The organism is Ilyobacter polytropus DSM 2926 (assembly GCF_000165505.1).
In the GTDB taxonomy this organism is placed as follows: domain Bacteria; phylum Fusobacteriota; class Fusobacteriia; order Fusobacteriales; family Fusobacteriaceae; genus Ilyobacter; species Ilyobacter polytropus.
The window spans coordinates 115,344-173,014 of the sequence record NC_014632.1; the positions used below are offsets into that span (position 1 = coordinate 115,344).

Below are 57,671 nucleotides of genomic sequence, written 5' to 3' on the forward strand. Positions count from 1 at the left end.
ATAGGGATATATGTTTGATAGCAGGGGGGACAGATTTGATTATAAATATCAATAAAAAACATTTATCCCCAGATGCAATTGTTAATTTAAAGTCAATGGAAGAATTAAATTACATAGAAGAAGAAGACGGGATTATTAAAATCGGAGCAACGGCTACCCACAACCAGATTGCAAATTCGTTGTTAATTAAAGAAAAAGCCTTGGCTTTGGCGCAGGCTTGTAAAAGCGTGGGGTCAACCCAAATAAGAAATCTCGGTACAATAGGAGGAAATATTGTCAATGCTTCTCCAGCTGCTGACTCAGTTGCGGCATTGCTTGCTTTAGATGCAAGTGTTCTATTAGAAAGTTATGGAGACAAAAGAAAAGTTAAGATATCGGATTTGCATACACATACTGGCGGTATTGATCTTAATAAAGGTGAAGTCTTAACAGAAATTTCTTTTAAATCATACAGTAAAAATATTTTTTCGTACTTCGTAAAATTTGGTCTAAGGGAAGCTCTAGCCATAGTAGAACTTAGTGTAACTGCAGTAATGGAAATTGATGAAAATAATTTTTGTAAGGACGCAAAAATATCCATAGGTGCAATAGAGAGGCATCCTGTAAGTGCAAAATGTGTAGAAGAGGAATTTGTCGGAAAGGAATTAAACTTAGAAACCATCGAAGACTGTATAGAAAAAATGTCCGAGTTTACAGCAAAAACTCTTTTTAAGACACCATTTAAAGACTTAATACCATATAAGAAACAATGTATAAAAGGAGTTTCAAGAGAAGTGTTTGAGGCAATTTACTATAAAGCAGTTCGAAAATAATTCTTTTTAATAAGGAGACTGATATGAAAAAATTTAAGATGTCATTTAGTTTAAATCATAAAGATGTTTATGTAGAGGTTGACCCTAGCAAGAGACTTCTTGATATGTTGAGAGAAGATTTTGGACTAACCGGTGTAAAAGAAGGTTGCGGAGAAGGAGAGTGTGGGGCGTGTACCGTCATAATGAATGGTGATGCTATTACCTCTTGTACAGTTTTGGCACCACAAGTTGAAGACAGTAGGATCATTACAATTGAAGGAATATCTAAAGAGGGAGAATTGGATGAAATACAGGAAGCATTTATAAAATACGGAGCTGTACAGTGCGGATTTTGTACCCCGGGAATGGTTCTATCCATAAAAGCACTTTTAATGAAGAATTCAAATCCAAGTGATGATGACATTAAAGAGGCTATAGAAGGGAATCTATGCAGATGCACGGGTTATAAAAAAATTATAGATGCTACAAAAGAAGTCGTAGCAAATTCAAATAGATAAAGGGAGGTGAGGATGATGAGTGATTTTGACGTAATTGGAAAAAATGTGATTAAAAAGGATGCCATTTCAAAAGTAACTGGTAAAGCGCTTTTTTCTTCAGATTATGAATTTGAAAATATGTTATATGCAAAGGTTCTAAGAAGTGAAGTAGCTTCTGCAAAGATTATCAGTATAGACACATCTAAGGCAAAAGAACTTCAAGGAGTGGCTTGCGTACTCACTCACAAAGATATCCCTGGAGAAAACAGGGTCGGAATAATTATTAAAGATGAACCTGTTTTAGTTGAAGATAAAATAAGAAGAGTTGGGGATGCTCTTGCACTTGTAGCAGCTGAAACTATTGAAATAGCTGAAAAAGCTTTGGAGCTCATTAGTGTAGAATATGAAGAACTTCCAGTGGTGACGGATATATTTGAGGCGATGAAAGAGGACTCTCCAAAGGTTCACGGAGATACGAATATACTGATGGAAAAAAATCTTATTAAAGGTGATGTTAAAGAGGCTTTTAAAAAATGTGATGTTATCGTGGAAAACACATATAAAACGCCTGCAGTAGCCCATATGTTTATAGAACCAGAAGCAGGTGTTGCAAAATTTGAAAAAGGAAAGATTAGCTTCTGGTGTTCTACACAGAATCCACATTTTGACAGAGGAGAAGTTGCAAGAGTTCTAGCATTACCACAAAGTAAGGTCAGAGGTGTTCGTTCAGAAGTAGGAGGGGGATTTGGAGGGAAGCTTGATATATCGGTACAGTGTCATATTGGATTGCTGACTTATTATACAAAAAGACCTGTAAAACTAGTTTTTTCTAGAGAAGAGTCAATGCAAGTATCTTCAAAAAGACACCCTCATATTATGAAAGTCAAAACAGGTGCCACTGAGGATGGTAAGTTATTGGCCATGGAGGCTGTGTTTTATGCCGATACAGGTGCTTATTCTTCTTATGGGCCTGCAGTTGTTTCGAGAGCCATGGTTCATGCAACAGGTCCTTATGAAATACCTAATGTAAAAATAAAATCAACAATGATGTATACCAATAATCCAATGTGTGGAGCAATGAGGGGTTTTGGTGTACCACAAGTGGCAATAGCTCATGAATCACAAATTGATATGATTGCAGAAAAATTAAATATAAGTTCTTTTGAAATAAGGCTTATAAATGCATTTAAATATGGTTCTAAAAATGCAAATAACCAAATTATGAATAATAGTATTGGAATTATGGAGACCTTAGAAGCAGCTAAGAAAAAAGCAGATGAGATATTAAAATAAAAGGAGGGACCCCTATGAAAAAAATAGGTATAGGAATAGGGAGTATGTTTTATGGGATAGGTAATACAGGACTTCCAAATCCGGCAGCAGCCTTTGTGGAAGTACATTCAGATGGGTCAGCAACTGTTTTGGCTGGAGCTGCTGATATAGGACAAGGGTCAAATACTGTCATGTGCCAGATAGTTGCCGAAGTCTTAGGTATAGATTATGAATCAGTTAATATTACAGCTGCTGATACAGCAGTTACACCTGAGGCAGGCGCTACTTCTGCAAGTCGGCAAACTTATGTTTCAGGAAATGCCTGCAAAATAGCTGCTGAAATGGCCAAAGAAACTCTAGTAAGAGTAGCAGGAGAAATCTTGTGTGAAGAACCGGCAAAGATAATACTAAAAAATAAGAAGGCTTTTGTAAAAGGTTGTGAGGAAAATTATATTACACTTTCAGATGTCTTAAAAGGCTTGAAAGAAAGAGGATTAATTGCCGTTGGTTCTGGGACATTTAATCCAAATGCTTCATCCTTAGATCCAATAACAATGGAAGGAAACCCTTATGCAACCTATGCTTTTGCAACTCATATAGCTCAGGTGGAGGTTGAAACAGAAACAGGCAAAGTAAAAGTTTTAAAAATCATAGCTGCACATGATGTAGGAAAGGCAATCAACACAATAAATGTTGAGGGTCAGATAGAAGGTGGATGTCTTATGGGGACGGGTTTTGCACTTAGTGAAGAGGTAAAAATAGAAAATGCAAAAATGAAGAATCCAAATTTTTCAAAATATTTAATCCACACTTCTAAGGATATGCCTGAGATTTATCCTGTGATTGTAGAAGAAACTGATATAACCGGCCCTTTTGGTGCTAAAGGAGTAGGAGAACCAACTTTAATTCCTGTTGCACCAGCAATAATAAATGCTGTATATGATGCTATAGGAATTAGATTTACTGAATTACCTATTACACCCAAGAAAGTTTTGGAAGCTTTACATAAAATTTAATTTAAATAATCAGGAGGAATGTCATGGAGAAAACAGTTGAATTAAAAAAGGAAAGTTTTTTGAAGAGAAAAAATATTGAGTTTTCGGTAAAGCGTTATCTTATTGATGCTTTGAGTTTTATGGCGTTGGGCCTTTTTTCATCTCTCATAATAGGAAGTATACTAAATCAAATTGGAAGCAAATTTGGGATATTATTTTTAAGTGAGACTATATGGCCGATAGCCAGGCAGATGACGGGACCTGCAATTGGAGTAGCTGTTGCTTGTGGACTGCAGGCACCGCCATTAGTTATGTTTTCATCTGCTATTACTGGTGCCGCCGGTGCTGCTCTAGGAGGTCCTGTGGGTGCATTTGTTGCAGCTGTAGCCGGGGCAGAGTTTGGTAAAGCAGTTTCCAAAGAAACAAAGGTAGATATTTTGGTAACGCCAGCTACAACAATAATTGTGGGGTGTTTATTAGGATCGTTGGTTGGGCCAGGTGTGAGTGCATTTATGACTGGATTTGGTAACTTGATAATGTATGCAACTGAACTCAATCCTATTCCCATGGGAATATTGGTATCGACTTTAATGGGGATAGCATTAACTCTTCCGATAAGTAGCGCAGCAATAGGAATAATGCTTGGCCTTGGGGGAATTGCATCTGGGGCCGCAACTGTAGGATGTGCAGCTCAAATGGTTGGATTTGCTGTTATAAGTTTCAGAGAAAATGGGGTAGGTGGATTGCTTGCACAAGGATTAGGAACATCAATGCTTCAAGTTCCTAATATTGTAAAGAACTGGAAAATATGGATACCTTCTATTATGACTTCTGCGATTCTTGGTCCCATATCTACAACTGTTCTAAAATTAGAAAATACACCGATAGGCTCTGGAATGGGAACAAGCGGATTGGTTGGACAATTTGGAACTATCAGTGCAATGGAAGCTGCAGGTAGGGGTGGAGCCACTCTGTATATAACTATCTTATTATTTCACCTTGTTTTGCCAGCTATTATGACCCTAGCGATAGCAGAATATATGCGTAAAAAAGAATGGATTAAAGAAGGAGATTTGAAATTAGATTTATAAAAAAATACAAGCATTAGAACTGAGATATAAAAGTAAATTAAATAAAAACATTTTTTTGTGGCAGAAATAGTAAAATAGATCATTAAAACTTGCATTTTTAGAAGATGTAGACAGAGGGTTACTGGAAAATGTATACCATTAAGGAGATAAGACCTAAAATAAGAATTTAATAATAAATAGAAATTGGGGGATTGATGTGAAAGTTGCTTTTATTGGGTTAGGTGTCATGGGTAAAAACATGGCAATTAATATTTTGAATAATAATTATCAATTAAGAATTTATGATGTAATAAAAGAGAATATGATTGAACTAGAGGAAATGGGAGCTGGAGTAGGAAATTCACCGGCTGATGCCGCTAAAGGGTGTGACGTGATAATGACCTCATTACCTAACTCTAAAATAGTAGAAGATGTAATACTTGGAAAAAATGGAGTTTTAGAAGCTGCAAAGGAAGGAGCAGTAATAGTAGATCTAAGTAGCATCACCCCTAAAGTTATTCAGAATATTTATGAAAAATGTATTGAAAAATGTATAGAGGTAATTGATGCACCTGTCAGCGGAGGTGCTAAAGGTGCTAAAGAAGGTACGCTGACCATAATGGCTGGAGGCAAAATAGAAGTATTGGAAAAGGTTAGACCAATTTTAGATTGCATAGCTAAAAAAGTAAATTATGTAGGAGAAGTTGGAGCTGGTGATACTGTAAAACTTATAAATAACATGCTTTTAGGAATAAATATGGTAGCTTGCGCTGAAGCAATGGCCTTGGGAACAAAGGCAGGAATAAAGCCAGACCTCTTATATGAAATTATAAGTCAGAGTTCAGGTAGTTCTTATGCATTAAAAGCAAAGTATGAAAATTTCATATCCCAGGGTAATTTTGAGCCTGGATTTATGATAGACCTACAATATAAAGATTTACAACTAGCCATATCAACTGCCAAGGAACTAAATGCACCAATGTTTATGGGAAATATAGCGCAGCAAATGTTTGAGACAGCAAGGGCGGAAGGATTGGGTAAAAAAGACATATCAGCTGTCATAAATTTGTATGAGAAATGGCTGAATGTTTCAGTTAGAAAATAACTTTTCCAGTAAGGAGGCTACTAATGAAGATGCTAGGGATTAAAAATATAGGAGTTTTAATAACAGGGGATGTTGCTAATCCAATTAGAAAGGCAACAACAATTATTGTTGCAGACGGGATAATAAAAAAAATTGGTAATGAAGATTTATTAACAGAATATCCTTGTAATAAGATAATCGATGCCAATGGAATAACCGTTGCACCGGGATTATTGGATTCACATGTCCACCCTGTATTAGGAGATTTTACTCCAAGACAAAATACAGTAGGATTTATATCAAGCTCATTACATGGTGGAGTCACAACGATGATATCAGCAGGAGAACCACACACTCCAGGCAGGCCAAAAGATCCATCGGGAACAAAAGCTTTGGCAATATTAGGGAAAAAATCATCTCAAAATGTAAGACCTGGTGGAGTTAAACTTCACGGAGGGTCATTGATATTAGAAAAAGGGTTGGTGGAAAAAGATTTTGAAGAATTGGCAAAGGAAGGAGTTAATATAGTTGGAGAAATAGGACTAGGATCAGTGAAGGATCCTGAGGAAGCTTCGATAATGGTAAAATGGGCAAAAAAGAATGGATTTAAGGTTATGATGCATACAGGTGGAACGTCGATACCGGGAAGTAGCTCAATATCAGCAGATGATGTAATAAAAACAAATCCAGATGTTGTATCACATATAAATGGTGGACCGACAGCAATACCACTGAGTGAAGTTGATACACTTATTGATGAAACAAAATTGACTTTAGAAGTGGTCCAATGTGGAAATTTTAAAGTTATGAAGCATGTTGTAAATAAATTAGTAGAAAAACAAGACCTAGAAAGATTAATAATTGGAAATGATTCCCCTTCGGGCTCTGGAATAATCCCGCTGGGAGTGTTAAGAACCATTTCTTATATAGCGTCAGAAACTAAGGCTACTCCAGAACAAGCAATATGTTTTGCAACAGGAAATTCAGCAAAAGCCTTTGATTTAAACGTTGGTATAATTGAAGAAGGGAAAGCAGCGGATTTTGTTCTAATGGATGCTCCGATGGGTTCAGTGGGAACAGATAGCTTAAAAGCATTGGAAGCAGGTGACTTACCAGGGATCGCAAGCGTAATAATAGATGGAGAGATATTGGTTACAAAAAGCAGGAATACTCCACCTGCAACAAATATGCCAACTATTTCTTAATACTTTAATCTATAGAAACTTAGATTTAGATATAGTTACTTTCTATCTAAAATTTTGGATATCTTATCTAGGATATGCGAAAAGAAGTATAAAGGAGAAAATTAATGATTAAAATAGATTTAAAAAAATGTAAAGGGTGTAAAATTTGTGCTAACAACTGCCCTATATCGGCAATTGATATGCTAGATAAAAAAGCTCTAATCAAAGATAACTGTGTGAGTTGTGGCATATGTTTAAGAGTTTGTCCTTTCGCAGCTATAGAAAAAACGACAGAAGAAAATAATAATTCTATGAAATGTACTAATTGTCCCGTAAACTGTGCAATTCCCCTAGGTATGACTGGAGCCTGCAAAAGGTATACCAACATAGATGGGAATATTACGAGAAGTAGAAAACTTGTAGTCGACGCTATCACTACAATACCAGAAAAAAATAATCTTCCATATAAGCCTGTAATTACTGCGGTGGGCAGTGGAACTAATTACCCATGTTGTCGTCCAGCTCCTTTTATAATTCAAGAAAATCTAGAAGGTGTTGATGTTGTTACAGTTGTAACAGAAGCACCATTGAGCTATAGCGGCGTTAAGGTGAAGATTGATACAAATATGCATATAGGGGAAGAAGGTGCAAAAGTTAAAAGAGATGGTAAAGTAGTGGGTATGGTAACTACCGAAGAATATGGTTCAAAAATGCTTACTATAGGTGGAGCAAATCTATTGAGCAACGGCAATGATGGATTCATAGTTGCCAAAACAATTGTAGACCTTGCAAACGGCAGAGAAGTCCAACTGAAAATTGACCAAGGAAGTGTTATAAAAATTAAACAAGGGGAATCACCAATTATAGATGGGAAAAAAGAAAAACTGATGAGAGTTGGATGTGGAAGTGCCACAATTGGTATGTTTGCAAGAAACTTGTGTAAAGTAGTAGATGAGGCAATTATTCTTGATTATCATGTAATAGGATTGCTTTCTGAGCATTTTGCCGGCGTAGAAGTAGGTATGAAATATAGTGGTATTATTCCAACAGGGACAAAGAGTACTAGAGGAAGGTATTTTGGCGAGCATGGTCATGGATGGGGAGGAACAAAAATAGATAACCCATTGGATGCAGTAAAATCCATTGACATGAATACTGCAAAACCAGGATACAAAATATTGGTGACTGAAACCACGGGACAAAAGTCTGCATTGCTAGAAATAAAAGAAGATGGAGATGTGAAAGAGGTACCTTTGACTGAGGAAGTAGCCGATGTTGTGAGGCTTATTTCCAAAACTTGTGAAGAGGCAAAAGTTTCAGTGGTTTACACAGGAGGGACAGGTGGAAGCGCTAGAGCTGGTGTGACAAACTTTCCAAAGAAGCTTACAGATGCCATACACAGAGAGGAAGTACATATGACAGTAGCAGGTGCACCAACATTTATCTTACCTGGAGGCGGAATAAACTTTATGGTAGCAGTAGAAAAAATGGTACCTGAATCGACTACATGGGTTCCTACACCGGCAACTGTAGCACCTATTGAATATACTATGACACGAGAGAAATACCAACAGCTTGGTGGCCATGTTGAGGAAATTCTAACAAAAAAAGAATTACTAAAGAAATTGAATTTAGAGGGATAATTATGATTCAGGAATTAGATGATAAGAGAGTCTTTATTAATTACGGGCCAATTCAAATGACTTTGGATATAAAAGTTGGTTTTATGAGAAACACTGAAATAGCATTTAAAGTTGCAGATTATATCATCGGTGAATTGCAAAACTTATTAAAATATATGCCTCAATTAAAAGAGTTGAACTCTCTTCAGGATCTTAATGAGGATTATCCTAAAGTTTTGAATAAAATGATTACTGGTGTAAATAGATGTGGAGATAAAACTATAAATGTACTAGGGGCTGTAGCAGGTTCTTTTTCAGATATAGCTTTAGAGAAAGCCATAGAGTTGGGTGCAAGTAGAGTAATAATCAACAATGGTGGAGACATAGCTTTTAAAGATATGAGCGGTGATCCGGTAAAAATTGGAATTCCTTTAAATAGAGATTTGAGCAGAAATCAATTAGTAATGACAATCACCGACGATATGAATATCCGAGGAATCTGCACAAGTGGATTGGGAGGGAGAAGCTTCACAAAGGGTGTTGCAACTGCTTCGGTTGTATTGGCAGATAATGCAGCGGTGGCAGATGTCTGTGCAACATATTTAGGTAATATGACCAATGTTGAAGATGAAAGAATTACTCGTTGTTTTGCAGAAGATATTGATTCTGGTACCGATATCCCAGGACATATGGTTACCTTGAGTGTCGGTAATATTTCTAAAGAAAAAATCTATCAGGCACTATTGAACGGAGCAAACGCTGCGGAAAAATTATATGAAAAAGGAATAATAAAGGGAGCGTTATTATGTGTTAAAAATGAAATTGTAATGATCCCAGATAATATCAATTATATTGAAAATAGAAATTAGATATCAGGAGGAGTTTATGGATATTAAGATTAGAAAATTTTGTACTTTTGTAGAAGAGATCATGATAGACGGGGAAAAAACTATCCAAGGAAAAGTTAACAAAAGATCTTCAGCGGCAGTAATTATTAAAAATCCTTTTGCAGGAAAGTATGTTGAAGATTTATCTCAACTGACTGAATGGAGCGTTGAAATAGCCCCTATACTTACCAAAAAAGCTTTAGAAGCGGCTGGAATGGAAATGGGTGAAGTTGAAAGTTATGGGAAAGCCGCAATTGTAGGGGGAAATGGAGAGCTAGAGCATGCTGCTAGTATACTACATCCAAAATTAGGAAAACCGTTTCGTGATGAAGTTGGTGGAGGAAAAGCAATTATTCCTTCCTCCAAGAAAATGGGCTACCCAGGATGTACAATAGATGTCCCGCTACACTATAAAGATGCGGCGTTTGTAAGGTCTCATTTTGATGCTATGGAAGTAAGAATTCCAGACGCTCCAAGAGGTGACGAAATAGTTGTTATTTTATCCATTACAAATTGTGGCAGACCACATCCTAGAGTAGGTGGACTGAAAAAAGATGAGGCTAAATGTGAAGACGGATTGAGATAAATAATAGCATAGAATTGAAATATTTTAGGAGTGATACATTTGAGTAGAATAATCAGCAGTGTTATACTTGTAATGTTAATGGTAGGTACGGGGTGTTTTTTAACGAAAAAAGAGATATTGGGGGAGGAAAGTAACAAACTTTTTTCTCAGCTTGTATTAAAAATATGCCTCCCTGCACTTATAATCCAAGGTCTTACTGGACGTTTTACAAGGGAAGGACTTATAAAATCCGCCCAGTGGTTGGGTTTGTCTTTTATTATAATTATTGTTTTAATAATAGCTTCTAAGGTGATTATTCTAAGCAAGCATATAAAAAGAAAGGCACTTTTTCAAATTTCATTTATATTTGCAAATACTATATTTGTAGGCCTTCCTGTAAACATAGCTCTTTTTGGAGATGAAAGTATACCTTATATTTTTCTTTATTATTTTGCTAGCACCACTTTCTTCTGGACCTACGGTATATATTGTGTACAAGGAGAAGGAAATATAAGAGAGGGTTTAAAAAAACTTTTGACTCCTACCACTACGGCATTTTTTATAGGGGTGATTTTGCTGTTATTCAAAGTTCCTATACCAGGATTTATTGCAACTTATATGAAATATATTGGTGGAATGACTACTCCTCTTGCTATGCTTTATCTAGGAACATCTATGTATAGCCTGGGAATAAAATCCTTGAAACCTGACTTTGAATCTGTAATAGGATTAGTTTCAAAATTTATTATAGCTCCAGCTATTGTTTTTATTATCATAAAAATAGCCGATGGTTTTTTGATTCTTCCACTGCTTCTAAAAAAAGTTTATTTTATACAAACAACAATGCCACTAATGACCAATGTAGCAATAGTAAGTGGTTATTACAACAAAAGTCCAAAGGAAGCATCAAAACTTGTTGGCCTTTCTACAATTTTGGTAATTGTAACTATACCATTTTATGCAATTTTAACAGAGTTTATCTTTTAAAAAATTAAGATTGTATTTTTAGGTAGCTTAAATTTTTTTGTTTTTAAATCCTTCTTTTAATTACTGGACGATATTGTTGTATCTGTGAAATTAATGGGATGATTTTTTTATAGATGTTAGCATATAAGTCACTTTTCATTAAGTTTTCTAGAGTAAGAATTCTTAGAAAGTGGAATCAAATAATTACACATATGGCAATTAAACCTAAAAACAGGCTCCTAGAATATTTTATTCTAGAGAGCCTGTTAGTTTATTTAGTAATTAAACTTTGGATGATAAAAAAAGTTTTATATTGGCTTATTTACCAACATAGGCAATTACTTCGATTTCAACTCTTACATCTAGTGGCAATCTAGCTACCTCTACACACGCCCTAGCTGGCTTGTTGTCGGTAAAGTACTCAGAGTATACTTCATTTATAGCTCCAAATTCATTCATGTCTTTAATAAAAACTCCTGCTTTTACCACATTGTTTAAAGAGGCTCCAGCTTCTTCTAAGATAGCCTTTACATTTTCTAATGATTGTCTTGTCTGCTCACGAATATCTTCAGATACGAGAGTCATTGTCTCTGGTACAAATGGGATTTGTCCAGATACAAATATCATATCTCCTGCTCTCATGGCCTGTGAATATGGTCCTACTGCTGCTGGTGCATTCTTAGTAAATATTGCTTTGTTCATTATTTTTTCTCCTTTTGTATTTAAGATTTTTGTTATTTTTTATATGCTGTTTTTTTGAGAGGAAGTTCTGTTCTGAATTCACCGTCAAAGTTATAATAAGCTCCCTGTACTGCTGGCGCTGTTGGAATAACGGTTATTTCTCCCACACCCTTGGCACCGTAAGCTAATTCTTCTGTATTTTTTTCTATAATTATCGATTTAATTTCTGGAACCAGGGTTGACCTTAATAATCCTAGTGTTCCAAACTTTACTTGCGGCATCCCATTTTCAAACGGCATTATTTCAGTAAGAGCATAGCCAAGCCCCATTACAACTCCACCTTCAATCTGTCCTTCTACTGATTTAGGATTTATCGCCTTTCCTACATCGTGGGCTGCTACTACCTTTTCTATTTTTCCACTTTCATTTAATACAACAAGTTGAGTAGCATATCCATAAGCTATATGACTTTTTGGATTTTCTTTAAAGCTTCCTATTTTATCAGTAATTCCAGAGTATTCTTCAGTGTGATCATACCCCTCAATCTCTTTTAATGTTTTTCCTTTGAGAGTATTTTTTAGTTCCAATGCTGCTAGTCTTACTGCTTCACCTGTAAAAACAGTTTGTCTTGATGCTGTTGTTGTTCCAGAATCAGGAGTCACGTGAGTATCTGGAGTTTCGATGATTATATTCTTAGGATCAAGTCCTGTAGTTTGGCATAATATTTGTAAGTTAACTGTTCCTACTCCCTGACCGATACACGCTGCAGAAGTTCTTAGATGTACTTTACCGTCTATTACAGTTAGTCGGCATCTCCCGATATCTGGAAGACCTACTCCTATTCCGGAATTTTTAAAGGCACAGGCTAACCCTACATATTTATTTTTGTAGAATTCATCTTTTACAGCTTCTAGAGTTTCTACAAGTCCTGTTCCTGCATCTGCAATCTGTCCGTTAGGTAATATTTGTCCAGGCCTTATCGCATTTCTAGACCTGATTTCCCAAGCTGAAATTCCAGCTAATTTCGCCAACTTATTGATGTTTGATTCGCTGGCAAAAGTAGATTGAGTTACTCCGAATCCCCTAAAGGCTCCTCCAGGAGGGTTGTTTGTATAATAAGCTTTTCCGTCTATCTCGATGTTATGATAGTTATAGGGGCCCGATGCATGGGTACATGCTCTTTGAAGGACCGGCCCCCCTAAAGATGAATAGGCTCCTGTATCAGATAAAATAGTTGTTTTCATTGCTGTTAATATCCCATTTTCATCACAGGCAGTGGTCATTTCAATTTCCATAGAATGCCTTTTAGTACTCACATAAATACTCTCCTGTCTAGACAATGTTACCTGTACAGGAACTTGTAAAACATACGCCAGTAATCCAGCGTGATGCTGAACAGTCATATCTTCTTTTCCGCCAAAGCCTCCTCCTACTAAAGTAGAAGTTACCCTTACTTTAGACGGTTTCACTCCTAATAATCTGCTTACTTCTCTTTGCTCATCAAAGATGGATTGAGATGAAGTATATAATTGAATTCCGTCATTTGTTGGTAGTGCAGTTGCACTTTCAGGTTCTAAATAAGCATGTTCTGTTGCAGGAGTATTATAAATCTCAGTAACTACGTATTTTGAATCAGATATTGCTTTTTCTACATTTCCCTTGCTCAACTTTTGATGAAATAAAAGATTCCCATTTTCATGAATTTTTGGTGCATTTTCGTCTTTTGCTCCCTCTATACTCAAAACAGGAGTTAACTCCTCATACTCTATCTTCACGGCCTTTTTAGCTGCCTCTAGTGTTTCCTTATCTTTAGCTGCCACCAGTGCGATGGCGTCTCCTCTATACCTGGTTATTTTCCCAACTGGAATCAAGGCATCCCAGTCTGAGATAAAAGATAAGTGACCTATATTATTGATTCCCGGGACATCTTCTGCTGTCAATACTTTAAGTACCCCTTCCATCGCCTCAGCTTCACTTACATCTATGGATAATACCCTTGCCCTGGGATATAGAGATCTTACAGCGCCTCCATAATACATGCCCTCTATTCTTATATCTTCTGCATAAACTCCTTCACCTATTGCTTTAGCAGGTCCGTCGATCCTATGTACATGTTCTCCTACCATTCCCTTACAATCTCTTTTTGGTATCTCTCTTTCTGTTCTTAGTATTTCAGCAGCGAGTTCAATGGCCTCTTCTATTTTCACATAACCGGTGCATCTGCAAATATTCCCTGTTAAACTCTTTTTTATCTCATCTTTAGTTGGTTCCAAAGTTTTTAAAAATAGAGCCGTGGCACTCATAACCATGCCTGGAATACAGAAACCACACTGAACGGCTCCCACTTCTGTAAAAGCATATGCGAAGACGTCCCTTTTCCTTTGTGATAAACCCTCTAAAGTAGTTATTTTTTTCCCCTTTAATTTATCTGTCTTAAGAACGCATGCTTTTATAGCTTTTCCATCTACAAGAACTGTACATGTTCCGCATGCACCTTCTTCACATCCGTTTTTGGCAGCCTTCAAATCAAGATCGTCTCTTAAATATTTTAATAAATTTTTGACTTTATCTGTCTTAGTAAGTTTTCCATTTACAATAATTTCATACATATTCAGCCCCCGGCTTTCTTAAAATATAGTCTTTCTCTTTAAGTATCTCCCCCTACCCTTTTGTCCTATAAACTTATTATTTTTTACTATTATTTCTCCCCTTGAGATAGTCATAATAGGATATCCTTTTAGTTTCATGCCTTCATATAGTGTATAATCTACATTTTCGTGGAGGTTTTCATGTTGTATTGTCACTTGTTTATCAGGATCTATGACCATGAGGTCAGCATCTGCCCCTATAGAGATAGAACCCTTTTTCGGATACAGTCCAAATAATTTGGCTGGTGCCGTACTTACAACATCAACAAATTTATTTATGCTTATCCTATTTTTACCCACACCCTCAGAAAACATAAGAGCTATCCTGGTTTCTACACCTGGCCCTCCATTAGGGCACTTTGTAAAATCCTCGCTTCCAAGCTCTTTTTTTAATTTAAAATCAAAGGGACAATGATCTGTAGCGACAGTTTGGATATTCCCTTCGGCTATTCCACTCCAAAGTCTTTCGTTGTTACTTTTTTCCCTGATAGGTGGACTCATTACATACTTAAGCCCTCTGTCTTGATCCTCTAGATACCTCTCATCATCCAGAAATAAATATTGAGGACAGGTTTCGGCGTAAACGTTCCGTCCTTCAGCTTTTGCTTTTTTTATGACGTCTAAACCGTCACCAGAAGATAGGTGAACAATGTATAGAGGTGCATCATTAGCCTCTTTTGACATTTTTATCATTCTTTTTATAGCTTCTACCTCGGTTTTAACCGGTCTTGACTTGGCGTGGTATATGGCATCAGTTTTACCCTTAGATATATATTTTTCTCTTAGTTCTAGTATCTCTTCGTGGACTTCTGCATGAATTGTTGTCATTGCACCTAGGGATCTAAGTCTTTTCATAACAAGTTTGATTTCTTCATCTTGTAATTTATTATCATAGGTCATATAAGCCTTAAATGAAGTTACTCCGTCTTTCACCATAGATTCCATCTCTTCTAATATTTCTCTGTTTAAATGTTGAATTACCCCGTGAAATCCATAGTCAATTACTGCATCTTTTTCTGCATCTGACTTATATTTATTTAGTTGATGATGGAGTGTACAATTTTTAGGTCCAAACCCCATGTGATCTATTATTGTAGTTGTCCCTCCGCAAGCAGCTGCCAAAGTCCCTGTATAAAAATCATCCTTTGCGACAGCTATACCTACATCCAAATTAAAGTGTGTATGAACGTCTACTCCACCTGGCATAACATATTTTCCACCTAGATCTACAACTTCCCCTTTATCTATTTCCAAGTTTTTCCCGATCTTAGATATCAATCCATTTTCTATGAGAATGTCTTCCTTAAATACTTTATCACTTGTTACTATAGTTCCGTTTTTTAGAAGAAGTTTCATCATAAGCCTCCTATCTAGAGATTGTCATAGCATCTTTAGGGCACTTTGACACGCATACTCCACATCCAAAACATTTATCAGCATCAATTACAGCAAGTTTATTTTCATTTATATGAATTGCATGGTAAGGGCAAAGATCTGCACAAATACCACAGCCGATACATTTTTCCTTTGATACTGATGGTGGTGTAGTTACATAATTAGGAGCTGTTCTTTTGTTTAAATGTCTTCCTGCAATTCCTCTTATGTCATCAAGGCTGTCATAACCGTGATCATCTAACCATTTTTCAGTTTCTCTAACTATTCTTCCGAAGGCTTTTGGACCTTCGATAATTGCCTGGGTACATACCTGAACCGCTGTTGCACCGGCCATTATAAATTCAATTACATCTTCCCCTTTGCTTATACCGCCTACTGCAAAGACAGGAATCTCAACTGCAGAAGACAGTTCATATACCACCCTCATAGCAATAGGCTTGATGGCAGCTCCTGACATCCATCCATATCCGTTTTTAGACCCCATGTGAGGTTTTCCCGTCTCAATGTCGATAGAAAGACAAGGCCCAACTGAGTTTATAGCCACTAGACCATCTGCACCATTTGCTTCTAGTTCCCTAGCTACTTCACTTAAGTTTTCTATTCCAGGTGAAACCTTCATAAATACAGGCTTTTCAGAAAGTTCTTTCGCTGCTCTCAGAGTGCTGAGCATAGGTGTCAAGTCTCTTCCTACATAGTGGCTCGAGATTTCATAGGCATCTGCAAATTTATCAATCATTGGGATTAATTTTCTGATATCAGCCTCAACGTATCCAAGTCCAATGATTAAGGGTTCATTTGCCGCCTTACATCTGGCATACTCATTTTCGACCCAGTGCTCAGGTGATTCTTCAGACCATAACTCGGTGTTTAGAAAATGCTTTCCCTTAAAGTCATGCATGCAAGGTTTGGGAATCTCAGCAGCAACAGATGAGATAGTCTTTGTCACTACTCCTGCTGCTCCGTTTTCCACGGCTCTCACACAAGTCTCAGCATCTTTTGACGGTGGCCCTGCTGCAACAATTACAGGATTTTCATATTCTAATCCTGCAAAATTTACTTTTATATTTGCCATTAAAAATTCCCCCCTAATTCTAAGTTTAAATTTTATTTAAATCCGATTATATTTTCTTTACATTCTATCCCACATCTGTTTTGATGTTTCCCTAGACTTTTTTAAAATCATGTCCTCGTCTACTGACAGAATCTTCCTGTCTCTCATTATTATTTTTCCATCGATGATAGTTGTATTTACACTTCTGCCCATCAATCCAAATAATATATGACTGTTATAGTTTGTTTCATTCATAGGTGTCAAAGGGTTATAATCAGCAATAATAATATCTGCTGCTGAACCTTCTGTTAATACTCCTATATTTCCATCAAAATATTCAGCTACAATCTTTCTGTTGTTTTCAAATAACATTTGCGGAGTTTCCATCCATGCTACAGATGGATCTGCCTTTACGTGCTTATGAATAATATTGGCTACCTTCATAGACTCAAACATATCATTTGTATACCCGTCTGTTCCAAGCCCTACATTTATACCTTTTGCTAATAGGTCTAAAGCCGGAGAACATCCCACAGCATTTCCCATATTAGATTCTGGGTTGTGTACTACTTGGGTACCTGTCCTTTTGAGGATATCCATCTCTTTCTCATTGACGTGAATACAGTGAACTGCTATTGTTTTCTCTCCTAAAATCCCGTATTCATTAAGTCTTTCTACAACTCTTTTGTTATATTTTTTAATTGAATCTTCAAGGTCGTCTATAGCCTCAGCTGTGTGTATGTGGTATCCGACGTCTAGCCCTTTTATAGCTTTTACACATTTTTTCAATGATTCATCTGAGAGAGTAAAGGAAGCATGCATCCCAAACATTCCCTTTATCATATTTTGATCTTGCAGATTATAATGTCTTATAAAATCGGTGTTTTCCTTTATACCTTCTTCTAATATCTCTATTCCATCTCTGTCTGACACCTCATAACAAAGGCAAGTTCTTATTCCTATCTTTTTAGCTGCGTCAGCTATTGTAAATAAACTGTTTTTTACTGACATAGGGCTTGCATGGTGGTCAAACACTGTTGTTACCCCGTTTTTTATGCTTTCTATATACGTTGCAAATGCACTATATTTTATTTCTTCTAAATTTAGATTTTTATCTACCTTCCACCAGAGGTTTTCTAGGATGTCCATAAAATTTTTAGGTGCAGGTTTATTAGATGTCATTCCACGGGCAAAAGCACTATAGATATGGTGGTGAGTGTTTATCATGCCAGGCATGATAAGTTGTCCCTTGGCATCAATAAACTCAGCCTCTGTATACTTAGCTCTTATTTCTTCTGTTTTCCCAGTTTCAACTACTTTATTGCCTTTTACCGCAACAGCTCCATTATGAAAAAAAGGATTTATTTGATCGTGAGTTATTAACCTTCCGTTTCCAACTACAAACATATCTCCTCCTCAACTTCTTTTAATTACCTTTCCTGCTAGAACTTTATTATAAATTCCTTCATCTATAACATGGTGACCGTTTATAAAAACGTTATCTATTCCCACTGGGAACTGTACAGGATCTATATAGGTTCCTCTATCAGATACAGTTTCCATATCGATTACCAAGATGTCCGCATGCCGACCGACCTCTAAGCTACCTCTGTTTTTTATCCCCATAGCTTCAGCTGCTTTTTTTGTCATTTTATTAATTGCCTGCTCTATAGTTAATACCTTCTGCTCTCTTACATATCTTCCTAGTATTTTTGGAAAAGATCCGTAAGCTCTTGGATGTGGCTTCCCCTCAGACATCAGTCCGTCTGTACATACATTTTGCTCTGGCCTTTGCATGAACTTTATTACGTGTTCTTCTTTACCATAAAAATCGACCATTCCAACTGCATTTTCTTCGTCTAGTAAGAGATCAAAAGTTGCATCTAGTGGATCCTGTTTTCTGTACTTACCTAACTCTTCAAGACTCATTCCCACCACATCCTGATTTTTTTCGTTTTTTACAGATGTGATAAATATTTGATCTATTCCGGCAAAGTCTACAAAGTTATCCCATCCAGGTATTCCATCGACAATATCTTTTTTCATCTTTTCTCTGTCAGATTTATTACCCAACCTTTTGATTAATTCATCAGTTCCACCATTATGTGCCCAGGGAGGTAAGATTACCCCTAGCATGGTGCTTCCTGCTGCATATGGATACTGGTCAAAAGAGATCTTTATTCCCAGTTTTTTAGCTTCTTCCAAGAGCTCTATCACATCATCGATATACTTCCAGTTTTGCTTTCCGCAGACCTTAAAGTGTGAGAAATGTACCTTTACTCCCGATTCTTTTCCTATTTTTATGATCTCTTTCATAGAGCCTAGTATCGTATCTGCTTCACTTCTTTGGTGAACCACAAATACGCCATCGTATTCTGCCACTATTTTACACATTTCAATAACTTCTTTTGTTTCTGAATAAGCACAAGGCATGTAGATTAGTCCGGTGGAAAGCCCGTAAGCTCCGGCCTCCATCTCTCTTCTTGTGATTTCACACATCTTTTCAATTTGCTCATCTGAGGCTATTTCTCCAGAAAGTCCCATAGCTTCCATTCTTATGTTACCGTGGGGTACAAGATAAGCCTCGTTAAGTCCTACACCTTTTTCTGCCATCATGTTCAGATAGTTTTCTGTTGTTTTATATTCCCAGTTTATTTCGTCTGAGTCTCCATCAAGTCCAGCTAGATTTTTTCTCCAGGGACTTATATACTCAACAGGGAGTGGGGCCATAGATATGCCGTCTTGTCCTAATACTTCAGTTGTTACTCCCTGTCTGATTTTTACCTCATTATAGGGGTTAAGTAACATTATCAAATCTGAATGACTGTGGGTATCTATGAATCCTGGAGATACCAGACGTCCTCTAGCATCTACCACCTTTTTAGCTTCCACATGAATATCCGTACCTATAGCCTGAATTATTCCATCCTTTATATAAATATCCCCCGTAAAAGGCTTTTTTAGAGTACCGTCAACAATATTTCCATTTTTTATTAATATATCCATTTTTACACCCACTTAATCTTTTTTCTATTTGTTATACACTGACTTAAGGATTCCATAGTACCCCTTTGCCCCTAAACAAAGTTGTTCAATTTCGATGTATTCGTCGATTGTATGAGCAAGATTTTCTTTTGATGGTCCAAATCCGATGGTTTGAATTCCGGCCTCTCCTGCATAATGAGAACCGTTGGTACAGAATGAATACTGAGTTATTTTAGAATCAATTCCAGCCTCTTTTAAACCTCTATACGCCGTCTGAACAAAGTCATCATCCTCAGAGTAAAGCCATCCCGGGAAGAATCTCTCTCCCTCTATAATGTTTCCTGTGTAGCAAGTCTCTCTTCCGATTGCATATGATACTTTTGCTTTTAACTCTGGGTCTTCTGCCATCATCTCTTCCAATAATTCTTTGATGGGAGCAAGAACTGATTCCTTTGTTTCCCCTACTAGGACTCTCCTGTCAAATGTCACTCTGCAGTACTCAGGAACTACAGATGCCCCAGGATATGGCTCTGATTTGATGTCAGTAAGACATAGAATTCCTTTTCCTAATTCAGGATGTTCAGTTGGTACCAGTTGTTCTATTCTTTCTATTACTTTAGCCATTTTTACCACAGAATTGATTCCCTTTTCAGGATTGGCTGAATGAGCTGGTTTTCCGAAAATTTCAACTACTATTTCTCCTCTGCCTCTCTGACCTATTTTGAGGTTTAACTCAGAAGATTCTCCAATAACCACATAGTCAGGTTTTATATTTTTTGAGATTTCTCTTGCTGCTATCCCCTCAAAAAGTTCCTCGTGTACCACACCGGCCACATAGATTTCACCAGCAAAATCTTTATTTACATCTTCAGCAAAGTATGATGCTGCTGCAATCATAGCAGAAGTTTGCCCCTTCATATCTGAAGTCCCTCTTCCGTAGATCTTTCCTTCTATTATATCTCCACCAAAGGGATCATAATTCCATACAGATTCATCAGTCACAGGTACTGTATCGATGTGTCCGTCAAAAAGAATTGATTTTCCAGGCTTATTACCTTTGATTCTTCCTATGACATTTCCATATTTATCTATCTGTACATCATCAAATCCAAATTCTTCTAACATCGCCTTTTTCGTGGCTTCTGCTACTTTTTCTTCTTTTCCTGATACAGATGGATTTCTTATTAATTCTTGGCATAGTTCTATTAATTTTTCTTCTCTAGTTTGGCTTAACATTTATTTCCTCCTAGGCTTAGAATATTTTGATTATTTAGTGTGAGCACCTTTCCACACTATATCTCTATAAACTTCCGGGTCTGTATCTCCCTCTGTTGAAAATACTAGTACTTTTGAGTTTTCGTCTAACTTCAGATCTTTTTTCATCTGTGCATATTCTGGATTTGTCATTACTTCAAACAGCAGTCCAGTTGTAACTGCCCCAGATTCTCCTGATATTACCTGGTCGTCTCCCTTTAAAGGGTTTCCTAGGATTCTCATTCCGTTAGCGGCAACCCAGTCAGGGCAAGATACAAATGCTGCTGAGTGGTTTTTTAGTACTTCCCATCCGATTGTATTTGGTTCCCCGCAGGCTAAACCTGCCATTATTGTTTGCATATCTCCGCCTACATACTTCATCTCTCCGGCCTTTGCCGATTTATATAGACAGTCTGCAAGATTTGATTCTACTATTATAGTTGTTGGGCATTCATCTCCGTAGATAGATGCAAATACACCCTGAACAGCTCCTGCTAATGAACCTACTCCTGCCTGTAAAAATACATGAGTTGGTTTTTCAATTTCATTAGCCCTTAGTTGCTCAATAGACTCAAGGGCCATAGTTCCATAGCCTTGCATAATCCATGCTGGGATCTCCTCATATCCTTCCCAGGCTGTATCTTGTATTACTACCCCATTATTTTCATTGGCATAATCTGTAGCTATTCTCACTGCTTCGTCATAGTTGACCTCAGTAATACTAGCTTCAGCCCCCTCAGATCTTATATTTTCAAGTCTTGTTAATGACGATCCCTTTGGCATATACACTACTGATTTTTGATTTAGTTTGTTCGCTGTCCAGGCAACTCCCCTACCGTGGTTTCCATCAGTTGCTGTAGCAAATGTTATATCTCCTAGTTCTTCTTTTATTTTGTCTGAGATCAATTCCTTATATCCGAGCTCAGAGATATCTTTCCCAAGTTTTGAAGCTAGGTATTTACCCATTGCAAATGATCCCCCGAGCACCTTAAATGCATTTAATCCAAATCTATAAGATTCATCTTTAACATATACTCCATCTAACCCTATATGTTTAGCAAGTTTATTTAGGTCAGCAAGTGGAGTTACTGTGTACTGATCAAAACTTTCATGAAATTTTTTGGCCTTTCCGACCTCTTCCTTACTCAGAAATTCAATGCATTGCTTATAGTTGGTTCTTTCCATATTATTTGTTGTCCATTTAATATTTTTTTCCACGTTATTTTCCTCCTTTAAACCGATTGCTTTGATATTTTATTTTTTATGCCAATTCATATTATAAAGCTGACTCTTCATTTATTTCAGATGAAACAGTTTCTTCTACTTCATCCTTTGGAAGGACAATGTTTAATAGTATTGCTACCAATGTAGCTACTGCTACCCCTGATCCCTCAAATAACATTTTAAATAAGTGCGGGAAATTCTGTGATGCACCGGGAACCAAGCTGAATCCCACTCCCAATCCGATGGAAACCGCAAATATTGTAGTATTTCTACCTGCCAAAGGTTCCTCTGTGATTTGGTTTATTCCGCTTACCACCATCATACTAAACATTAATACGGCAGCCCCACCTAAAACACTTGCAGGCATTACAGCAATTATTGCTCCAACTTTTGGGAATAATCCGGTTATAAGTAGAAATACTGCTCCTGTTGCTATTGAAAATCTATTTATTATCTTAGTCATAGTAATTAATCCCACATTTTGACCATAAGAAGTGTTTGGCAGTACGTTAAATAGGGCAGCAAAACTACTTCCTAATCCATCTGCTATAACTGCTCCGGAAACTTCTCTATCAGTGGCTTCTCTCCCAAGTCCCCCTGAAACTATACCACAGGTATTTCCAACGGTTTCAACAGTAGAGATAACAAACATTATCAATATCGATAGTATGGCATCGAAATGAAACTCTATCCCGTATTTAAGGGGAATTGGAAATGCAAACCAACTAGCGTTTGCAACAGATGTAAAATTGATTTTACCCATTGGTATAGCTATTAGATATCCGACTATAAGAGCTATAAGTACAGAAGACATGCTCGTTATACCTTTGGTAAAGTGCTTTAAAATCAGTATGATAAGAAGTACGGTAGTACCTAAAAGAAGGTTTGCGGAAGATCCAAAGTCTGGTGCTCCGACTCCACCTGCAAAATATTTCATCCCAGTTGCAACCAATGACAGTCCGATGGAAACAAGTACTATTCCTGTGATCAACGGCGGAAAATATTTTCTTAAATGCTTTAGGAAAAATCCCAATATTACTTGGAATATCCCTCCGATCATTGTTGCTCCCAATACACCAGCTAATCCGTATTTAGAAGCTATGGCCAAACATACAGGCAGAAATCCAAAACTTGTTCCCATTATAATAGGAAGTCTTGCTCCCACAGGACCTATAGGATAGCATTGAATTAAAGATACAACCCCAGATACCAGCATAGCACTTTGAATCAAAAACGCCTTTTGATCAATTGGAAGTTTTAACATACCAGAGATTATTATTATTGGGGTTACATTACCCACAAACATAGCAAGCACATGCTGCAGACCTAAAAGGATGGCCGTATTAAGTGGCGGTTTCCCATCCAGTTGATAGATAAAAGAATTCTTATTATTTTTCATGTACTCCTCCTACTTGATGATAGTGATTTTTACATTAAACCTGTGCAACTAATTTAACTTTTACTATTGCACCCCTAGGAATTTAGATCTTTATGAAAAGAAAATCTATCCAAATACTATCTCCATTCCAAAGAATTAAGTTGTAATAAAAAAGCCGCCCATAATTCATTCGAATTTACCCCTGTCTTACGAGGGGATTTTCCAATAAAAGTAGAGCGACTTGGACATTTTTAAGATAGAAAAGAGGGTTACTCCCTTCCAGTAAAAAGGCCATCATTTACTTTAAATTATAATTTTTTCATTCATCTTGTATAAATCAGATATATGAATTTGTTGATAATAATTTATTATTAGAATAAGTTTAACCCTTTATTTTGATTTTTACAAATATATTATTTCAATATCGATCATTACCCTAGATTTTTTAAGGGTTTGAATTCTAGACTTAAAGATTTTCAAACTGGTGATATTTTTTTCTTAACTTTAATAGTTTATTATTATTTGTGTTAGAAAAGCTTAAAATTAATAAAAAATTATCAAAATTTAAATTTGTATACTTTTGAAAATCAAAAAAAACAGCAGAAAAATTATTTTTCTGCTTTGAATGATTAGTTTAAATCTCCTTAGAACTTTCATAAAGTATATTTTTATTTTCAATGCACTATTCCCTTGAAAATAAATATTCATTTTCTACTAATATCCTTAAAAAATTATCCGTACTATTTAGTTTTTATTTACTATTTTATCTCCATATATAATCTTAACTAAGTTTTTTTAAAAAACTTTCCAACAATCTCAGTGCCACTTGTTTTCTATATTCCTTATCCGATCTTTGGTCGGTGATAGGTACTATTAAACTGGAATATTTATTGATAATTATGGATATTTTTTCTTCATTGAGTTTTTTATATGAAACAATTTCTTGCTCTATATCCTTATCTTTTACTATTGTTGGTGCAACAGCTCCAAAACTAAGTCTTATATCCTTAATTTCATTGTTATTTTCATCAATATCTGCCATTCCCATAAAAGAAAGTTTTGCAAGAGCAATAGAGTTTCTAGTTCCGACTTTTTTAAATAAAATGTTATTAAAATTATTCAAAGGAAGGATTATTTTAGTTAAAATTTCATCACTTTTGATTATATTTCTTCCTGGGGAAGTTATAAAATCATCAATATCTACTAATCTACGAGAATCTTTTTTTTCTAAAACCAAGCTGCTTTCACAGGCATATAATAGTGGAAGTGAATCAGCAACTGGCGAAGAGTTACAGATATTTCCTCCGATGGTTGCGGTATTTCTAATAGCTGGAGATGCCATAGTTGCCATAACATCTTTGATATATTCTGGGACAATATCACTTTCCATTATTTCATCACATGTTGCACAGGCACCAATATATAGAGTATTTTCCTCAATGGAAATTTTTTTTAGTTCAGGAACATTTCCAATAAAAACAGTGGATTTATTAATACACAAATCTCCTGTCCAGGATTTATTCTTTATCATAAGATCGCTGCCACCTGCAAAGAGAAGACAATCTTTTTTAGAGACAATTTCAAGGGCCTCATCTAAAGATTTTGGGATATAATTTTCTACCATATTTCTTTCCCCCTTTCTGCAGCTAGTTCAATGGCTTCAATAATCATATTGTAACCTGTACATCTACAGAGATTTCCAGAGATTCCTTCCTTGATTTGCTCTAGTGTAGGAGTTTTATGTCTTCTGAATAGAGCTTCTGCGGCCATCATCATTCCAGGAATACAGAAACCACATTGTACTGCTCCAGCATCTTCAAAAGATTTTTTCAAGATACTGTATCTTTCTGTTTTTTCAAGCCCTTCGATAGTAACAATCTCTTTTCCATGGATATTTGCTACGGGAACCATGCATGAGTTAACAATTTTATCATCTAGAATAATTGCACATGCGCCGCACTCCCCATCTCCACACCCCTCTTTTGTGGCAAATAGTCCGAACTCTTTTCTCAGTAAATCAAGAGTTCTCATTAGAGGATTAATCTCTATTTCTATCTCTTTATAGTTTAAAGTAAAGTTGATTTTCATTGTCATACACCTCGATTATTTAACTAGTTTGATTAATTCTTCAGGTTTAATGGGAATTTTATTTATCTCCATGTCCAAGGCATTTGATACAGCCAGTGAATATGCAGGAGCAGTTCCTATAAGTGTAAGCTCTCCGAGGCCTTTTGCCCCATAGGGTCCGTGGATATATGGAACATTCATAAGTTCAGATGTAATTTTAGGTACATCTTTTGAAGTAGAAATTATATAATCTGTTATGCTCTTTTGCTGAATTTTACCCTTTTTAACTTCCATAACTTCCAATCCACCATAGCCGAGCCCCTGTATAATTCCACCCTCTATTTGCCCACGCACAACCATTTCGTCAATAGCTTTTCCAATATCGTATATTGCCCAGATGTGGTCAACGTCTACTTGAAATGTAATGGGGTCAACACTTACCTCTACTACATTAACTCCCCATGAGTATGAGTTGTACACGTCACCTATGAAGTTTTTGTCATCCCAGTTAAAGCCTTTAGGCTGTCTATAGTTTGTGATAATTGTCTGTTCTTTATCATCTATCCAGTTAGCTTTTAGTTCTTCACAGGCCTCTTGAACCAGTTTACCTACAACCATTATTGTCCTAGATGCCGCAGTAGGTCCTGAATCCATAGTATAATCTGTGTCAGGGTTATTGTAAGCTATAGACTCAATGGGAAGATCAAGAGTTTTAGCTGCAATTTTTTTCATAGTAGTATGGACACCTTGTCCCATCTCTACATTTGCTAAAAGTAAATTTATTTTTCCTTCACTGGATTTATGAAGTTTTATCTTTGCTTTTATGTGGTCTTGTTCACCACTCCCTGTAAATCCTCCCCCATGGAAGAATATTGACATTCCGATACCTTTTAGCTTTTCAGGATTGGTTTTATTGTACTTTGAAAACTCAGCTTTCTTCTTTCTAAACTTACTTAATTCATCAGTTCTTTCTACCATTTCAGGCAAAATAATAGGATCTCTCATAATACCATTTGTTGACGACCTATCATTTTGTTTCATTAGATTTTTTAGTTTAAAATCTAATGCATCAACTCCCATTTCTTTTGCACATTTTTCCATATGAGTTTCCAGTGCAAAGATTGATTGTGGTGCTCCAAATCCTCTAAATGCTCCGCTAGGAACTGTATTTGTGGCTATGGCCTGTCCTCTTACAAAGACATTTTCTACATTATAAACACCAATTGCTGCAAACATTGATCTTTGCAGAACAATAGCAGATAGAGTAAGATATGCTCCACCCTCGAGCTTTATATCAGCTTCCATACCCATAATTTTGTGATTTTGATCAATGTATGAAGTTAAATGAATAATTGAAGGATGTCTCTTAGGAGTTACTTCTACATCCTCCTCCCTGCTGAAAATAAGTTGTACAGGCTGTTTAGCTTTATAAGCAGCTACAGCTACATGTCCTGCAATTAATGAAGGGTAATCTTCTTTTCCGCCAAAGGCTCCTCCTGTAGTAGTTTGGACAATTCGGACATTTTCAGGATCAAAGCCCATGCATTGCTCAACTGCACCTTTTATATAATAAGGGCACTGCATAGAACCGTGTACTTCAACTTTACCGTTTTTATAAATTCCTACAACTCCTTGAGGTTCTAGATACATCTGCTCTTGATAACCTGTTTTATATTCACCGCTTATAACATATTTTGCTTTAGATTTGACCTCTTCCAAACTATTTTTAGAGTAATGGTAATCAGCAAAGCAGTTATCAACTCCAAATATGGGATTTGAAGTTTTTAATCCATCTTCTATAGTGTAAATTGCTTCTAAATCTTCATATTCTATCTCTATTTGTGATATTAAATCTAGAATTTTATATTTTGACTCACCTATAACTAATGCAATAGGTTCACCAATATAATTTACAACACCATCTGCAAAAAAGGGCTGGTCATTTTCTATTGCTTTCACTTTATTTAATCCAGGAACATCATTTTTATCAACGATAAAATAACCCTTAGGAAGTTTAGGGTATTTAATTGATTTAATTTTTGCCCGCACCCTATCTGAACGGACTGTTTTTGCAAAGAGCATATTTTCAAACTCAATATCCCCTATATATTTTGATTTTCCAAGTAGTTTATCTTCAGCATCAACTCTAATAATTTTTTTGCTTATGTCCATATTTATACCCCCGATTTCTATTGCACAATTTTCTTTATTATTGATCTAATTGTAAACAGAGAAAAAGATTATATTTCTAAGTTGATTCACCTTTGAAAAAGTGTTTAAAGTTAATAAAAATTTAAATATAAGGGACGTATCGATATACGTCCCTACAGTGAAATATATTATAATCTTGACTCTCTATTGTATGGTATTCCTAGATCAGCAGGCTTTACATGTTTTGACTTTGATGAAAATGCCAAGACAACAATTACCAAAACATAAGGAATCATTACAGCCAGCTCATAAGGAAAATCTATACCATAAACCTGTAGAGAACGCTGTAAAGCATGAGCTAAACTAAATAATAATGCACCAAACATAACTCCTTTTGGTTTCCATTTACCGAAATAAACTAATGCAACAGCAATAAATCCTCGACCTGCTGTAATATTGTCTGTGAATATCTGTGTTTGACAAAGGGTAATATATGCTCCTCCTAGTCCGGCCATGATTCCACCGAGAATAACACACTGATATCTAATTGCGTTAACATTTATACCGACAGTATCAGCAGCCCGTGGTTTGGTACCTACAGCCCTTACTTTTAGTCCCCAGGCCGTTTTATTTAGAGCGTACCAGCTAATAGGAACTAATGCAAATCCTATATAAACCATAATATTGTGTTTGAAAAACAGATCTCCAAGAATAGGGAGCTTACTTAAAAAAGGGACATTAAGTGCCTGAACTCCATCTATTGTAGTTATTGCTCCCAAATAAATTCTAAAAAACGTACTTGCTAGTCCCCATCCAAATAGGTGCAGACCGATACCTGCGATTCCTTGGACAACTCGGAGTGTTACCGCAAGGTAAGCGTAGATAGCTCCCATGAGTCCTCCTGCAATCATGGCCATGATAAACCCTAAAAATGAACTTCCTGTTTTTAGCTCAGTAAAGAATGCAAAGAATGCACCTACCATCATTATTCCCTCTACTCCAAGGTTGAAAACTCCTGATTTTTGTCCAAACATCTCTCCTAGTCCGGCAATCATATAAGGTATACACAGCATTATACCTGCCGAAATAATTCCAACAATAAATTCAACGACCATCTATACCTCCTCCGTTTCCAATGTATCTGTCTTGGTATTGTTTTCTATTTTATCTTTCTTTTGAAAGAAAATTTTTTTTAGAATTTTTTCTTTGATTTTCTTATCTGTCAAAAAAATTCTTGTTGATACGATAGCCAATATTATAAGTCCTTGAATTGCAAGAACTATTGCCGATGGAACCTCAACAGCTCTCTGCATCATATCGGCCCCAAGAATTAGAAGTCCAAATAGTGCAGATGCTGGAATTATTCCAAGTGGATGTAGTCCTCCGAATAAAGCGACGACAATTCCACTGAATCCGTAACCTGCTGATAAACCTTCTAATCCTCTATGATGTACTCCCAAGGCTTCAACTGCTCCTGCCATTCCACAGAAACCACCTGAAATCATAATTGCCATTACAAGATAAAGTTTTACATTCATCCCTGCATAATTAGCGGCTTTTGCCTCAGCTCCTACAGCTCTTAATTTATAGCCAAGGGTTGTTTTCCATAGCATTATATAAATTAAAACTGATAAGACTATTGCAATTATAATTCCTGTATGCAACCTTGTGCCTTTAATAAGTTTTCCAAGCCATGCAGTTTTAGTCAAAAGTTCAGTTTGAGCTATACCTGTACCACTTGCTATCTCTTTAGGGTCAATTAACGGACCTCTAATCAAGAAGACATAAATCTGAGCAGCAATATAGTTGAGCATAACGGTACTCAGTATTTCATTTACCTGCAAATAAGCCTTCATATATCCGGCAATCCCTGCCCAAAGAGCTCCTCCGATAAAGCTGGCAATAAATGCAGAGGGGATAAGTACTGATCTAGGTAAGTCTTTGAAAATTAGAGTGAAAGCTATTCCTGCAGCAGCTCCCATCATTATCTGACCTTCTCCACCTATATTCAGGATACCGCTTCGGAATGCCACTGATATTCCTACTCCTACAAACATCAGTGGTGCAGCACGGACAAGCATCTCAGTTATACCGAATTTATTTCCAAGAGGTTTTGTAAACATTACTGCATATGCCTCAAATGGATTTGCACCAGCCATTAAAAATAGAATTCCTCCCAGAAAAAGTGCAATAAATATAGCAGTCACAACTATTCCTAATTTGTAGCATGTATCGATATAGTGTTTATTTTTAATATTTTTATTTTCCATTTTATATTGCCGCCTTTCTAAAAATATAAAACCATTCATTTGGTTTTAAAATATGTAAAAATTAAATTAAAAATTTATCTTTTTACGAAGATACCCCTGCCATTAGTAGTCCAAGTTTTGATTTTGTAACATCTTTTTTGGATAAAACATCTAAGATTTTACCCTCATAAATAACTGCTATTTTGTCACAGATATTTATAAGCTCATCTAACTCTTCTGAGATAACCATAATTGCCATATTTCTGTCTCTGGCTTCAAGAAGCTGATTGTGTACATATTCCGCAGCCCCTATATCAAGTCCTCTTATTGGATAAGCTGCAACTAACATTTTAGGATCTCTTGTTATCTCTCTGGCAAATATTACTTTCTGTATATTCCCTCCTGATAAAGTACCGCATGCAGTATCAATGTCAGGACATTTTATGTTAAATTTTTCTACAAGTCTTTTAGCATTTCCAATAATTCGCTTACGGTTTAAAAAACTAAATTTCGAAAAACTGTCTTTGAAATAATCTTTCATGATTAAATTTTCTTTGATACTAAAACTAGGAATTATTCCCTCGTGATTTCTATCTTCAGGAATATAACCCATATGTTTTTTTATAATTTTCTTTGCTGATAAGTTGGTGATATCCTCATCTTTAAATATTATGTTTCCATTTTTTACTTTTCTAATTCCGTTGATTACTTCAGCAAGCTCTTTTTGACCATTTCCAGAAACACCTGCTATTCCAACTATTTCACCTTCTCTGATAGTTAGAGAAACTCCATTTAGTGCAAAGGTACCTCTGTCTCCTTTTGCCCAAACGTCTTTTAATTCAAGAACAGCCTTTCCAAAGTTTTCTTTTTCTTCACTTACATGAATATGAATATCATGACCTGCCATTTTAGCAGCTAGTTCTTCTTGAGAATGATCGTCTGTTGCACCGTTATAAACCAGCTTACCATTTCTAAGAACAGCTACTTTGTGAGTTACACTTTTAACTTCATTTAGTTTATGACTTATAAATATAATTGAACATCCTTCTTCGGCCATTTTTCTCAACAAAATAAGAAGTTCATCTGTTTCTTGTGGTGTTAGTGCAGCAGTCGGTTCATCTAATATCAGTAGATTGGCACCAAGGCAAAGAGTTTTTACAAGTTCGACTCTTTGTTGTTCGCCGACACTTAGTTGCCAAATAAAAGCATCAGGATTAACAGAAAGATCATATTTATTTGTTATCTCTTTTATTTTTTCTCGGATTTCTTCCAAGTCTAGCTTGATTGTGTTTGTATTTCTGATTCCAAGTGCGATGTTTTCCAAAACGGTAAGGTTCGGAACAAGCATGAAATGCTGATGCACCATACCAATTCCCAGTTTAAATGCAGCTTTTGGAGAATTAATTTTAACTTCTTTATCATTGATTCGAACGACACCTTCATCTTGGTGATAAAGTCCATAGAGGATATTCATAAGAGTAGTTTTTCCTGCACCATTCTCTCCTAATAAAGCTAGAATTTCACCTTGTTTTAATTCGATGCTGACATTATCGCAGGCTAAAACTCCCGGAAATCTTTTGGTTATATTTTTCATTTCTAATTGCTTGATACTTTCTCTCATGTGTTTCCTCCTGTTAATTTAAAATTAATCCCAAAATCCCATATGTGGTTTAACAATTGCCTGTTCTAGTTCAGGTGAGGCTATAGGACCTGTTACTTTGATATTTTTTTGTCCCTTTGCAATAATTTCTCTACAAGGAACATCAAAAGTCGGATTTTTTTCATTACTTCCTGTCAGTTCTAAAAGTTTTTTTTCACTAATCCCATAGACAACATTTCCTATGTTGGCCCAATAAATGGCACCGGTACACATACAGCAAGGCTCTGCCGTTGTATATAACGTAGTTTCCCATAGAAACTCCTTAGAATATTTTTTTCCTGCCAATTTAGCAACTGTAGTTTCAGCATGTCCGGTAATATCTTTTTCAGTTACTTCGATATTTCCCGATTCTATTAAAATATTTCCCTCTTTATCAACAAGAAGTGCCCCAAAGGGGTTATTTCCACTAGCAACTGACTCTTCTGAAATTTCTATACATCTTCTTAAATATTTTTCATGATCCATTTTAGTCTCCCTGATATTATTTTATAGGGGTAGAAAGAGTCTACCCCTATAAATATAAGTTTTATTTTCTTACTTTACTATTGCTTCTACTTTTCTTGAACCAGTTTTAATTTCATCCATTGCAACATTAATTTTTTCAAGTTCTTCACCTGTGAAAATGTCTTTTAATTCATCGTTGAAAGTGAGATCTAACATTTTATTTTCTAGTGTCATATGGAATCCTTCTCCACCTTTAACACCTGCTGCTCTTTTTTCAACAAATTGAGAGATTAAACCTTCGAAAATATATAGCTCACACGCTAATATTGAATTTGGAGCCAAAACAGTTTGATCGATGTTATTTCCAAACCAGTAAATTCCGTCATATTGACTGACAACTTTGATAGCACCAACACTCTGCTGGGAAGTTCCAGTTAAAATATCCGCCCCGGCATTAACATGAGTTCTAGCAATTTCCCCTGCAGCAACTGTATCACCAAAAGAACCGGTATAAGCGATTCTTACGTCAGCTTCAGGGTTAACATATTTAACTCCTTGAATGAAACCACTGTTATATTTAATAGATTCCCCTGCAGCAACTGGTCCGACGATTCCTATGATATTTGTTTTTGTTTTCAATCCCGCAAGCATTCCTAAAAGGAATGACCCTTCATGTGCATCAACATCATAACCAAATACGTTATCAGCTTTAACACCGTAGCCACCATATGCAAAAGAGACTTCAGGGAAATCAGCTGCAACTTCGCTTATTACTGATTCATACTGTGCACCGTGGGCTATGACTATGTCGTAGTCTTCAGATGCATATTCTCTGAGTGCCACACCTGCTTCAATAGGATTTCCTAATCTTTCACTGAATTTTAATTCTACTTTATCTTCTCCAAGTTTTTCTTGGACTGCTTTTGCACCTTCATACATAGCCTGGCTCCAAGCCATATCATCAATAGTACTAGGAAGTATCAGTGCTATTTTGATAGCTTCACTGCTGCTTTCTTCGGCTTTCTTACCACAACCAAAGAAAGTGAATACGCTGACAAACATCAATAACCCCATTATAAATTTTGACAAAAACTTCATCCTTTTCATTTTAAATCCCTCCCTTAAAATTCTTATATATACTACAAACTTTTATATTTAATACGCTTTCTTCTGTTTAATTGAATATTTTATATCTCCTTGTAAACTTACTTGCTAAATCATAATTATAAAAACAAACAAGAATGTTCTATTGTTCAAAACTGTCTGTCACTGTGTAAGTACGAGCCCCTATAAAATATAAGCTTAAATAAAAAAAAGTCGTCTACTCCATTAGAAAATTGACCCTCATTTGATGAAGGAAACTGCTAATAAAAGTAGAGCGACTTGGACATTTTAGGATAAAAAAGAGGGTTGCCCTTTTTCAGTAAAAATACCGTCATTTACTTTAAATTATAAAAATATACATCTGACTAATATAAACCAAATATATAAAATTGCTGATAATAATTTATTATTATAATGATTTTAACTCTTTATTTAAATTATTACAAATATATTATTTAAATATAAACTATTACAGTTTTAATAAAGATGTTGGAATAAAAAGCCTGAAATAATTTTGCTTTGTACAAATGGTTCTTAATAAAAACTTATCAAAATAATTTATAAAAAAAAACAGCGAAAAATAATTATTCGCTGTCAGTTGTTATTTACTCTTATTGCAATTTTTTCAGAAGAGGTATTTATATGATTATTCACTTGTATCTTTAATTTTACTTAGGTATCTATAGATACTAGGCTCTGATATATCTAGAAGTTTGGCTATTTTTTGGACAGTACCCTTAACTAAGAACACTCCCTTTCTGTTAAAATCCTCTATAAGTTTTAATTTTCTATCTAAACTCATTTCAGGATTCTTATCCTTAAACTCATTTATAGTGTTATCTATAATATTTGATGCGATAATTTCGATGCTGTCTAAATCTTTATTTTCACTTTTTCCCATCATATCAAAATTTAACAGTGAATCGACTTTTTCTTTTATTATCTCTAAATCTGAATAATCTGCATTTATTCCAAGTAATCCAATGGTTTTATTGTTTTCATCCTTTATAAAAAAAGTTGAAAATTTAACGGGTTTTCCGGCTTTAGAAAAGCCATCATAGTTAATTATGTAGTCTTGTTCAAAATCTAATTGGTTATTTGAAATTCTGTCACTTATACTGCTTATGGGTCCCCAAAAAGAATCACCTATTTTTCTGGTACTGTTGGCTGAAGCTATAATAGAGCCGTCTAAATTTTCTAAGTCATGAAGAATGATTTCAAAATTTTTACCTAGAACTTTCCCCAAAAACTCTACGATTTGAATATATGGTTTAAGTCTTGTATTCATTATTGTCCCCCTTTTTTCTTTTTATTATCTATAAAAATTAAACATTATAATTAAGCCTAAGATACAAACATCTATATTTTACATTATGAAGAAAATTAAAAGAAATGTCCATAAATTTTAATTTTCTTCATTTTAAAATCCGATTTTTTCAATAGATTTGTATAAAGAATTTGTCTGATTTATCTCAGGATCTCTAAGGTTATAAGTAATGATTAAGAAATTTAAATATTTTTTATTTTATTCTTTTTTTGAGGATGATTTAATTTTAACTACAACAAAAAAAGACTCTCTAGAATATCTATTCTAGAGAGTCTGCATATTGAGTTTCAGGAAATGTACACAGGGTGTTTATCAACTGTTTTTTGTGATTAGGAAAATAGCGATTTACAGTATTGATGGTAAAATAAGTAAGCCTACAGAAGTTACAATTGCCCATACAAACCAGATAAAGGCCATGAATCCCCAAACACTTTTAAGTTTCATTCCAACTAATGATAATGCTGGTATAACGTATAGAGGCTGAATCAGGTTAGTTGCTTCATCCCCTAAGATAAATGCATTTACTATTGTAGGCATATGTGCTCCCACTGATTTACCTGCTTCTACTAAAATCGGACCTTGTATAATCCACTGTCCACCTTGAGATGGTACAAATAGATTTACTACTGATGCTGATAAATATGCAAATAAAGGCATAGTATTAGGTGTAGCAATTGAAATCATTGCATTGGCCACTATAGTAGCTAAGCCTGATACTGCCATAAGACCCATTATACCACTGTAAAATGGAAATTGAATCATTACAGGTGCAGCAGATTTAATTGAATCGGAAAAAGCTCCTGTAAACTTTGTAGGTGTCTTATATAAAAATACATTTAATACTAAGAACATAAATATTACAAAGTTAAAGTTTAAAGAATTTAAGAAACCTTTTGAAAATATAGATGTTGCTATAACAATTAAACCAGCTATTCCCAATAAAAACATGATAAATTTATTGTTATTCATTTTATCTGCCGGAGTCATCTCAGATTCAACGGTTTTTTCTTCAGCTACTGCTGCATCTAAATCTCCCTCAAAGCTAACTACTTCATCAGCTGGTGCCTTAGTTAAAATAACTATCCCTATTGTAACTGCGGCAATTATGAAGAATAATATTGTATTTATAGGGTTATAAGTTGTCATACTCTGTGGCATAACTCCTAGCTGATCAACTAGAAAATGGTCCTTACCGGCTAGTAGTGCGTATGCGGATGCACTAGGACACCATGATTGACCCAATAACATAGTGGAATATCCTGCTGCTATAAGCAGCGGGAAATGTAAACCCTTTACATTTTTAGACAGTTGTCTTGCAAATATTGGTGTAAGGATTAGTGAGAATGACCAGTTTATAACTGATGAAGCCAGTCCAAATATTAAAAGCATAACAATGGCCATATTACGTGTTTTGGCAATCTTGGATATTTTTTCCAGTCCAGCACTGATTTGTGGAGATTTGGCCGCCGCCCCACAGACTATAACCATTAAAGACATTTGAAAAGCAAAGCCGTTCATGGCCCATATCTTTCCATACCAACCATTTATCAAATCAATTGGAGAACTTCCTGCTACCATACCAAAAACAAAGATTACAAGTGTCAATATTACACAAAACACAAATGAATCAGGTATTACTTTATCTGCTGCAAATTGAAATTTTTTGGAAAATCTCCAGAGAAATGAACCCTTATCACTGCTTAGCGATATTTCTTGAGTGTTATTAGACATTTTATCCCCCCTTATATCATTCTTTAAAATTTTTACGATGACCCAATTCCCAATTTACCATCATGAATTTATTCAAGTTACATATTTTTTAGGGATCTTCTTAAATATAATCTTTAGAGACTTTTAGTTGCTTTAATAATTTTATGGTGTAAGCTTCTTTAGCTGTCTTGGCTGCCTCAGTACCTTCGTATTTATAAAAACCTTCTCCAGATTTAAGTCCAAGCTTTCCTTCTTCCACCTTCTTTTCTAGCAATGGATTAGCCTTTTGTGTATTATCCATTACGGCTAGGAGGTTGTCCCCTACTATTTTCCAGATATCAAGTCCTCCGAAATCTGCTATCTCCAACTGCCCAGTACTGCAGTATCTAAATGCAGGACCAAATTTTAATGCTCTGTCTATATCGGCAGGCTCTGCTACTTCCATCTCTATTAGTGAAAATACCTCTCTTGCCACTGCCTGCTGTATTCTGTTGGCAACTAAACCATCGACTTCTTTGAGTACCTTGACTATCTGTTTGCCTATTGATTTGTAAAGTTTTTCCACTTTATCATAGGTCTCTTGTGAGGTGTCGCCAAAGAATGTGAGCTCGGCAATGGGCATGATATGTGGAGGGTTGTACCAGTGATTTATTATGCAGTTTTTCTTTCTCTTTTCTGATGCCTCAGAGACCATATCTGAAAGTTTAAGACTAGAAGTGTTTGAAGCAAATATGGCTTCAGCAGGAGCTAATTTATCAAGTTTCTTGAAAAGTTCCTTTTTTATATCCAGTCTTTCTAAAACAGACTCTATGATATAGTCTGCCTCTTTTGCTGCCGATTCTAGGTCTTCACATAGAGTTATTCTGCCGATTATTTCATCTATTTCATCTGATTTTATTACTTTTTCGCTGGCAAGAATCAAAAGCTCTTCTCTGATTGCTGCTATGGCCTTCGTAAGTGCTTCTGCAGACAAATCAAATAAATTTACGTTATATCCATGAATGGCAAAGGCTTCAGCTATACCATGTCCCATAGTACCTGCCCCAACTACAGTTATATTTTTCATTATGCCTCCTTCTTTAGACCCAGTATCTCTCTGGCCTCATCAGGTGTAGCTACTTTATTTCCAAATTCTTCTACTATTCTGGCTGCTCTTTCTACAAGTTGTCTGTTAGATTTTGCCAGCTCGTTTTTTGAATACATAACATTGTCTTCTAATCCTACTCTAACGTGGCCACCCATAGCAAGAGAAGTCAATAATATAGGAAGATGACCTTTACCTATACCTAATGCCGACCATGTAGACCCTTCAGGTATTAGGCTTTTTAGGTAGACTAAGTTTTCTACAGTAGCAGTACTTCCTCCTGCTGCTCCTAATACAAATTGATAGTGGATGGGAGCTTTTAAAATTCCTTTTTTAAGATAATATAATGAGTTGTATACCATACCGGCATCAAATATTTCTATTTCAGGCTTTACATTACACTCCTGCATAGTAGTTCCCAATTCCTCTAAAAATTGAGGAGAGTTGATAAATAATCCTGAATGACCCCAGTTCATACTACCACAGTCATAAGATGCCATGTCAGGTCTTAGTTCTTTAAGGTGTGCCTGTCTTGTTTCATCTGTGGCATTTAGGTCTCCAGATGTAGTCATGTTTATTATTATGTCGCATTTTTCTTTTATGAGTGCTGCAGTTTCTTTAAATTTTTCTTTGTCCATTGTTCCTTTACCCTCTTCATCACGCATATGTAAATGAGCTACTGCTGCACCTGCTTTATAGCAATCATATACATCGTTTGCTATCTCCTGTGGAGTTAAGGGAACATTTGGATTATCTTTTTTTGTTGGCCATGCTCCAGTTGTTGCTACGGTAATAATAGTTTTCATTTAAATAACCTCCTGTGTATCTTTTGTGGTTTTAATGTTCTTTTTATTTACATGTGATTAAAAATCATTACGTAAATCTATTTCTATTTAATTATTACAACGAAATTTTCGATATGTCAATAAAAATTGCATCGTTTTTTTCGATGGGTTGGATAATTTTTTAAAAAAGATAGTGATAACTAGGAATTCTGAGTGATTAAAAAAAGAATTAATAAATAACTAAATTTGTAATTTGAAAAAATCTTATAAATTTACTACTTTAATCTGAATGGAAACAGTAAATTATGTTAAATAAAAAAAAGACTATCAATTTTTTCGATAGTCTTTTTTCTGGATAAATTATTTTTTATATCTTCTCTTAATAAGTTTTGGTTTAATCTTTTATTTGGTGGTGTGTCATGTCAAACGCACCAATTCACTTTTTCCCATGGCGAATATGGGTTACAAAGATATACTTTTAAGCCTAATTCCTTTTTAATTTCTGTGAAGGTGAATTTTTTATTTCTCATAATTATTTCTAGATTCAATGTTTTCTTCTCTCATTGAAGTCATGATTATTTTAGAGAATATCTTTGTTGCTTTGGAGACATAGCCTGACGCTGGATAAGCCAAAGCCAAAGAACGATAAAGTCCTTCTGGACCGATTGAATAATACTCTAAGTCCTTATTTTTATAGGTATACAGTTCGGGCATAAGTGTTGTTCCAACACCGACCTTGACTAGGCTTAAGACGGTATTAAAACTGTTTTTAGTATTGCTTATTCTTAAGTTTTCTCTATATTCTTTTTTAACCTTGTCAAAAAATTCACTCATTATTAGACTTGAAACATTAAAGGTCAAAAATGGCAAATCTTTTACTTCATCTAGATCGATCCAAGGTTTTCCGGTTTTTCCGGCAGTTTTAGCTATTTTATTTAACCCGAATGATTTATGGGCACACAGCAGAACCTCTTCTTTGAATATCAGGTCATATTTTAATTTACTGTTTGCCAAAGGCAAACTTACCAGGGCGACGTCTACTTTTTCATGTAATAAAAGAGATTCCTGGTATGCTATATCAGCCTCTATAATCTCCACATCTATATTTTCATATTTTTCTTTAAACTTTGGAAGCACCTGAGGTAATAAATAAGGGGCCTTAGGTGAGGAAATTGAAAATATTACCTTACCTCTTTTAAGGTTAGATACATCGGCTATTTCGTTTGAAAGTTTTTTCTTTATGTTTAAAATAGAATCAGCTGCCTTTAAGTATAGTTCCCCCTCATAGGTTGGTCTGAGTCCACCATTGGACCGAATAAATATTTCGTATCCTATTTGCTTTTCGTAATTTTTTAAAAAATGGCTGAGAGAGGACTGGGCCATAGAAAGTTTTTTAGCGGCTTTTGAGATACTTCCGCATTCATTTATCTCGGTGACGTAATTGAGTTCTTTGAGTTCCATTCGATCCCTCCAAAAAAATTATTGTATTTGATGATGTATATCTTTCAACAATAAGCGATATTTATCAACATCATACACTTAAATTTAATATATAACAATGATCAATTTAAAGATTGATTGTAATTCTTTAAAATTCTAAATAGTTATAAACTGTCTTATCAGAACAAAAGGATAAGTTAGATAACAGCAAATATTAAGGTAAGAACTGAATTCAGAGTAAAGTTAATTGACGATAAAGTTTTTTTAAAATTTTTTTATTTTTTTGAAGTTGTTTCTATATCTTATAAGAGTAAAATTGTAAATTTTAGGAGTGGTTTTGTGTTGGTAAAAATAGGAAAATTTGTTCAGAAATTTCATAAGATAATTTTGTCTGTTTCTTTAGCAGTCACTTTTATTATGCTGTTTTTTATGAGCCAACTTCAGATGAATATGCAGTTTACAGATCTTCTTCCAAAGACCGAAAAAACTGTCATATCATATAAAAATGCCATGAAGAACTTTGATACGTTAGATTCTATAGTTGTAGCAGTAAAAGGCCGAGAGGAAGATATAAAAAACTTTTTAGAAAAAGGTGCCAGAGATATAGAAAAGATAGATGGAGTCAAAACAGTAAGCTATGAAAATCAGGTAAATTTTATGGAAAAAAACATTTTTCTTCTGATGAAAGAGAAAGATTTGAAAAATAGAGAAGATGCTCTGACTGCAGCTAATCTCAAAGATTTTTTTTACGGAGTAAATGAGGGGTTTGAAAAGGAATATATTCAGGAATCTCAAAGTGGGAAAATAGATAAAGACAGGATAAAAATCTTAAATTTTCTGAATTTTTTAGAAGAGATAATTTTAAAAATAAAGAAAAACAAAATAAGTCCGGAAGATGGAAAAAGATTTGTGAGAGGTGAAAGATATATTGTATCTCCAGATAAAAGTATGGGTTTACTGGTGGTGAAGTCCGCAGTGAGTATAGATGATTTTGAAAATGTCATAAAAACTGTGAATTCCCTGGAAGAATATTTTCAGAAAGAGTCTAAAAAATACAATGTAGAAATTGAAATGACAGGTCTTCAGGTGCTATCAAGAGATGAAATGGTGATATCACAGAGAGACATGGAAATTTCTAGTCTTTTATCTTTGATGCTGGTTCTTGGAATATTTATTTTTAGCTTTAAAATAATAAGATATTCTCTGCTGGCTCTTGTACCTCTTATCACTGGAATCATCTGGACAATGGGGCTGACTTATCTCATCATAGGAACACTCAATATGATGACTGCCATGATGGGAGCCATATTGATAGGCTTGGGAATAGATTATTCTATACATATAATATCGGTATTTCTACAAGAGAGAAACAAAGGAATGAATATAGAAAATTCTGTATCTGCCATTTATTCTAAGGTGATGAGAGGAGTGACCACAGGAGCAGGAACCACAGCTGTAGGTTTTTTTATGTTTGTGTTTAGTGATTTTCCAGGGTTTCGAGAGTTTGGACTGGTTCTGGGACTGGGGATAATATGCACGCTGATATCGTCGGTTTTTTTACTTCCATCTTTACTCATAATTTTTGGCAGAAAAACAGGTATAAAAAAACCTAAGAACAGCCAGTTACTAGAAAAAAGTCAATACTTTCTCATAGGTAGAAAAAAAAGTTCTTTCATCATAATTATTCTTATACTAATAGTAATAGGATCAAAGGCAGGCAAGGTGGAATTTGAAAATGATATGTTGAAAATAGAACCTAAAAATCTTCAGAGTGTGGCCTTGAACAGGGAAATTATAGATAAATTTGATTTTAGTTCTGACAGCACTATCATTGTGTCTGAAAATTTAGAAAAAGCACAAAAGATTTATGACAAGGCAGACAAACTGAAAAGTATAGGAGTGATATCTTCAGTTGTATCGTATCTTCCATCTGAAGAAAAGCAGATAAAAAGAATAGAAGCCGGAAAGAAAATAAAAGAAAAAACCGGCATAGTTCCAGAAAATGAAATCTATGCAGAAGAACTGACAGAAGAGCTTGTGAGACTTGAAAATAACCTTATAGAGTTAGGGGACTTGTCTTATATCGGAGGAGAGGAAGATATAAGACAAAAGTGTGACAAAATATTAGAGGAGGGGATTATAAGTGAACTAGCTGAAAACATGGATATCTACAAGAAAAACCTTGAAGAATCTCAGAAAATATTTATAGGGGAGTTGCAGAGTATAATAAGAAAAAGTAATACTGAAAAAATAATAAATCTGAAAGATCTTCCAGATAAAATAAAAGATGAGTTTGTAGGAAAAAACAAAACATATATAAGCACCTTTTATCCAAAGGAAGACATATGGAAATCTGATTTTCAGAAAATATACATGAAGGAGATAGATACCTTAGGTGAAAATACAACTGGGAGTGTCAAAATATTTCTCAAGGTAATAGAGATATCTGCAACAGAGGGAAGAAAAATTCTTATTCTGACTTTGGCAGCCATATATTTTGTGTTGGTAGCAGACTTTAGAAGTCTGAAATATGCCACTGCTGCCATTCTTCCAATGACTTTTTCGGTGTTTGGAACTCTAGGGATAATGGGTTGGACAGGATTTAAATTTGACATGGTCAACATAATAGGGATACCGCTGATAATAGGTATAGGGGTGGACGACGGAGTTCATATTATACACAGATACCTTGTGGATAAAAATTTATTTGTGGCACTAAAAAGCACTGGAAAGTCTGTAACTTTAACAACAATTACAACAGTAGCAGCTTTCGGGACTTTGATGTTAGCAAGGTATAGGGGCTTTGTTCATTTTGGGATACTTCTAACTATAGGGGTTCTGTTTGCTTATCTTCTAACTATGAGCTTACTTGTGAGTCTTATCTCCATATTAGACCGAATAGAAAAAAAATCGGAAGGTGATAAATTATGAAAAAAATATCGGTGATTTTTTTTATGCTGATTAATATATGTGCTTTTTCGAAAGATGCCTCGGAGATACTAAAAAAAATGGAGGATGCTCAAAACTATACAACTTCAAAGGGTGAGTATCTTATGGTTATAGAAAATAAGGGTAAAAAAATAACATTGGGATTTGAAGGCTATCATAAAAAATCTCAGGAAGACCTCCAGCTCATGAGATTTACTTTTCCACCTAGAATAGAAGATACTGCAATTCTTATAAAAGATGAAAATATATGGTACTACAACAAGAGAAGCAACAGGGTGAGGCTCTTATCAAAAAACGCAAAAAAAGGAAGTATGATGGGATCTAGTTTTAGCTATGACGACCTCAACATAGATTATGTGGATGATTTTACAGGGGAAATAATAGAAGAAACAGAGAATTATTATATGCTGAAAGTCTATCCTGTGGATAAGGATAGAAGTTATAAATATATATTGGCAAAAGTGAGAAAAGATAATTATATAGAGGAAAGTCTAGAGTATTATGACGATAATGAAATAAAATATAAGTTTATGACCACTCAGGATGTGAAGCTGGTAAAAAAAAGATGGGTTCCTTTGAAATTGACTATGACAGATCTCATAAGTGGTAAGGTGACTTATATAGAAACAGAGGAAAAAAGCCTGGATTTTGATTTTTTTATTGAGGACTCCAAATTTTCCGAGAAAAACTTAAAAAAATAAGAGGTGATAAAAATGAAGGTATTTGGATTTGTCCTTATTTTTTTAAGTATCACATATACTGTGTTTTCTATGGAATTGGTTACAGAATTAAAATATCAGGGATTTGATACTGAAAAAATAGATTTTGATGATGAGGCACTAGGCAGGGTGACACTAAAGGACAATTCCAATGAAAATTATTCGTTTTTTATTGAGTATGTATTTGGAGACGGAACAGACAGGGTGGACGCCGGTCAGATTAAAATTATGAAAAATAATATGGATTTTGAAATAGGACGCAACAGAATAGGCTGGGGCTCTGGTTACAATCTAAATCCAACAGATATATTTAATGATATCCCAGTGGGAAGTGCCTATGATCCTACTTATGTAAAAAACGGAAGAGACAGCATTATAGGCACCTATTACACAGAAAACAGTTCTATCCAGGGGATATATGCCATAAAAGATGATTCTGAGAAAGATGAGGATTACGGAATAAAGTATAAAACCAGCTTCTCAGAATATGATTTAGACGCAGTTTATATACACAAGGGGAATAGAAGTGCAGTTTGGGGAGAAGAGGAGAAAGATGATATTATAGGGGGAGATATTAGTACTAGCATACCTGACTTAAATTATGGTGTTTGGATAGAGGCGGCCTATTATTTGGATAAAAGGGATCTAGTTTATATAATAGGAATTGATAATTATTTTGGTGAGAAATACCGAGTGATGTTTGAATATCTTTATTACGGTCTTGGTGAAGACAAGAAAGGAAATTATAATGTCAGCAGGATATTGGCAGGATTCCCTGAAGGAAAAAGCTACCTTATGCCGTCTATTACCTATGAATATTCAGAAAAAATATCTGTGACAGGATACTGCTATATAAATACCGAGGATTCTAGTTATCTTCTAGGTACTACAATAAGCTACCTCTATACTGACCATATAGATATAAATCTCATGCCTTTTTATGCAGATGGGAAAACTGGAAGTGAGTACGGTGTCCTTGGAGAGAGTTTCGGGAATATAGGGGTTAGTTTTGTAATGAGAGTGGTATTTTAAGTCAGAATTTTTTGAACAAATTACTGAATTTATAAGAATATTAGAGTCAAAGGATTTTGTCACGAATGAAAACCTATAAAATTCAAAAAAATTAACACGAATAAGGATAAAACCTTTTGACCACAGAGGGCACAGAGAAAAAGAGAGAGTTTCACAGAGTGAAAATAAAAATATTTTAATTTTTAAACTACTTTCCCCTTTAAAAAATGCCGTTAAGAAATCATCTTGTGAAATCCACTTTCATTGAAATAAGGAGGTTTACCGACTATATTTCAATAGAAAGTTAGTTCAGAAGTGATTTGACTTAGAAAATAATGAGTGGAACGAATATATTTTCTAGTTCTTGTAAAATTTATTTTTACAAGTTTCATTAGTTTTAATTGGGGTGCCTTTTCTTTGGTTACTTTCTTTGGGCAAGCAAAGAAAGTAACACAGGTTTTTGGAGAAATTCAATACTTTAAATTTACTTATTTCAAATATCAGCTTTAATAATTTATTTTCTCTTCTAAAAGTTTGGAGTTTTTAAAACTTAATGAAAGAGAGGTTTAATTGAAAAAAATATATAAAAGTGATAAAATAGAGTGTGAAATTTATAAAATATTTTATGGAAAAGTGGTTAATAACTTATGGATAAAATAAAAAAAGGCAAGGTAAGCATATATCTTCAAGATGATAAATATAGAGGACTTGCAGAAGTGATTCTCCAGGGAGACTACAAGGTGATCAAAGTCTTGAAAAATGATCAGAGGAGCAGGGTAAAGCTTATAGAGTATGAGCAGGAAAAACTTGTTCTTAAAATCCCCCTTGAGAAAAACAGAAGACGATGGCAACGGTTTTTATCTGCATTTCGTGGAAGTTCGTCTAAAAGAGAGTATGAAAATTGTTTGAAAATTCTGTCTGAGGGATTTTTGGGTGCAAAACCTGTTTTAGTAATAGATAAAAAAATAGGGCCTTTTGTCAAAGAGTCGTGTTTTGTATCAAATTTTATAGAGGGACAGGAAGGAAATTTTCAGCATCTGAAAGAGATAGGAGAAGAGCTTAATAAAATCCATAATGCAGGCTACCTTCACGGAGATTCACAACTTGTGAATTTTATGGTTTCTAATGAAGAAATATACCTAATAGACTGTAAGCTTCAAAAGAATATATTTGGAAAGTTCGGGAGCAGGTATGAATTTATATATTTAGAGGAGAGCTGTCCTAAAAAAATAGATATATACAGAAAAGATGATCTATACTATAGAGGAGCGAAACTTTTAAATAGCTATCTTCACTGGTGGGGAAGAACCAGAAAAAAATTAAAAGGCAAAGAATTGACAAAATGAGCAAAAGAGGAGAAAACGTTGAGGGTATTGGTAATAAGACTCAGTTCTATAGGGGATATAATCCTTACCACTCCTGTATTAAAGGAGTTTAAGAAAAAATATCCAGACGCAGTGGTTGATTTTATGGTACTGGATAAATTTAAAGATTCTATAGAAGGGTGTCCCTATGTGGACAACCTTATTATTTTTAACAAAAAAGAGCACAGAGGGATAAAAGGGCTTAAGAAATTTTCTGACAGCATAAAGGATAATGGGTATGATTATGTATTTGATCTCCATTCTAAACTGAGGTCTGTTGCTATCTCTATTTTTATAGGGACTAAAACCTTGAGATACAGGAAAAGAGCTCTCTGGAAGACCCTTCTTGTAAAGGCGAGGTTAATAAAATACAGTGCAGACGATACCATTGTAAAAAATTATTTTGGAGCATTGAAAAAGCTGGGGGTAGAATATAAGGGAGAAGATTTAAATTTCACCTTTTCTGAAAAAGATATAAAAGCAGTTTCAGAATATAAAGATTTTGTGGTTTTTGCTCCTGGTGCATCTAAAAATACAAAAAAATGGACTACAGAGGGCTTTGGAAATCTAGCAAGACTGCTGAGGGAAAAATATGGTAAAAAAATAGCACTTATCGGTGGAGCTGGTGACAAAGAAATATGTGAAGAGATAAATTCTATAAGTCATGAAAGCTGTGTTAATCTGGCTGGAAAGCTTTCTTTAAAAGAAAGTGGTGCCCTTTTGTCAGAGTCTGATTTTCTTGTTACAAATGATTCAGGGCCATTTCATATCTCGAGAGGGGTAAAGAAAAAAGCCTTTGTAATCTTTGGGCCTACTGATCCAAAGATGTTTGAGTATGATCAGTACGGGGTACTGGTATACAGAGATGAACCTTGTTCTCCATGCAGCTTACACGGTGATAAAATCTGTCCAAAGAAACACTTTAACTGCATGAAAAATCTAAAAGCTGAAGATGTATTGAAAATAATAGAAAAAAATATGGGATGGTGCTAACCGTCCATTTTTTTTTAAAACTTTGTTTCCAATGATTATTTGATTATACAAAATCTGATTAAAAAGGAAAATTAACTTTGAAGAATATAAATACTTTGTGAGAAAATTTAATTTTTTTAAATATTAATATCTGGAATTATTTATTTTTGAAAAAACTTAAAAAAGGACGAAAAAAGAAAAATAACGAATCAAATGCTTAAATTCAATGTGAAAGACAAAGTTAATTTCATGTAATTAGCTATAGTTGGATTTAGAAGGGAGTAGCTTATCTGCTATAATCTGATTAAGATGTAAAAAGTATAGGAAAATAAATATTGAATCAAAAGAGGGGGATAGAATGGCGAAGGCAAAAAAAGAGATAGCTGACAAAGATAAGGCACTAGAAGTTGCGATGAAACAGATTCAAAAGGATTTTGGAGAAGGCTCAATAATGAAACTCGGGGCCAATACTCACATGAACGTAGAGACAATATCAACAGGAAGTATAGGTATAGATATGGCTCTTGGACTAGGTGGCGTACCTAGAGGAAGAGTGGTTGAGATATACGGTGCAGAGAGCTGCGGAAAGACAACTGTAGCACTTCATATAGTAGCAGAAGCACAAAAAAAAGGTGGTATAGCAGCATTTATAGATGCAGAACATGCTTTGGATCCGGCTTATGCAAGGGCTCTAGGAGTAGACGTAGATGAGCTACTTATATCACAGCCTGACAACGGAGAACAGGCTTTGGAAATCGGGGATATGCTAGTAAGATCCGGAGCTGTAGACGTAATAGTAGTAGACTCTGTGGCTGCCCTTGTACCAAAATCAGAGATAGAGGGAGAGATGGGAGATCAGCAGATGGGTCTTCAGGCCAGACTTATGTCTAAGGCTTTGAGAAAACTTACAGGAAGTCTAAATAAATCAAAGACAACAATGATATTCATAAACCAAATAAGAGAAAAAATCGGAGGATTCGGATTTGGACCTCAGACAACAACTACAGGTGGAAGAGCACTTAAATTTTACTCATCTGTAAGAATGGAGATAAAAAGAATAGGTAGTGTGAAGCAGGGGGATAATGTAATAGGAAATGAGACCTCAATCAAGATAACAAAGAATAAGATAGCTCCTCCTTTTAAAGAGGCTAAATTTCAGATCATGTATGGAAAGGGTATCTCAAGAGCCGGAGAGATATTGGATATGGCTATAGACAATGATATAGTTTCAAAATCAGGAGCATGGTTTAGTTATGGTGATATAAGGCTAGGACAGGGTAAAGAAAATGTAAAATTGAGACTGGAAGAGGAAAAAGATCTTCTAGGACAGATAGAGAGTGATTTAAACAAAATTCTTTTTCCCGAGGCTGAAGTAAGTGAAAAGGCAGAAAATGAAGATACTGAATCTAAAGAGAAATAAATTATATTTAGAGGACAATGAAATAATAGATGTAAGTCCTGATATAATTTATGAGATGAAGCTCTCTGGAAAAGAAGAACTGAGTATAGAGGAATATAAAAGGGTAGTCTATCTGGCTGCCCTTTCAAAGTCCTACTATTTATTATCTAGAAGAGATCATACTTCTAAGGAGTTAGAGAAAAAACTCCGAATGAAATTCCGGGAAAAAGAGATAATAAAAATAGTAATTTCGGTGATAGAGGAAAAAGGTTATATAGACGACTATTCCTATGCAAAATCCTTTATTGAAAAAAGCAAAGAAGGAAGAAAAAAAATAGAATATGATTTAAGGTTAAGGGGAATAAATTCTGAAATTATAAGAGAAGCATTTGAAGAAGAGGGTAACAAAGAGGTTCCTAAGATAAAAAGGCTTTTGCATAAAATAAGTGGAAAGCCCTATGATAAGAAAATAAACTACCTTTTGAGAAAGGGCTTTGATTATGAAAATATAAAAAGAGCTCTAAACAATGAGGATGAAGAATAACTTTATAAAAATAGTATTTTGTGATAATATTACAAGAGTAATATTTTAATCGGGAGTGGTTTTATGTTGGGGTTGGTACTTGCTCTTGTGTCGGGGCTTAGTTTTTTCATTTATATGACACTATTTTATCTTCCTATAATAGTGTTTTCAGGGGAAGAAAAATCAGCGCGGCTTGCAAGGAGAGAATTTAAAAAGTTTGGAACCTGGGTTCTGGGATCTATAGGGGCTAAACTTGAGGTTATATACGAAGATAAAGAAGCAATAGAAAATCTCAAAGCAGATGACGGAATAGTGGTGGTAGGAAACCATCAGAGTAACATGGATATTCCGGTACTGTTAGCAGGATTTCCTTTTGTTGTAGGATATGTAGCCAAAAAAGAAATGGAGAAATGGCCTTTCTTCGGAGTATGGATGAAAAAATCTCACTGTGTATTTCTAGACAGAAGTAATCCGAGAGAGGGAATAAAAAGTATAAAAAAGGCTGTAGAGATTATAAAAGCCGGTTATCCAATAGCCATTTTCCCTGAGGGAGAAAGATCTCAAACTGGAGAAATAGGGGAATTTAAAAAAGGCAGCTTTAGGCTGGCAACCGAGACAAAAGGAATAATAGTGCCTGTGACAATAAAGGGTACATATGAGATTCAAAAAAGAGGCAGTGTAAAAACAAAAATGGGTAAAAATGTAAAACTTATAATTTCAAAACCTATATATGTAAAGGATATGGAGACTGCTGAGATAAAGAAGCTAGACAAAATAGTAAGGGATATAGTTGTGGAGAACTTTGAGAAATTTTAGTTCTCCTTTTTTTATGCCAAGGTTACATAAGTTACCGAAAAATAAAAAATAGTGTATTAATATGTTCTTGAAAACAAAAGAACATACCGTAAAAACACAAGTTTTGATATTCTTTAGTAATTTGATAAAAAAACTTGAAAAATTTTTCACTGTATGTTATCCTCCAATAAAGTGTAACAATTACAAAAAAATAAGAATTTCAAACAGGAATAAGAAGTATAGGTTAACAAAATAAGTATTTTTCATTAATTATAATTTTATTTTTTACACAAAAAAACACTATTAAGATAATAAAATAATGAACAATTAGATGGGGTGTTTTTAAATAGTACACTGTAATAATGTTTGACATAGTTTAATACTTGTGATATACTTATTCCGATCATTCCAAAAATGTTAATAATTTCTCTAAAGTGTAAAATTTCACTTCACTTTAAGGAGGAAGCGTAAAGTGTCGTTAAATATCGTTAAAAAATGTAATTATAACTATATAAAAATCTAGGAGGAACTCAATATGTTTGAACAATGGCAAGGGTTTAAAGGAGATCTCTGGAAAAAAGAGATCAACGTAAGGGATTTTATCCAAAACAACTATACTCCATACACTGGGGACGAGAGCTTCTTAGTTGAGCCAACTGATGCTACTAAAAAACTATGGAACAAGCTTTCAGAGATGTTTAAGGTAGAGCAGGAAAAAGGTGTCTATGATGCTGAGACGAAAGTTCCTTCTGCATTAGATGCATACGGACCTGGGTATATTGACAAAGATCTTGAAAAGATCGTAGGAGTGCAGACTGATGCCCCTCTAAAAAGAGGAATATTTCCTAAAGGTGGAGTAAGATTAGTAGAGCAGGCTCTTGACGCATACGGGTATGAGCTTGATGCCTTTACAAAAGAGATCTTTACTAAATACAGAAAGCACCATAACCAAGGTGTATTTGATGTATACACTCCTGAAATCAAAGCAGCTAGAAGTAACGGTCTAGTAACTGGACTTCCTGATGCTTACGGAAGAGGAAGAATCATCGGAGATTACAGAAGAATAGCTATTTACGGGTTAGATAAACTTATTGAAGATAAGAAATCTCAACTTGATCTTCTAGATGTAGATACAATGACAGACGATATCATAAGAAGAAGAGAAGAAGTTTCCGAGCAAGTAAGAGCTCTTCAAGCATTTGGAAAAATGTGTGCATCTTATGGGTTTGACATATCAAAGCCAGCTGAAACAGCTCAAGAAGCTATACAGTTTGTATACTTCGCATACCTTGGGGCAGTAAAGGACCAGGATGGAGCAGCAATGTCACTGGGAAGAACAGCAACATTCTTGGATATATACATCAACAGAGACTTAGAAAACGGAAAAATAACTGAAGAAGAAGCTCAAGAGTTTATAGATCAGTTCATCATGAAGCTTAGAATCGTAAGATTCTTGAGACCGCCTGCATACAATGAGTTATTCTCAGGAGATCCAGTGTGGACTACTGAGGTTCTTGGAGGAGAAGGTACAGACGGAAGAACTCTAGTAAGTAAAACTTCATTCAGATACCTAAATACACTATACAACCTAGGACCAGCACCTGAGCCAAACTTAACAGTACTTTGGTCTAGAAAATCTCCAGAAAACTGGAAAAAATTCTGTGCAAAAGTATCTATTGATACATCAGCACTTCAATATGAAAATGACGACCTTATGAGACCTCAATTCGGAGACGACTATGCTATCGCTTGTTGTGTATCTCCTATGAAAGTCGGAAAAGGGATGCAGTTCTTCGGAGCGAGAGTAAATCTTCCTAAAGCACTTCTTTACGCTATAAATGGCGGTAAAGATGAGAAATCAGGAAAGCAGGTTGCACCTCACCTTGCACCTATAACTTCTGAATACCTTGACTTTGACGTAGTAATGGAAAGATATGAAGAGGTACTTAAGTGGCTTGCAGGAGTATATGTAAGAGCTCTAAACATCATCCACTACATGCACGATAAATATGCTTATGAAACATTTGAAATGGCTCTACATGACCTTGAGATCGAAAGAACTCAGGCTCACGGGATAGCAGGAGTTTCAATTGTGGCAGACTCACTTGCAGCTATCAAAAATGCAAAAGTAAAAGTAATAAGAGATGAGGCTGGAATGGCAGTAGACTTCGAAATCGAAGGAGACTACGAGGCATTTGGAAACAACCATGACGAAACTGACCAATTTGCTGTTTCAATTACTAAAAAATTCATGGACATGATAAGAACTCATCAAATGTATAGAGGAGCTAGACCTACTCAGTCTATCCTAACTATAACTTCAAACGTTGTATATGGTAAGAAAACAGGAGCGACTCCTTGCGGAAGAAAATCTGGAGCACCATTTGCACCAGGAGCAAACCCAATGAACGGAAGAGATAAAAAAGGAGCTATAGCAGCCCTTACTTCAGTAGCCAAGCTTCCGTTTGAGCATGCAAATGATGGAATCTCTTATACATTTGCAATCACACCTGCAACTCTTGGAAAAGAAAAAGAGGACAGATGCAACAACCTTGTGAACTTAATGGATGGATACTTTGAACCAGCTGGTGGACATCACCTAAATGTAAACGTATTTGACAAGGCACTTCTAGAAGATGCAATGGCACATCCTGAGAAATATCCACAACTTACAATCAGAGTTTCTGGTTATGCAGTTAACTTCACAAAACTTAACAAAGAGCAGCAGCTTGACGTTATATCTAGAACAATCAATGAAAGAATTTAATTTGTAACTGTAAAGAATAAGGGGAATCCTAGGGATTTCCCTTATTCAACTTATTTAATAATTTTTAATAGGAAGATTTTTGGCAAAATCTCCGTATTAAGAATTATAAAATTATTTATAAGGATGGAGATGAAAAATGGGTAAAGTATTGGGAAAGTTACACTCATACGAAAGCTGTGGAACAGTAGACGGACCGGGTCTGAGATATGTAGTTTTTACACAGGGATGTCCTTTGAGATGCAAATACTGCCATAACCCGGATACTTGGCATATGCCAGATGCCAGCTATGAAGAGGATGCCAACTATATAGTAAAAGAGATATCTAGATACAAACCTTTCTTTAGAAACGGCGGAGGAATGACTCTTTCAGGAGGAGAACCTTTTATGCAGGCTGAGTTTGCAAAGGAGTTATTCAGGTTGTGTAAAGAAAATGACATCAATACCGCGGTTGATACCAGCGGAATATATCTAAATGATACAGTCAAAGAAGCGCTAGAATATGTGGATCTAGTTCTTTTGGACATAAAGTGTATAGATCCTGAAATATATAAAGATCTCACAAAGGTGGAGTTAGAGCCGACACTTAAATTTGCAAGATATCTGTCTGATATAAAAAAACCTGTATGGATAAGGCATGTCCTTGTACCTGGGATCACTGACAGAGAGGATTTGCTAGAAAAGCTGGGCGACTTTATAGCTAGCCTAGAAAATGTAGAGAAAATGGAGATACTGCCTTACCACAGCCTAGGCGAATATAAGTGGGAGGAGCTAGGATATGAATATGAACTTAAGGGTGTAGAGCCTCCTACAAAAGAGGCTGTGGAAAAAGCTAAGGAGATATTCAGAAAAAAAGGTGTACCGATAAGATAGATCTATCTAAAACCGAACACCGAATCGTTCTTAAACTTGTCAAAAAATATAATTCATGATATAATAGTGTCTGATTTATGAAAAATGATTTTTTTTTAAGATATATTAGTTTGTATTTTGACAGGAGGAAGAATGAGTAGTTTTTTAAAAGAAAAATTGAGTATCAAGGATGATGTCTTGGCTGGACTTACTGTGGCTTTTGCCCTTGTTCCAGAAGTGGTTGCCTTTGCTTTTGTAGCGGGGATTGACCCTATAGTGGGACTTAATTCGGCAGTTATAATCGGTCTTTGTACAGCGATCTTCGGAGGAAGACCTGGGATGATTTCCGGGGCGGCAGGAAGTATTGCGGTAGTATTTACTGCATTGGTGGCTCTGCATGGTGTAGAGTATTTATTTGCAACAGTTGTGGTTATGGGAATAGTCCAGATATTGGTAGGAGTATTAAAATTTGGAAAATTTGCCAGAATGATACCACATTCTGTGATGCTTGGATTTGTAAATGGTCTGGCAGTGGTAATATTTTTGGCTCAACTGAGTCAATTTAAGGTAGACGGCGTGTGGATGTCTGGAATTCAGCTATATGCAGTTTTAGGTTTGGTGGCACTTACAATGGGTATAATCCATTTTCTTCCAAAGCTGACAAAGGCTGTACCTGCCTCACTAGTGGCAATAGGAGTCACAACCGGACTTTCTATGTGGAGTAACAAGATGGGAATTCACATACCAAATGTTCTTGAATTCTCAAAGGGTGGTATAGCCGGAGGATTACCCAAATTTCACATTCCAGAAGTGCCTTTAAGTTTTGAAACTTTAAAAATTGTACTTCCTTTTGCAGTGACTGCGGCAATGGTAGGACTTATCGAGTCACTTCTTACAATGTCTCTTATAGATGATCTTACAGACACCAGAGGACAGGCCAACAGAGAGAGTATCGGACAGGGGATAGGAAACTTCATAAACGGACTGATGGGTGGAACAGGTGGTTGTGCTATGATAGGACAGTCTATGATCAACCTAACAAGTGGAGGAAGAGGAAGAATTTCCGGAGTATCTACAGCCCTTGCTTTATTGTCATTTGTGTTATTTGGTTCAAAGATTATAGGGATAATACCACTTGCAGCTTTGGTCGGTGTAATGTTTATGGTTGTTATTGAGACATTTGCATGGGAAAGTCTGAAATATAGGAAGAGAATACCTAAAAAAGATTTCCTTATTATAGTTATTGTTGCAATAATAACTATAGAACACGATCTGGCTCTCGCAGTAATAGTTGGGATAATAATATCTGCCCTTATCTTTGCATGGGAAAAAGGAAAAAGAATCTCGGCAGAAACAAAGGTCAGTGAAAGCGGGACTAAGACATATATTTTAGAAGGACCTCTGTTTTTTGGATCTGCAGCAAACTTCAAAGAGTTGTTTGATGTACAAAATGATCCTAAAGTTGTGGCAATTGACTTTTGTAAATCAAAGGTTACAGACCACTCGGCTATAGAGGCGATCAATAATATAACAGACAAGTACAGACAGGCTGGGAAAAAGCTGAAGCTTAAACATCTTAGCAGTGACTGTTATGAACTTTTGAAAAATGCAGAAGAGATAATAGAGATAAATATAGTAGAAGATCCAAAATATTTTGTGGCAGACAACGAACTTGCCTAAGAGAGGCAGCCTGGTTTCAGGCTGTTTTTTTTAATTAACTCAGGCTACTATTTGAAAATATTGTTATAAATTACTGAATTTACAACAATATTAGAGTCAAAAGATTTTGTCACGAATGAAAACCGATAAAAGGCAAAAAAATTAACACGAATAAAGATAAAACCTTTTGGCCACAGAGGACACAGAGAAAAGAAGAGAGTTTCACAGAGTGAAAATAAAAATCTTTTAATTTTCAGACTACTTCCCCCCTTTAAAAAATATCGTTAAGAAATCATCTTGTGAAATCCACTTTCATTGAAATAAGGAGGTTTACCGACTATATTTCAATAGAAAGTTAGTTCAGAAGTGATTTGACTTAGAAAATAATGAGTAAAACGAATATATTTTCTAGTTCTTGTAAATTTTTTTACAAGTTTCATTAATTTTAATTGGGTGCCTTTTCTTTGGTTACTTTTGCCCTGACCAAAGGGAGGAAATGCCCTTGGGGTACTTTGGGCAAGCAAAGAAAGTAACAGAAGCTTTTGGATAAATTCAATACTTGGTTTAACTTAGTAAGAGGTGTTTGGATTCTTTTTTTTTTAGATATTTAATGGTATAATTTTAAAATGGAATAAACTACAAAAGGGAGTTGAAAACAATGATAATTTTGGGAATAGAAACTTCCTGCGATGAGACTTCTGTTTCAGTGGTCAAAGACGGGAAGGAGATCCTTTCAAATATAATATCTTCTCAGATAGAGATACATAAAGAGTACGGCGGGGTCGTGCCAGAGATAGCATCTAGACATCATATCAAAAACATAGCTGCCATAATGGAGGAAAGTTTATCTGAGGCAAAAGTGACCTTAGATGATATAGACTATATAGCTGTAACTTATGCTCCTGGACTTATAGGGGCTCTCTTAGTGGGCTTGTCATTTGCAAAGGGGATATCCTATGCCCATGACATACCGATAATACCTGTGCATCATATAAAGGGGCATATCTACAGCAACTTTGTGGAAAATGACGTGAAGCTACCTCTTATTGCCCTGGTAGTATCTGGGGGACACACAAACATAGTGCATATAGATGAAAATCATAAGTTCACCAATCTCGGGGGAACTCTAGACGATGCTGTGGGAGAGAGTTATGACAAGGTATCTAGGGTAATGGGTCTAGGTTACCCAGGAGGACCTGTGATAGACAAACTAGCGTACCTAGGGGACAAGGACTCTATAAAAATGCCTGAACCTAAGGTGGGAGAGTATGACTTCAGCTTTTCAGGGATAAAAACTTCTGTGATAAACTATGTGAATAAGATGAAGATGAAGGGTGAGACTTTCAGAGAGGAAGACCTGGCTGCGGCCTTTCAGCATAAGGTAGTAGAGATACTGTGCAAGAAGACCATAGGAGCAGCTGTGGAGAAAAAAGTGAATAACATAGTAATAGCAGGAGGAGTGGCTGCAAACTCACTCCTCAGAAAAGAGCTGAAAGAGAAGGCTAAAAAATCAGGTATAGAGGTGTATTATCCGTCTATGGGTCTGTGTACAGATAATGCCGCCATGATAGCTGTGGCAGGATACTATAAGGTGACATACGGAGATGAAAAAAACAAGTTTGGTGATCTAAGGTTAAACGGGATAGCCACCCTGCCTATAGACAGGGACTAGGAGGAAAAATGAGGAAGAAGCTGGGGACGAGCTATACAGAGGTGCTTATTGCGATATCTATATTTTTGGTGGGAGTGATCCCTCTCTTAGCAAGTCTCAACTTATCCTTTGAAGCCACTATTTACAACAGAAACTTTACCAAGGCTCTGGAATACAACAGACAGCTCATGGAGGAGATAAGCTCCTATCTTCCTACTGAGGTAAGCGGTTACGATAATCTAGGTACAATTTATGATGAGATAGAAGATATATGTGGGGAAAGAAGTGAAAGTAAAAGTGAAACAAAAGGAATCTATACGATGCCTGACTGGGATGACAGTGACTTTGATTTTGCTGAAAGTAAACTTGTGGACGACAGCATCTACAGGACAGTTGAAGTAGGAAGTTTTACCGAAGGAACTGATGAAAGTTTCGATGTGACGGTGACTAGCTACCTCACGAGAAACAACGAATATCTTGCTAAAAGCATATTAAAAATAAATCTTGTGGACGAAACGAAAACGTCTGAATAATGTGGAGGTGAGTCTTTGAAAAAGAAAAAAGCCTATTCTATGATAGAGCTGATAATGGCAATAGGCTCACTTCTGCTTGTTTTGGGAGTTTTTTCTGTGATAGTTAAAACATATCTGGAGGAGTTCAGCGAAGGGACACTTGGTGAGAGGAAATGGGCCGATGTCCAGACTTTTTTCACCTATGTGAACAGGGATCTAGAGGAATTATCTGAGGGTATGGGATCAGGGGAAACACTGGAAATTAACTCCAACGGAACTATAGAGATAAAGTCATCAGAGGGGACTACGACTGATTCTGTTGTTTATTCGGTGGATAGTACAGGGAATATAAGCAGAGACGGAACTGCGATTGTAAAGGTGAATAAAAATTTTAATATAGATGGATTGGGGTTAAAAGTATATGAAAACACCCTAGTGGAAAACAGTATAAATTCCAATTGGGAATATGACGAACTAGAGGACGATCCTGTAATAATTACTTCTGAAGACGGATCGAATTATTACATAGAGCCGGTAATAAGCCTGTCAGAGGGCAGTGAAATAACGGGTGGATATGCCCTGAGGTTTGAGAATGTAACCACGACAACAGAGCTTACAACAGAATGGACCCAAACAGTAACAGAAGCTGATTTAAGCACGATAACTATAAGTGACACAGGTTATGTTGGTGAGATAAGAGACATTATGCTAACGGCTACGTATAGTAGTGGTAATAGTAATAAAATTAACAGTGTAAAATATAATGGGACTACGGATACTACTACACCATATGAGTGGGAAGGCCAAAGTATTGGTTCTACTATGGAATTTATATTTAATATGGCAAATGGTGCCAATGGTAGCAATAAATATATTGAAATCACAGTTACTCTCAGTGAGCCTTGATAGGGAGGGGTCGATGAATAGAAA

At 35.5% G+C, this 57,671-nt stretch carries 48 protein-coding genes (2 of these 48 cut by a window edge); 26 read left to right on the forward strand and 22 right to left on the reverse strand.

Features of this window, described 5'->3' with window-relative positions; genetic code table 11:
- From ILYOP_RS00610 to ILYOP_RS00660, 11 genes are all read left to right on the forward strand, one after another.
- On the forward strand, positions 1-812 hold the 3' portion of the coding sequence (locus tag ILYOP_RS00610) for an FAD binding domain-containing protein (RefSeq protein WP_013386571.1). Its footprint begins 70 nt before the window's first position; the window shows 812 of its 882 coding nt (coding positions 71-882); its start codon lies beyond the left edge, outside the window; its stop codon occupies positions 810-812.
- Between the two features lie 23 nt (positions 813-835).
- Positions 836-1,309 (forward strand): (2Fe-2S)-binding protein, encoded by a 474-nt coding sequence (locus tag ILYOP_RS00615; RefSeq protein ID WP_013386572.1) that lies wholly within the window; start codon positions 836-838, stop codon positions 1,307-1,309.
- Positions 1,310-1,321: 12 nt separating this feature from the next.
- Complete coding sequence (locus ILYOP_RS16100; protein ID WP_222838861.1) at positions 1,322-2,581, forward strand: xanthine dehydrogenase family protein molybdopterin-binding subunit; 1,260 nt, start codon at positions 1,322-1,324, stop codon at positions 2,579-2,581.
- A 14-nt stretch (positions 2,582-2,595) separates the two neighbouring features.
- Positions 2,596-3,576, forward strand: coding sequence for a xanthine dehydrogenase family protein molybdopterin-binding subunit (locus tag ILYOP_RS16105; protein WP_013386574.1), 981 nt, complete (start codon positions 2,596-2,598; stop codon positions 3,574-3,576).
- Between the two features lie 23 nt (positions 3,577-3,599).
- On the forward strand, positions 3,600-4,646 hold the full coding sequence (locus ILYOP_RS00630) for a PTS sugar transporter subunit IIC (RefSeq protein WP_013386575.1): 1,047 nt from the start codon (positions 3,600-3,602) through the stop codon (positions 4,644-4,646).
- A gap of 196 nt (positions 4,647-4,842) precedes the next feature.
- A complete protein-coding gene (locus ILYOP_RS00635) occupies positions 4,843-5,730 on the forward strand; it encodes an NAD(P)-dependent oxidoreductase (protein WP_013386576.1) in 888 nt (295 codons plus the stop codon).
- 23 nt (positions 5,731-5,753) lie between these two features.
- The gene (locus ILYOP_RS00640; RefSeq protein ID WP_013386577.1) at positions 5,754-6,914 is read left to right on the forward strand and encodes an amidohydrolase family protein; all 1,161 of its coding nucleotides are present in this window, start codon (positions 5,754-5,756) and stop codon (positions 6,912-6,914) included.
- Between the two features lie 104 nt (positions 6,915-7,018).
- Positions 7,019-8,536 carry a 4Fe-4S binding protein gene (locus ILYOP_RS00645; RefSeq protein ID WP_013386578.1) on the forward strand — a complete coding sequence of 506 codons (1,518 nt, stop codon included), beginning with the start codon at positions 7,019-7,021 and terminating at the stop codon, positions 8,534-8,536.
- Between the two features lie 2 nt (positions 8,537-8,538).
- Positions 8,539-9,384: a UPF0280 family protein gene (locus ILYOP_RS00650; protein ID WP_013386579.1), complete on the forward strand. Its 846-nt coding sequence runs from the start codon at positions 8,539-8,541 to the stop codon at positions 9,382-9,384.
- Between the two features lie 16 nt (positions 9,385-9,400).
- On the forward strand, positions 9,401-9,988 hold the full coding sequence (locus tag ILYOP_RS00655) for an amino acid synthesis family protein (RefSeq protein WP_013386580.1): 588 nt from the start codon (positions 9,401-9,403) through the stop codon (positions 9,986-9,988).
- A 30-nt stretch (positions 9,989-10,018) separates the two neighbouring features.
- Complete coding sequence (locus tag ILYOP_RS00660) at positions 10,019-10,954, forward strand: AEC family transporter (protein ID WP_245546505.1); 936 nt, start codon at positions 10,019-10,021, stop codon at positions 10,952-10,954.
- Positions 10,955-11,251: 297 nt separating this feature from the next.
- Here ILYOP_RS00660 and ILYOP_RS00665 read toward each other — a convergent pair whose 3' ends face one another.
- The 22 genes from ILYOP_RS00665 to ILYOP_RS00770 all read right to left on the reverse strand — a co-directional run bounded on the left by ILYOP_RS00665 (position 11,252) and on the right by ILYOP_RS00770 (position 39,591).
- Positions 11,252-11,635 (reverse strand): RidA family protein, encoded by a 384-nt coding sequence (locus ILYOP_RS00665; RefSeq protein WP_013386582.1) that lies wholly within the window; start codon positions 11,633-11,635, stop codon positions 11,252-11,254.
- 32 nt (positions 11,636-11,667) lie between these two features.
- The gene (xdh, locus tag ILYOP_RS00670; RefSeq protein WP_013386583.1) at positions 11,668-14,223 is read right to left on the reverse strand and encodes a selenium-dependent xanthine dehydrogenase; all 2,556 of its coding nucleotides are present in this window, start codon (positions 14,221-14,223) and stop codon (positions 11,668-11,670) included.
- 18 nt (positions 14,224-14,241) lie between these two features.
- Positions 14,242-15,621, reverse strand: coding sequence for a dihydropyrimidinase (hydA, locus tag ILYOP_RS00675; RefSeq protein WP_245546506.1), 1,380 nt, complete (start codon positions 15,619-15,621; stop codon positions 14,242-14,244).
- 7 nt (positions 15,622-15,628) lie between these two features.
- Entirely contained in the window at positions 15,629-16,729 is a 1,101-nt protein-coding gene (locus ILYOP_RS00680) for a 4Fe-4S binding protein (RefSeq protein ID WP_013386585.1), read from the reverse strand.
- Positions 16,730-16,786: 57 nt separating this feature from the next.
- Complete coding sequence (ssnA, locus tag ILYOP_RS00685; protein ID WP_013386586.1) at positions 16,787-18,115, reverse strand: putative aminohydrolase SsnA; 1,329 nt, start codon at positions 18,113-18,115, stop codon at positions 16,787-16,789.
- A 9-nt stretch (positions 18,116-18,124) separates the two neighbouring features.
- Positions 18,125-19,714 (reverse strand): N-acyl-D-amino-acid deacylase family protein, encoded by a 1,590-nt coding sequence (locus ILYOP_RS00690; RefSeq protein WP_013386587.1) that lies wholly within the window; start codon positions 19,712-19,714, stop codon positions 18,125-18,127.
- A gap of 24 nt (positions 19,715-19,738) precedes the next feature.
- Complete coding sequence (locus ILYOP_RS00695; RefSeq protein ID WP_013386588.1) at positions 19,739-20,929, reverse strand: YgeY family selenium metabolism-linked hydrolase; 1,191 nt, start codon at positions 20,927-20,929, stop codon at positions 19,739-19,741.
- Positions 20,930-20,959: 30 nt separating this feature from the next.
- A complete protein-coding gene (gene dpaL, locus ILYOP_RS00700) occupies positions 20,960-22,165 on the reverse strand; it encodes a diaminopropionate ammonia-lyase (RefSeq protein WP_013386589.1) in 1,206 nt (401 codons plus the stop codon).
- 58 nt (positions 22,166-22,223) lie between these two features.
- A complete protein-coding gene (locus tag ILYOP_RS00705) occupies positions 22,224-23,570 on the reverse strand; it encodes a uracil-xanthine permease family protein (protein WP_013386590.1) in 1,347 nt (448 codons plus the stop codon).
- 760 nt (positions 23,571-24,330) lie between these two features.
- Positions 24,331-25,173 (reverse strand): FAD binding domain-containing protein, encoded by an 843-nt coding sequence (locus ILYOP_RS00710; RefSeq protein ID WP_013386591.1) that lies wholly within the window; start codon positions 25,171-25,173, stop codon positions 24,331-24,333.
- On the reverse strand, positions 25,167-25,637 hold the full coding sequence (locus ILYOP_RS00715) for a (2Fe-2S)-binding protein (RefSeq protein ID WP_013386592.1): 471 nt from the start codon (positions 25,635-25,637) through the stop codon (positions 25,167-25,169). The genes ILYOP_RS00710 and ILYOP_RS00715 overlap by 7 nt, the downstream gene beginning before the upstream one ends.
- Positions 25,638-25,652: 15 nt before the next feature.
- Positions 25,653-27,788: a xanthine dehydrogenase family protein molybdopterin-binding subunit gene (locus ILYOP_RS00720; RefSeq protein WP_013386593.1), complete on the reverse strand. Its 2,136-nt coding sequence runs from the start codon at positions 27,786-27,788 to the stop codon at positions 25,653-25,655.
- Between the two features lie 167 nt (positions 27,789-27,955).
- A complete protein-coding gene (locus tag ILYOP_RS00725) occupies positions 27,956-28,882 on the reverse strand; it encodes an ABC transporter permease (protein ID WP_013386594.1) in 927 nt (308 codons plus the stop codon).
- Positions 28,883-30,037 (reverse strand): ABC transporter permease, encoded by a 1,155-nt coding sequence (locus tag ILYOP_RS00730; RefSeq protein ID WP_013386595.1) that lies wholly within the window; start codon positions 30,035-30,037, stop codon positions 28,883-28,885.
- Positions 30,038-30,119: 82 nt separating this feature from the next.
- A complete protein-coding gene (locus tag ILYOP_RS00735) occupies positions 30,120-31,637 on the reverse strand; it encodes an ABC transporter ATP-binding protein (protein ID WP_013386596.1) in 1,518 nt (505 codons plus the stop codon).
- A 24-nt stretch (positions 31,638-31,661) separates the two neighbouring features.
- Positions 31,662-32,141 (reverse strand): nucleoside deaminase, encoded by a 480-nt coding sequence (locus tag ILYOP_RS00740; protein ID WP_013386597.1) that lies wholly within the window; start codon positions 32,139-32,141, stop codon positions 31,662-31,664.
- A 69-nt stretch (positions 32,142-32,210) separates the two neighbouring features.
- Positions 32,211-33,218 carry a BMP family protein gene (locus ILYOP_RS00745; protein WP_041921051.1) on the reverse strand — a complete coding sequence of 336 codons (1,008 nt, stop codon included), beginning with the start codon at positions 33,216-33,218 and terminating at the stop codon, positions 32,211-32,213.
- A gap of 652 nt (positions 33,219-33,870) precedes the next feature.
- On the reverse strand, positions 33,871-34,512 hold the full coding sequence (locus ILYOP_RS00750; RefSeq protein WP_013386599.1) for a helix-turn-helix transcriptional regulator: 642 nt from the start codon (positions 34,510-34,512) through the stop codon (positions 33,871-33,873).
- 384 nt (positions 34,513-34,896) lie between these two features.
- Positions 34,897-36,282, reverse strand: a complete 1,386-nt coding sequence (locus ILYOP_RS00755; RefSeq protein WP_013386600.1) for a short-chain fatty acid transporter — start codon at positions 36,280-36,282, stop codon at positions 34,897-34,899.
- Positions 36,283-36,382: 100 nt separating this feature from the next.
- Positions 36,383-37,327 (reverse strand): 3-hydroxyacyl-CoA dehydrogenase family protein, encoded by a 945-nt coding sequence (locus ILYOP_RS00760; RefSeq protein ID WP_013386601.1) that lies wholly within the window; start codon positions 37,325-37,327, stop codon positions 36,383-36,385.
- Positions 37,327-38,151, reverse strand: a complete 825-nt coding sequence (locus ILYOP_RS00765) for a beta-keto acid cleavage family enzyme (protein WP_013386602.1) — start codon at positions 38,149-38,151, stop codon at positions 37,327-37,329. Before ILYOP_RS00765 ends, ILYOP_RS00760 begins: the two co-directional genes overlap by 1 nt.
- Before the next feature lie 498 nt (positions 38,152-38,649).
- A complete protein-coding gene (locus ILYOP_RS00770) occupies positions 38,650-39,591 on the reverse strand; it encodes a LysR family transcriptional regulator (protein ID WP_013386603.1) in 942 nt (313 codons plus the stop codon).
- Between the two features lie 318 nt (positions 39,592-39,909).
- Here ILYOP_RS00770 and ILYOP_RS00775 point away from each other — a divergent pair, with 318 nt between their 5' ends.
- The 15 genes from ILYOP_RS00775 to ILYOP_RS00845 all read left to right on the forward strand — a co-directional run.
- Complete coding sequence (locus tag ILYOP_RS00775) at positions 39,910-42,501, forward strand: efflux RND transporter permease subunit (RefSeq protein ID WP_013386604.1); 2,592 nt, start codon at positions 39,910-39,912, stop codon at positions 42,499-42,501.
- A complete protein-coding gene (locus ILYOP_RS00780; protein ID WP_013386605.1) occupies positions 42,498-43,220 on the forward strand; it encodes an outer membrane lipoprotein-sorting protein in 723 nt (240 codons plus the stop codon). Before ILYOP_RS00775 ends, ILYOP_RS00780 begins: the two co-directional genes overlap by 4 nt.
- Positions 43,221-43,232: 12 nt before the next feature.
- Entirely contained in the window at positions 43,233-44,270 is a 1,038-nt protein-coding gene (locus tag ILYOP_RS00785; protein WP_013386606.1) for a hypothetical protein, read from the forward strand.
- Positions 44,271-44,896: 626 nt separating this feature from the next.
- Positions 44,897-45,595 carry a lipopolysaccharide core heptose(II) kinase RfaY gene (locus ILYOP_RS00790; RefSeq protein WP_013386607.1) on the forward strand — a complete coding sequence of 233 codons (699 nt, stop codon included), beginning with the start codon at positions 44,897-44,899 and terminating at the stop codon, positions 45,593-45,595.
- 18 nt (positions 45,596-45,613) lie between these two features.
- Entirely contained in the window at positions 45,614-46,606 is a 993-nt protein-coding gene (locus ILYOP_RS00795) for a glycosyltransferase family 9 protein (protein WP_013386608.1), read from the forward strand.
- A 337-nt stretch (positions 46,607-46,943) separates the two neighbouring features.
- The gene (gene recA, locus ILYOP_RS00800) at positions 46,944-48,005 is read left to right on the forward strand and encodes a recombinase RecA (protein ID WP_013386609.1); all 1,062 of its coding nucleotides are present in this window, start codon (positions 46,944-46,946) and stop codon (positions 48,003-48,005) included.
- On the forward strand, positions 47,977-48,528 hold the full coding sequence (locus tag ILYOP_RS00805) for a regulatory protein RecX (protein ID WP_041920975.1): 552 nt from the start codon (positions 47,977-47,979) through the stop codon (positions 48,526-48,528). Before recA ends, ILYOP_RS00805 begins: the two co-directional genes overlap by 29 nt.
- Before the next feature lie 63 nt (positions 48,529-48,591).
- Positions 48,592-49,323 carry a lysophospholipid acyltransferase family protein gene (locus tag ILYOP_RS00810; protein WP_013386611.1) on the forward strand — a complete coding sequence of 244 codons (732 nt, stop codon included), beginning with the start codon at positions 48,592-48,594 and terminating at the stop codon, positions 49,321-49,323.
- Between the two features lie 514 nt (positions 49,324-49,837).
- Positions 49,838-52,069 carry a formate C-acetyltransferase gene (gene pflB / locus ILYOP_RS00815; RefSeq protein ID WP_013386612.1) on the forward strand — a complete coding sequence of 744 codons (2,232 nt, stop codon included), beginning with the start codon at positions 49,838-49,840 and terminating at the stop codon, positions 52,067-52,069.
- 136 nt (positions 52,070-52,205) lie between these two features.
- A complete protein-coding gene (gene pflA / locus ILYOP_RS00820) occupies positions 52,206-52,940 on the forward strand; it encodes a pyruvate formate-lyase-activating protein (RefSeq protein ID WP_013386613.1) in 735 nt (244 codons plus the stop codon).
- A gap of 132 nt (positions 52,941-53,072) precedes the next feature.
- Positions 53,073-54,599, forward strand: coding sequence for a SulP family inorganic anion transporter (locus ILYOP_RS00825; protein ID WP_013386614.1), 1,527 nt, complete (start codon positions 53,073-53,075; stop codon positions 54,597-54,599).
- Positions 54,600-55,236: 637 nt separating this feature from the next.
- On the forward strand, positions 55,237-56,250 hold the full coding sequence (tsaD, locus tag ILYOP_RS00830; RefSeq protein WP_013386615.1) for a tRNA (adenosine(37)-N6)-threonylcarbamoyltransferase complex transferase subunit TsaD: 1,014 nt from the start codon (positions 55,237-55,239) through the stop codon (positions 56,248-56,250).
- An 8-nt stretch (positions 56,251-56,258) separates the two neighbouring features.
- Positions 56,259-56,762: a type IV pilus modification PilV family protein gene (locus tag ILYOP_RS00835; RefSeq protein WP_013386616.1), complete on the forward strand. Its 504-nt coding sequence runs from the start codon at positions 56,259-56,261 to the stop codon at positions 56,760-56,762.
- A gap of 15 nt (positions 56,763-56,777) precedes the next feature.
- Positions 56,778-57,647, forward strand: coding sequence for a hypothetical protein (locus ILYOP_RS00840; RefSeq protein WP_013386617.1), 870 nt, complete (start codon positions 56,778-56,780; stop codon positions 57,645-57,647).
- A gap of 13 nt (positions 57,648-57,660) precedes the next feature.
- On the forward strand, positions 57,661-57,671 hold the 5' portion of the coding sequence (locus ILYOP_RS00845) for a hypothetical protein (RefSeq protein ID WP_013386618.1). The gene runs 508 nt beyond the window's last position; 11 of the gene's 519 nt are visible here — the first part of the coding sequence; the start codon lies at positions 57,661-57,663; its stop codon lies off the right edge, out of view.

Coding starts and splice junctions, on each gene's coding strand:
- ILYOP_RS00785 (WP_013386606.1), top strand. CDS start 43,233: ATGAAGGTATTTGGATTTGTCCTTATTTTTTTAAGTATCACATATACT.
- ILYOP_RS00695 (WP_013386588.1), bottom strand. CDS start 20,929: ATGTTAAGCCAAACTAGAGAAGAAAAATTAATAGAACTATGCCAAGAA.
- ILYOP_RS00630 (WP_013386575.1), top strand. CDS start 3,600: ATGGAGAAAACAGTTGAATTAAAAAAGGAAAGTTTTTTGAAGAGAAAA.
- ILYOP_RS00645 (WP_013386578.1), top strand. CDS start 7,019: ATGATTAAAATAGATTTAAAAAAATGTAAAGGGTGTAAAATTTGTGCT.
- pflA (WP_013386613.1), top strand. CDS start 52,206: ATGGGTAAAGTATTGGGAAAGTTACACTCATACGAAAGCTGTGGAACA.
- tsaD (WP_013386615.1), top strand. CDS start 55,237: ATGATAATTTTGGGAATAGAAACTTCCTGCGATGAGACTTCTGTTTCA.
- xdh (WP_013386583.1), bottom strand. CDS start 14,223: ATGTATGAAATTATTGTAAATGGAAAACTTACTAAGACAGATAAAGTC.
- ILYOP_RS00810 (WP_013386611.1), top strand. CDS start 48,592: ATGTTGGGGTTGGTACTTGCTCTTGTGTCGGGGCTTAGTTTTTTCATT.
- ILYOP_RS16100 (WP_222838861.1), top strand. CDS start 1,322: ATGATGAGTGATTTTGACGTAATTGGAAAAAATGTGATTAAAAAGGAT.
- hydA (WP_245546506.1), bottom strand. CDS start 15,621: ATGATGAAACTTCTTCTAAAAAACGGAACTATAGTAACAAGTGATAAA.
- ssnA (WP_013386586.1), bottom strand. CDS start 18,115: ATGTTTGTAGTTGGAAACGGAAGGTTAATAACTCACGATCAAATAAAT.
- ILYOP_RS00750 (WP_013386599.1), bottom strand. CDS start 34,512: ATGAATACAAGACTTAAACCATATATTCAAATCGTAGAGTTTTTGGGG.
- pflB (WP_013386612.1), top strand. CDS start 49,838: ATGTTTGAACAATGGCAAGGGTTTAAAGGAGATCTCTGGAAAAAAGAG.
- ILYOP_RS00615 (WP_013386572.1), top strand. CDS start 836: ATGAAAAAATTTAAGATGTCATTTAGTTTAAATCATAAAGATGTTTAT.
- ILYOP_RS00650 (WP_013386579.1), top strand. CDS start 8,539: ATGATTCAGGAATTAGATGATAAGAGAGTCTTTATTAATTACGGGCCA.
- ILYOP_RS00755 (WP_013386600.1), bottom strand. CDS start 36,282: ATGTCTAATAACACTCAAGAAATATCGCTAAGCAGTGATAAGGGTTCA.
- ILYOP_RS00730 (WP_013386595.1), bottom strand. CDS start 30,037: ATGGAAAATAAAAATATTAAAAATAAACACTATATCGATACATGCTAC.
- ILYOP_RS00725 (WP_013386594.1), bottom strand. CDS start 28,882: ATGGTCGTTGAATTTATTGTTGGAATTATTTCGGCAGGTATAATGCTG.
- ILYOP_RS00835 (WP_013386616.1), top strand. CDS start 56,259: ATGAGGAAGAAGCTGGGGACGAGCTATACAGAGGTGCTTATTGCGATA.
- ILYOP_RS00680 (WP_013386585.1), bottom strand. CDS start 16,729: ATGGCAAATATAAAAGTAAATTTTGCAGGATTAGAATATGAAAATCCT.
- ILYOP_RS00705 (WP_013386590.1), bottom strand. CDS start 23,570: ATGAAAAATAATAAGAATTCTTTTATCTATCAACTGGATGGGAAACCG.
- ILYOP_RS00790 (WP_013386607.1), top strand. CDS start 44,897: ATGGATAAAATAAAAAAAGGCAAGGTAAGCATATATCTTCAAGATGAT.
- ILYOP_RS00715 (WP_013386592.1), bottom strand. CDS start 25,637: ATGAAAATCAACTTTACTTTAAACTATAAAGAGATAGAAATAGAGATT.
- ILYOP_RS00805 (WP_041920975.1), top strand. CDS start 47,977: ATGAAGATACTGAATCTAAAGAGAAATAAATTATATTTAGAGGACAAT.
- ILYOP_RS00765 (WP_013386602.1), bottom strand. CDS start 38,151: ATGAAAACTATTATTACCGTAGCAACAACTGGAGCATGGCCAACAAAA.
- ILYOP_RS00825 (WP_013386614.1), top strand. CDS start 53,073: ATGAGTAGTTTTTTAAAAGAAAAATTGAGTATCAAGGATGATGTCTTG.
- ILYOP_RS00740 (WP_013386597.1), bottom strand. CDS start 32,141: ATGGATCATGAAAAATATTTAAGAAGATGTATAGAAATTTCAGAAGAG.
- ILYOP_RS00690 (WP_013386587.1), bottom strand. CDS start 19,714: ATGGATATATTAATAAAAAATGGAAATATTGTTGACGGTACTCTAAAA.
- ILYOP_RS00640 (WP_013386577.1), top strand. CDS start 5,754: ATGAAGATGCTAGGGATTAAAAATATAGGAGTTTTAATAACAGGGGAT.
- ILYOP_RS00780 (WP_013386605.1), top strand. CDS start 42,498: ATGAAAAAAATATCGGTGATTTTTTTTATGCTGATTAATATATGTGCT.
- ILYOP_RS00655 (WP_013386580.1), top strand. CDS start 9,401: ATGGATATTAAGATTAGAAAATTTTGTACTTTTGTAGAAGAGATCATG.
- ILYOP_RS00665 (WP_013386582.1), bottom strand. CDS start 11,635: ATGAACAAAGCAATATTTACTAAGAATGCACCAGCAGCAGTAGGACCA.
- ILYOP_RS00710 (WP_013386591.1), bottom strand. CDS start 25,173: ATGGTAGAAAATTATATCCCAAAATCTTTAGATGAGGCCCTTGAAATT.
- ILYOP_RS00770 (WP_013386603.1), bottom strand. CDS start 39,591: ATGGAACTCAAAGAACTCAATTACGTCACCGAGATAAATGAATGCGGA.
- ILYOP_RS00745 (WP_041921051.1), bottom strand. CDS start 33,218: ATGAAGTTTTTGTCAAAATTTATAATGGGGTTATTGATGTTTGTCAGC.
- recA (WP_013386609.1), top strand. CDS start 46,944: ATGGCGAAGGCAAAAAAAGAGATAGCTGACAAAGATAAGGCACTAGAA.
- ILYOP_RS16105 (WP_013386574.1), top strand. CDS start 2,596: ATGAAAAAAATAGGTATAGGAATAGGGAGTATGTTTTATGGGATAGGT.
- ILYOP_RS00720 (WP_013386593.1), bottom strand. CDS start 27,788: ATGGACATAAGCAAAAAAATTATTAGAGTTGATGCTGAAGATAAACTA.
- ILYOP_RS00760 (WP_013386601.1), bottom strand. CDS start 37,327: ATGAAAAATATAACTGTAGTTGGGGCAGGTACTATGGGACATGGTATA.
- ILYOP_RS00735 (WP_013386596.1), bottom strand. CDS start 31,637: ATGAGAGAAAGTATCAAGCAATTAGAAATGAAAAATATAACCAAAAGA.